The following is a 52952-nucleotide window of genomic DNA, read 5'->3' on the forward strand; positions in this document are numbered from 1 at the left end:
TACTCCCCGTTGTCTGGGTGTATGGGGGGTTCGTAGTTGTTTATAAGCTACCGCCGCCGGGCCACCCGGGGGGCGCCGCCCCCCGCGGCGCGCCGCCCGCTGCGGCACGGTCAGGCCAGCAGGTCGGACTGGAGCGTGACGACCTGGCGGAACGCGGCGGCCGGGACACCCCGGGCGTTGGTCATCGTGACGACGCCGATGACATCGCCGGCGCCCAGGTAGGCCAGGCAGCCGGTGCTCCGGCCGTCGGCGGCGAGCACCGGGCTCTCGCGGGTGGCGAGGTCCACGCCGTCGACCGAGTCCCAACCCTGGACGGAACCGGGCTTGAGGCCCGGCAGGTCCTTCGGTTCGCCGTTGGCGCGCAGCTCGGCGAAGACGTCCCAGGCCTCGACGGAGGAGCCGAAGCGGAGCAGCCGGATCTGGGTGCGGGTGCCGTCGGAGGCGGTCCACTCCCGGACGGTGGCGGCGCGGCAGACGTCGCGCAGCAGCAGGGAGCGCAGTGCGCCCGGCTCCTTCTGCTCGGCGGCCATCGCGTCGCAGGCGACCCACTCGGCCGTGGGCGCCCCGGTGCTCGTGGCGCCGGGGCTCGGGCTCGCGGACGGGCCGGTGCTCGCCGACGCGCTCGCGGTGGGGCTGCCGGACGCCGTCGGCGAGGTGGTCGACGCGGTGGTCGGCGAACCGGTCGGGAGCCTGGTCGGGGTCGGGAAGACCACCGGGCCCGACGAGCCCCCGGCCTCCTTGGGCGCGGGCAGGAGCAGGTACCGCAGGTCGGCGGCGTGGCGGCTCTTGCTCTCCTTCGGCACGGCCTTGCCGGAGGGCAGCGGCGGCAGGACCAGCGCGGGGAAGGTGTAGCGGCCGTCGCTCCTGGTGGCCAGGCCCGGGATGTCGGTGCGCTCGGGCGTGGTGACGGCCACCGCGGCGCCCGTACCGGCCAGTGCGCAGACCAGGGCGGCCGCGCCCCAGCGCAGCGCCGCGTTGCGCCGGCGGGTGCGGCGGGCCGCGAGCTCCTCGGGGCCCACCGGCGGGAGGAGGGGCGGCACGGAACCCTCCCCGGGGACGGCCCAGGGGTCGGCCCCGAAGGCGCCCCCGGTGGCCGGGGTGGTCGGGGCCTCTGGGGCACCCGGGGCGGCCGGGGGCGCGACGGGCGGCGCGACGGGCGGCGCGAACGGCGCCGGGGGCGCCGGGGGCGTGTCGGTGGAGGCGGCCGCGCTGTCGTGCGGGGTGGCGCTGTCGGTCATGCGGACGCTCCCGGGCTGGCAAGGCGGTCGAGCTGCTGGGTGAAGAGGGTGACGATCTTGTCCTTGGGCAGCGGTGCCACACCCTCGGCGGTCATGATCACCAGGAGGTCGCCCTCGGCAGCCGAGCACTCCAGGTAGTCGATCGGCGCGGACGGCGGAGCGGGCATCAGGTAGCAGTGCGCCTCGGGGTGGCCGGGGATCTCGGGGCCGATGCGGAAGAGCCCGGTGTCGCCCGTGAACACGGCCGTGTACTCGTTCAGCTTCTGCACCTCCTGCTGGTTGAACTGGCGCAGCTTCAGACCGATCACCAGGCCGTTCCCCCGCTCCTTGTAGGTGCGCACCCCGGTGGCCTTGACGTGCAGGCCCTCCCAGTACTGGCGGAGCTTCTCCCGCTTCTCCTTGGGGATCTGCTGGAGGTCGTTGTCCAGCTCGGCGGAGAGCTGGTCCGCCGACAGCTCGACGTCGTTGCCGTAGCCGCCCTCGTCCGGACCGAGCGCGTAGCCGGCCGGGACCGGCAGCAGCAGGTCGCGCAGCGAACCGAAGTGGTTGCCGTTGGACTTGGCGCCGAAGGGGGTGGGCGTGGCGCTCGGGGTGGGCGCCGCCGCCGTCGGTGCGGCGGCGGTGACGGGCGCGGGGTCGTCGTACCGGGTCTCGATGACGCCGATGCCGATGACCACGCCGACCAGCGCGGCCGCCACGGTCGCGCCGGTGGCGCGGAGCAGCCGGCGGCCGGTGGCGGCGGGCGGCCCCGCGGGGGCGGGGACGGGGGCCTCCGCGTGGACCTGTTCGGGGATCGTGGCCCCGGTCACGGTGCTGTCGCTCATACCAGCCGCTCCCACTGCTGCTTGGCGATGTCCTTCACGACATCGGGATTCACCGGGCGCGTGCCGAAGACCTCGACCTCCATCACCAGGGTGCCGCGCTGCGCCAGCGCCGTCCCGAGGTAGTACTGCTCGGTGGTCTCGGCCCAGTACAAGGGCTCGCTGTCGACCTGGACGCCCCCGTTGGCGTCGTCCGCGAACGGCTTGAGGCGGTAGCCGGACGCGCGGGTCTTCGCCTCGGCGGCGCGGTCGGCGGCGTACTGGATCAGCGTGACCCGGACCTTCAGGTCGTCCTTCTTCCAGTTCACCTCGACGGCGCGCCGGAACTCCGTGCTGTTCAGGCTCCTGAAGGTCTCCGCCGACCGGCCGCTGCGCTCGGCGAGCTCGCCGACGGTGATCCAGGTGGGCGTGTCCGGGTAGTCGGCCCAGGCCGTGCCACCGGTCGGAGCGGTCATCAGCAGCTTCCGCAGGTCGCCGTCGACGGCCGGCGGCTTGGGCGCCGCCTCGGCGACGGCCACCGGGTCCACCACCTCGGCCGGGTAGGACGGCGGTGCGACCTGGATCGGCGGCAGCGGGGTCGGCGGCCGGTTCGCCTGGACCGCGAAGCCGACGGCGCCGCCGATCACGGTGCCCAGCACCAGGCCGGAGACCAGCAGCAGCGCCGGCCGCGGCCGGCGCGGGCGGTGGAGGGACGGGGCCGCCTCGGCGGGCACGAACGCCTCCGCGAAGGGCGCGGCGGGCGCGGTCGGTACGGCGGGCGCGGCGGGCAGCGGCGCCTCCGCCGGCGCGGAGGCGTCGGCGGGCGACGGCTCCACGGGTCGGGTGGTCACGGAGTGGCTCCAGAGAGGGGAAGGTGACGTCGGGCGTGGGCGGCGGTGCGGTTCAGCCGCCGGAGGACAGCCACTCGCGCTGGCGCTTCATCAGCTCGTTCAGCAGCGCCTTGTCCGGAGTCCCCTTCACGTCGACGTCGATCGTGTACTGGACGTCGCCCTGGCTGGAGATGCCGGTCATCGACCCGGTGTACGCCTGCTGCTTGGGCTTGCGGACGTAGCCGTGGGCGTTGCGGTCCCCGTCGATCTCGATCGGGTCCAGCTTCATCGTGTAGCCCTTGACGAACTCGCTCGCCGACGAGGTCGAACCGAGGCGCAGCAGGGTGACCGTCACCTCGGCCTTGCCGTCGGCCGTGCGGTACATCCTGCTGGCGGCGTCCTTGTACCCGTACGAGCCGAGGATCCGCATGATGCCGTCCTGGTTGCCGAACAGCTCGGCCACCTCGTCGTCGGTCAACTTCATCCCGTCCGACGGCCCGTAGGACTCGCCGCCGTCGGGGACCGGGAGCAGGAAGTAGCGCAGATCGCCCTCGTGCCGGCCGCCGCTGACGCTGCCCTTGAGGGTGCTCGTCGGCTTGGGCGCGGGTGCGACCGGGGTCGGCGCGGCGGTGGTCGGCGCCACGGTGGGCGCGGCCGACGCGGTGGCGGTCGGGCTCGCGCTCGCGCCCGGGCTCGCGCTCGGCGAGGCCTTGGCCGGGGCGGCCGCGACGGCCGGCCGGGCGTCCGGCTTGCCGACCGCCACGGTGACGGCGGCACTGGTCGCCGTCACGGCGAGCAGACCGGCGGTGGCCAGGGCCACGCCGACGGCGCGCGGCAGCTTCCGCCCGGCGGCAGCCACCGGCGCGGGGACGGGAGCAGCGGCCGGGGCGGCGGGATCGACGGGCCCCGCGGCGGGTACGGCCGTGGGCACGGCGACGGTTTCGGGCGCCGCACCGTTCGCCGGTTCGGCGGCGGACGGCACGTTTTCGGGCGCGGACAAGGAGCTCCCCCGGGGACTGTGGAATATCGCGCACGGGCCCCTCGCGGGCCACCCCCCGTGGCTCTCCAGGCCGACCGTCACGCGTCTCACCAGGAATTATGAGAGTCGCCTGAGACCTGTGCCAACAAAATCAATCACCACACTCCCACCCAATGATCAATCAATCGGACATGCCGTGACCGAACCGCAACGGGCGGGTCGGCACCCGGTGCCGACCCGCCCGTCCGGCTGACCGCCGGTCCTCCCCGATCAACCGGTGCTGCTCACGAGTGCGCGCGCTCGGTCATCTCGACGACCTTGCCGGCGGAGTCGATCGCGACCTTGTAGTCCCCGGCCGAACAGGGGTAGAAGCCCTTGACGTTGGTGGGGTCGGCGAGGCACTCGCCGATGTGCTTCACCAGGTCGGCGACGTTGACGTCCTTGGGCTTGGCCAGGACCGAGTTCAGGTGGCCCTTGGCGGTCGGCGCGAACGCCGCGGTCTTGTCGGCACCGACCGGCTCGAAGACGACGTCGTTGACGCCGCAGGCGGTCTTGGTGTCCTTGTAGACCAGCGTGGTCGTGGTGGTGCCCTTGGCCGGGTAGATCCACTTCTGCCCGGCGGGCAGCGGCGCGGCGTCGCAGAACCCCTCCGGCTCGTCACCGGCACCCGTCGAGGGCTTGGCGCTCTTGCCACCCGCCGGCGCGCTACCGGACGGCGCGGCGGTGGACGGCGCGGTACCGCCCGGCGCGGCAGTGGTCGGTGCGGCGGTCGACGTGGCGGCGGGTGCACCGCCCGCCTGGTCCGACGCGTTGTCCGGGCCGCAGGCGGCGAGCCCCAGGGCGGCGGTGGCGACCAGACCGGCGCCGAGCATTCTCCGGAAAGTGGGCATGACGAAAGAACCCCCGTTTAACGCATGATCAGATTGTGAGGCGTGCGGCGGAAAGACTAGCGCCTCCCTCCCACACCCCCCGCACCGTCAACCCCGGCCCTTCGGAGCACCGATGGCGCCACGGACGCCCCTCCACAGCCGTACGCCGCGTCCGGGCACGCTGGTGACCCGGGCCCGCGCGCATGTCGCACCCACAGCCGGACGCCCGGTCACCGCCGAGGTGCGCTCTCGCCGTCCCGGCCGGGCACTCGGCGGGCACGGCTGGATCGGAAGTAGGCGTTGGCCGCGGGGAGGAACATCAGCACGACAGCGGTGAGCACCGAACTCACGTGCAGCACCCGGCTGGCTGCGAAAGCGAGATCCATCGGCCCGGCCTGCGCCAGTTCCCAGCCGAGGGAGCGGCCTCGGGCCAGGGCCTGGATCGGCTGGATCACCATCGACGCCGTCCCCAGGACGCCGAGGCCGAACGCGAGAGCGAGCCGGGCCCAGCCACGGCCGCGGCGCATGTGCCGCGCGACCAGGAGCGCACCGGCGAAGACCGGCAGCCGCACGGCGAGGCCCACGGCGATCTCGGCCGCGGAGTCCGAGGCGCCGGTGAGCATACTGCCGACCGCCAGGACGGTTTCGAAGGCGCCGGCGGCAACGGCCGTGACCCATAACGCGAATGCCGCACGCACCGGAACCGGCAGGTGCCCGCTCTCGTGCGCTGCGGCGGCAGCCGGGAGAGCGGAGCGGCCGGTGGACGGGTTCCGCTGTGCGACGTCGGACATGGCGGCCTCGATTCATGACGTGGAGTCAGGAGTGGTCGTTTCGACGCTCCCGATCCTCCACGCACGGCTCGGCCGGGACCTTCCTGCTGACCGGTGGATCCCTCCGGGGGTTGTCCCCAGCACGCTGGGGACATCGGCCGATCCTCGTTCGCCCGGCACGGCCTGAGCCGCGAGAGCGGGGCAGGCGGGGGACCGCACCGCTCCGGGATCAGTGCCCGAGGTCCGACGCCTGATGCTCGTAGGCGGCCCGAGCCGCGTTCACGTCGTTGATGTACCGCTCCGCCCAGTCCCGGACCGCACCGAGCGGGGCCTCCAACGTCCGCCCCAGTTCGGTGAGTCGGTACTCGACCTTGGGCGGCACGGTCGGATGGACGGTGCGGCTGACCAGTCCGTCGCGCTCCAGACTCCGCAAGGTCTGCGTGAGCATCTTCTCGCTGATGCCGTCGACGGCCTCGCGCAGCTCGCTGAAGCGCAGCGTTCCGTTCGCCAGGGCGCCGACGATCAGCGCGGTCCATTTGTCGGCGATCCGGTCCAGGGCCGCGCGGGACGGGCAGGGCGCACTGTAGGTGTCGGCCGGCTTGCCGTCCGGCAGCCGGGCCAGGACCCGGCCGGGGGTACCCGGCCGGGGACGGGACGTACGGGGCACGGGCATGCTCGTACGCTAGCCCACCGCCGATGCCGCGAGGGGTGGTGGCCCGTCGCGGCAGTCGGCCGGCCGTTCCCGGCGACGGCCCTTGCCCGCCGCCGCTACCCCACGGCGATGGCGGCGGGCCCCCCGGCCCAGGCCCGCCGCAGCGCAGGAGGGACGACCCGCCCGAACACGTGACCCGCGAAGTGACCTCCGGCCAGAAGCGTGTCCCCGTCCTCAAGTTCCTTGAGGAGCCGAGCGCGGGTACGGAGACCCTGCTCCGGATCGTCGTCGAACACGCACGTCCACTGGTCCTGGGTGATCTGCACCTGGCAGTGCATGATGTCGCCGAGGATGATCAGACGCCGGTGGTCGGCACCGGACGGATCCGTGACGATCAGACTGCTGTGTCCCGGTGTGTGCCCGGGCGTCGAAAGGATCCGTACGCCGGGCGCGATCTCCTCGCCGTCCACGACGAACGCGACGACACCGTCGAGCGGGGCCTGCACCGACTTCGCGTCCGGTCCGGGAAACGCCCCCCGCCCTTCCCAGTGCCGCCACTCCGCCTCGCTCACCAGGTGCCGGGCCCCGTGGAACGTCAGTCCGCCGACCTTCCGGCCGTCAGGGAAGTGCGGAGCCGGAGCGACATCGCTGGTCCACCCGACATGGTCGTGGTGCAGATGTGTGTACACGACGGTATCCACATCGGCGGGTGAGAGTCCCTCGGCGGCCAGGCTCTTCACCAGCGCGCCGGCCTTGAAGGAGGCCACGTCGGGAATCGCGTAGTCGACGGCGCCCAGGCCCAGGTCGACGAGGACGGCCCGCCCGCCGGTGCGAATCAGGAACGAACCGATGCTGACCGGGAATCGGCCGTGCTCGTCGAGGAACTCCGAATGCGTCGCCCAACCGTCCGGCATGCTGCAGGGGAAGAAGGCGGCCGGATCGAGCCATCCCTCTCCATCGGGCAGGTAGGTCACCGTCGTCTCACCGATGGCGATCTGGGCGCGAAGCGCGGGCTTGACCACAGTTCTCTCCTCGACAGGCTGTCACGCTCGGCACGGCCGGTAGGGCGCACCGTTCGCTACTGACTATTGGAGAGCGGCGACACGTGGGGAAGTACGCACTTGCAAGTGCGCCCCCACGGCGTACTACAGCGCGGTCGAGGCCAGGAGCATCCAAGGAGTGCCGTGCCAGGTGGTTCGGGGCCGGCTCCGCCGGGCGGTGGGGGCGGGCGGAGCCGGGCCGCCGTTCAGGAGGCGAGGCGCTTCAGTGCTGCGGTGGCGATGCCTTCGACGTGGCTCGGGGCGTCGGCGGGCCGGCCGGTGAGCTCGACGACGGCGACCTTGCTGCCGCTGCGCAGGACCGCGACCCCGCCACTGACGGCGCCGTCGCCGTTGTAGGCCGGGTACCAGCGGGCGGTGCCGCCGGTGACGGTCAGGGTGTGGGCCGCGCCGTAGTGCCAGTGGCCGGCGGGCTCGTCCTGGCAGTCCTGAACGAGCGCGACGAGCTGCTGCTCCCAGGTGTCGGCCGCGGCCTTGGTGGGGGCGCTCGCGGCCGACTCGATCAGCATGCCGTGGGTGTCGAAGGTCCAGTTCACGGACGCGTACGCGGTGGCCTTGTCCTTGGTCAGGTCGCGCATCGTCTCCTCGCCGGAGCACGCGGACAGCGCCTGGCGTCCGGTCAGCGCAACGGTCGCGCCGACCGGGTTCAGGCCCTGCTGGAAGTCCTCGCTCTGGACGAGGCCGGCGGAGCCGAGTCCGGGCGCGGCCACCGCGGCCGCAGCCGGCTGGGCGGCGGTGACCGGCTGGGCGGCGACCGGGGTGCGGTTGGCGGCGTCGTGCGCGGCCCCGTCGGCGGTGGCCGACTGGGTGCCGACGACGCCGACCGTGATAAGTGCGGCGGCGAAGCAGGCCGCGGCGGCGACCCGGTTGCGGCGAACGGACTTCTGCTGGACGGCCTGGTTCTCGGTCATCTGGTCCCCCTGCTGGTCGGGACGCCTGCTGCGTCCTCGTACAACCGGGGAGATGCCGCCGGAGGAGGGAAAGTTGGAGCCCTGACCGGCTGTTTCACAGCTGTGACAGAGCGGTCCTGACGACGCGGTCCATCGCGGCCGTCCCCAGGCAGGCATCGACCTCCAGCACCGCGTAGTGGTTGCCGCTGCGCAGCACGGCGATGCCGCCGCAGGGCTCCTTGCCCTCGGGCGCCGTGCCGGTGGTGTTGAGGGATCCCTGGTAGGTGCCCATCCAGCTCGCGGTGACGTCCGGGGCGAGCCGCACCGTCGTGGTCCTTCCGTAGACCCAGTGCCCTGGCACTGCCTCCTGGCAGGGCACCTCCTCCAGCAGCAGGCGCTCGGCGAAGTTCTGCGCCAGGGAAGGGCTCCGGGCATCGGCGGCGACCTCGCGGGCGACCTGGTCGCCCTGGCCGGCGGCCAGCGTGGGGTCGCCCGGGGCGGTGCGGGGGCCGGTCATCAGTCCGCGGAAGTGGGCACCGGGCCCGCCCAGGGTCTGAGTGAGGGTCTTCTCGCCGGAGCAGGCCGCGTTGGCGTAAGCCCCGTCGCCGTACCGGTCGGTGACGTGGATCCGTCCGATGCCGATGTCCGGGCTGAACGCCGCGGGTTCCAGAAGGTTCGCGGTCGTCACCGGCCCGGTCGCACCGGTCGCACCGATCGGCGAGGCGGAGCCGGAGGCCGAGGGCGTCGGGACGGACCCGCCGGGCGTCGCGGGAGCGGACGCGCCCTGGGATGCCCCGCCGGCCGCGGCACCCGACCGCGCCGCCGGGTGCGCGGTGGCGCCGGGGGGCGGTGGCAGGACGAACCGGCCGGTCGCCAGCCCGAGCGCGGCGGCCGCCACCAGGGCGGCGACGGCGGACCGGGACCGGACGACGGCGCGGCCGCCGCCCGCGACGGGACCGCCGTTCACAGACCGGTGACCAGGCGCTCGCGCATGAAGCGGCGGGCCTGGTGGATACGGTCCTTGACCGTGCCCAGCGGGGCGTCCAGCTCCTCGGCCACCTGGACGTAGGTCAGGTCGCCCAGGTCGCGCAGCACGAAGGACTCCACCAGGGCGGGGTGCTGCCGCTCCAGCGCGGCCAGCGCCTCCATCAGGTCGAGCCGGGTCCCGGCGATGACGCTGGTGGTGCGCGGGTCGACGGACTCGGGGAGGTCGGCGTGGCTGTCCTCGGCGCGCCGGCGCATCGAGCGGTAGGTGGACCGGGCGGCGTTCGAGGCGATCACCGTCACCCAGCCCAGGAAGGAGCCGCGGCCGCCGTACTCGCCCAGGTGCGTGCTGATGGACAGCAGCGCGTCCTGCGCGGCCTCCTCCGCGTCGGCGTGGTGGGGCAGGAAGCGCGAGCAGCGGCGCAGCACCACCGGCCGCAGCGTGGCCAGCAGGTACTCCATCGACCCCGGGTCCCCCGCCCGGGCAGCCGCCGCGAGCCGTTCCAGCTCGCCTTCCTCGAACACCCGGATCCCCCCGTTTCGTCCCGCCCGGCACCCCACCCGTCGAATGGGAGTTCCGCACTCCACCCGACTCCGGCAGAATGCTGCCACATGCGCAAGCTCGGCCGTTACCTCCTCCTGGAGCGGCTCGGAGCCGGCTCCTTCGCGACGGTCTGGAAGGCCTACGATCCGGAGCTCGACACCGAGGTCGCGGTGAAGGTGCTGGCCGAGAACTGGGCCGCCAACGCCGATGTGCGCGAGCGGTTCCTGACGGAGGCGAGGCTGCTGCGCCGGATCGCCAGCCCGCGGGTGGTCCGGGTGCACGACGTCGGGGTGCAGGAGGACCGGCCCTACTTCGTCATGGACTACGTACGCGGCGGCACCCTGGCGGACCGGGTCGGGCAGTGCGACCCGCAGGAGGCGCTGCGGCTGGCCGCGGAGGCGGGCTACGCGGTCCAGGTCCTGCACGAGGCGGGCGTGGTGCACCGCGACGTCAAGCCGTCCAACCTGCTGCTCGCCACCGGCCCTGCGCCCACCGCGGTGCTGGTGGCGGATCTGGGCAGCGCCAAGCAACTGGCCGACGCGTCCGGACTGACGGTGACCACGGGCACGCCCGCGTACATGGCACCGGAACAGGCCTTCCAGACCGGCGGGTTCGACGGGAGGGCCGACGTGTACGCGCTCGCCGTCGTGGCCTACGAGCTGCTGACCGGGCAGAAGCCGTTCGGCCCGGGCGGACGCGCCACCGCCCTGATGACCGCCCAGCCGACCGCCTCGACGCTGCCGGCGCTCCCAGCCGGTGCGGAGCTCCCACCGCACGTCGCCGTGCTGCTACGGGCCGCGATGTCCGTCGAGCCGGCGGACCGGCCGCCGACCGCCCAGGCCTTCGCAGACGCGCTGCTGGCTCCGGTCCCGCAGTCCCGGCCCCTGGAAGGCCCGGGGTGGCTGACCCCGCGCGCGGTCTGTCTGGCGTCGGGCACGGTGTTCACGGCGACGACCCTGCTGAGCTGGCTGCAGCGCTGAATCCGAAGAGGGCGCCGGCCGCCGACGACTCCCGTCTGGCGGCGGGCCGAGGACCTCGGGTTCCATGCCGCGTACACCTATGACCGCGATGTTGAGCCTCGCGGCAGTCGGTATCGGAAACGGGACGGCCCAAGCGGATGTCTGGGGCGGCTACGACACCCGAGACGGTGGAGTGGGCCTTCGGAGCTGCGCGTCGCCGAGCTGCAACCTGAAGGGCCGCGGCTACGCGGACCAACAGGCAAACATGTTGTGCTGGGGCTTCGGGCAGACCGTCAACGGCGACCCCAAGTGGAACCACCTGGACCACTACCTGGCCGACGGCAGCTACTTCGGTGACGCATACAGCGCCCAGAACTACCTCTGGTGGAACGGCGTGGTTCCCCCCTGTCAGTAGTCGGGGGAGACCTGTCGTGGCCCCGCCCTCTCCGGCGGGCACGACGATGCGAAGCTTGCGTCGACAGGCGACGTCGGACCTGAAGGTGGCGTGTTGGATGCGGATGAACAGGGCTCAAGTGGTCATCTCTGTAGTGGCTTTGGCGGTGCTCGCCGCAGGCTGCAGCAAAGACACGAAGGCGGGCGGTGATTCCGACATCGTGGGCGAGCCCGTGGTCCCGCAGATCGGCGCGGGCCCGGCAGACGGCTCGCCGGTAACCCATCCGCTGGACGGCTACTCGGTAGGGGCCGAGGAGTCCGCGCTGATCTTCCGGGCCATGGGCCAGGCCACCCGGACCTGCATGACCGCCAAGGGGTTCGACTACGACCCTGGGCCGGCGTCGACACCTCCCCCGCCGACTCCCATCGACACCTCGCTTCTGGGCCTGCTCTCCGTCTCCGCTGCGCAGCAGACCGGGTACCACCGGCCGCCCAGGCCAGGAGGCAACGGCACCTCCGGTACGGAGAATCCGTCCGGGCAGGGCCCCGAATACCAGAAGGCCCTGATGGGGGATCGCGGGACCAAGGCCGGTGCCGCCGATCCCAAGGCAGACCGGGGCTGCATGGGCGAGTTCGAACGGCGGCTCCAGGCGGAGGGCATCAAGAACACCGCCTCGGACTTGGTCGGCACCCTCCGTGCCAAGGCGTACGACCACGCCGCCGTCGACAGCCGAGTCCGCGCCTCGCTCGCGGACTGGCAGAGCTGCATGACCAAGCTGGGTTACAACTACGCGAATCCGGTACAGGCGAGTTCGGCGGCCTGGCCGGAGCAGGTGTCACAGGAGGAGCGGGACACAGCGGTCGCCGACATGAACTGCAAGGAGCAGGTGAAGCTGCTGGCCACCTGGAATGCCGTGCTGACCGCCTACCAGCGGGTGTACATCGGCAGGAACGAGCAGGCCCTCCAAGCGGACAGGGAAATCTCCCAGCAGCGGATCGCCGCAGCCAAGAAGCTGCTGGGCCAGGCATGACGGCGGTGGCAGGCGGCCGTCGCCGTGGTTGGCTCCTGCTGCTCGTCCTGGTCCTCCTCGCCGTCGTCGGATTCGTTGGCACGCTCGCCGCGAACCGGTCGAGTACCGAGAGCGGTGAGGCATTCACAGGTGAACGACTACGCGTCCAGCAGGACTGCAGTGACCAACGGAAGGCGATGCTGGTGGCCAATGAGTCCGGTGACGGCTCGGCACTGGCCGACCACGCGGTGGGTGAGCAACTGGAGATCCTGCGTGCGAACCTGAGCGTCCTGACCAGCACTGGGCTCGTTGCCGAAGGGTCCGTCGATCACCGGATCCGCAGCATCACGGTGGACGGGAAGTTGGCAACCCTGCTGGACTGCGTCGACGTTGGCAAGTGGATCCAGTACGAGGCGCGGAGCGGAAGAGTTCAGCCCGGCCAATTGACGAACCGCCCGAGACAGCTGGCGAGTTACACCTTCGCGCCCAGGGATGGCCGCTGGCTGGTGACACGGAGCGAGGTGCTGTCGGAGTGCTGAAGGCAGACCAGGGGTGGCTCCCGTGATACTGCGCTACCAACTCGGGTTCGTTGTCGGCCTATCGTCTCCGCCCCCCTTACGTCTCAACGGCATCCGATAGGTCATGCTCTTCCCAAGGGCACCTTCAAGGAGGAGGCACCGTTGACCACGACGAAGATGAGCGCTGACGACGACATAGCCCAGCCTCTTCCGTCGCCCCCGCCCGCCCGTTCGCGAGCGGCGCGGCGCAGGCGGGTGCTGCTGGGGGTGGCGCTGGCCGCCGCACTGGTGGCAGTGGGCGGGGTGGGGGCGGCGACGCTCGTGAAGTCCCCGGCGGAGCGGGCCGCGCAGACCGCGCCGCCGCCGAACAGTCTGCTCACCGCGCCGGTTGTCAGCCAGGTGCTGACGCCCTCGATCACGGCCCGCGCGGTGGTGTACCCGCCCGCGCAGTACAACGTCGTTCCTGTCGCCGCCTCGGCGGAGGTCACCCAACTGTTCGTCTCCAAGCTGGCCGTGAAGCAGGGGGACGCCGCCGCGGCCGGGAAGCTGCTCGCCGAGGTGTCCGGGCAGCCGCTGTTCGCCCTGCCCGGGGCGGTGCCCGCGTTCCGTGACCTGAAGCCGGGCAGCACCGGCCCCGACGTGGCCGAACTCCAGGACGCTCTGGCCGGATTGGGACACGACGTCGACGGGGACGACAAGGGGACGTACGGGCCGGGTACGGCCGCCGCGGTGTCGGCCTTCTACCGCGAACTCGGCTACCCGGTGCCGGCCACCGGCGCCACCACCCAGCAGGCCGTGGACACCGCGCAGAAGGCGGTGGACACGGACAAGCAGACGGTGGACGGCCTCGCGGAGAGGAAGAAGGCGGGCTCCGCCCAGCCGCCGACGGCGACCACTGCGCCGCCGGCCCAGCTGCCGCCCCCGTCCGGTGATCTCGACCAGCAACTCGCCAACGCGAAGAAGCAGTTGGCAGCCGACCAGGCCGCCCTCGCCAGGGCCAGGGCCGCCAACGGCCCGATGGTCCCGGCCGCCCATGTGCTGTTCCTGCCTGCCCTCCCCGCGACCGTCACCGCCGTCAACGGCGCGGTCGGCTCGCCGGTCTCGGGCACCCTGCTCTCACTCACCAGCGGCGGCCTGGCCGCCACCGGGCAGCTCACCCCGTCCCAGGCGGCGGGCGTGCAACCGGGCATGGCCGTCGAACTGCTCGCCGAGGACACCAGCATCACCGTCCCCGGCACCGTCGCCGAGGTCGGCGCCCCGACCAGCACTCCCCCGGCGGGCAGGGTCATCACCCTCGGCGGCGCGGCGGGCGGCGGCAAGGGCGGCCCCGACGGCGGCGGAGCCCCCAACGGCCAGCCCGGCCAGCCCAACGGCCAACCCGGCGGACAGAGCTACGTCCCGGTGACGATCACCCCGAGCACCCCGCTGCCCGCCGCGATGAGCGGCAAGAACGTCCGGCTCACCGTCCTGAAGGCCAAGGCGGGCGCCCCCGTCACCGCCGTGCCGATCGCCGCGGTCTCCACCGACGCGGCCGGCCGGACATCCGTCACCACGGTGGACGCGGCCGGGAACCGCATCACCGTCCCGGTGACCACCGGCGTCACCGCGGACGGCCTCGTGGCCGTCGCCCCGGCACAGGGCGCGAACCTCAAGGCCGGCGACCAGGTGGTGGTCGGCAAGTGACCGAACCCGCCACCGAGGCCGGCGACGAGCCCGTGATCGCCCTGTACGGCGTCGGCCGCACCCACCTCGGCCGCCCGCCCGTGGTCGCGCTGCGCCCCACCGACCTGACCGTCCGCCGCGGCGAGTACCTGGCCGTCACCGGCCCGTCCGGCTCCGGCAAGTCCACCCTGCTGCACCTGCTCGGCCTGCTCGACACCCCCACCACCGGCCGCTACGAACTGGACGGCATCGACACCGGCGGCCTGCGCGACAAGGACCGCTCGACGCTGCGTGGGCGCCGGATCGGCTTCGTCTTCCAGTCCTTCCACCTGCTGTCGCACCGCACTGCCGAGGAGAACGTCGCCCTCGCCCAGGTCTACAACCGCACCCCGCGCCGCGCCCGCGGCGCCGCCGCCGTGGACGCGCTGCGCCTGGTCGGCCTCGGCCACCGGACGGACGCCCTACCCGGCACCATGTCCGGCGGCGAGCGCCAGCGGGTGGCGATCGCCCGCGCCCTGGTGAACCGGCCGAGCCTGCTGCTCTGCGACGAGCCGACCGGCAACCTGGACTCGGCCAACGCCGGGGCGGTGCTCGTCCAGTTCGACGCACTGCACGAGCAGGGCTACACCCTGGTCGTCATCACCCACGACCCTGCCGTGGCAGCCCGCGCCCAGCGCCGGGTGAGCATCCACGACGGCGTGCTCAGCGAGGCGGGAGCACCCGTCCGGTGATCCGCATCCGACGACGCGGCGGAGCCGTGCTCCCCGAGCCACCCTCCCACCTGAGCGCGCGCGACCTGCTCTCCGAGGCTCTCTCCGGCATCCTCCAGCGCCCGGGCCGCTCGGTGCTCACCATGCTCGGCACGGTGCTCGGCATCGGCGCCTTCGTCGCCGTCCTCGGCCTCACCGCAACCGCCACCGGCCAGATCGGCGAGCGGTTCAGCCTCACCAAGGCCACCACTGTCACCGTCACCGACCAGCCGCGCACCGACGGCGTCGCCCCCGGCGCCAACCCGCCGAGTGACTTCCCCGCCGACGTCGACCACCGGATGGCCGCGATCGACGGCGTCCGGGCCGGCGGCGTCTGGTGGCCGGTAGCCGGCGCCCCGACGCTCTCCCGCCGCCCGGACGGCCCCGACGAGGGCACGGGCCTGTCCGTCCTCGCCGCCACCCCGGGCGCGGTGGCCGCGATGGAGCCGACCCTGACCGCCGGGGTCACCCTGGACGAGTTCGTCCAGAGGACCGCGCAGCCGGTGGTGCTGCTCAGCGAGGCCGCCGCCAAACGCCTCGGGGTGAGCCGGCTGGACGCCCAGCCGGCCGTCTTCATCGACCGTGTCCCGTACACCGTGGTCGGCATCTACTCGGACGTCCAGCGCCAGCCGGGCGCCCTGTTGAGCCTGCTGATCCCGGCGAGTACGGCGCTCGAACAGTACGGCAACCCGGCCCCGCAGCCGGACCGCGGCGCGCAGGGGCTGGTCGCCACCCGGGTCGGCGCCGCGCCGGTGGTGGCGGCCCAACTCCCGCTCGCGCTGCGGCCGGACGCCCCGGAGGCGTTCACGGTCGTCCCGCCGCCGGACCCGCACAGCCTGCAGGACACGGTGACCTCCGATCTGACCGGGCTGTTCCTGGCGCTGGCCGGGATCTGCCTGCTGGTCGGCGCGGTCGGGATCGCCAACACCACGCTGGTCGCCGTCCTGGAACGGACCCAGGAGATCGGCCTGCGCCGCTCCCTGGGCGCCCGCACCGGCCACATCGCGGCCCAGTTCCTCACCGAGTCGACGGCGCTCGGCACCCTCGGCGGCCTGATCGGCACCGGCCTCGGCGTGGTGGCGGTGGTCTCCGTCGCCGCCGCCCGCGAGTGGACCGCCGTCCTCCAACCCGCGACCACCCTGCCCGCCCCGCTCATCGGCACAGTCGTCGGCCTCCTGGCCGGCCTCTACCCGGCCCTGCGCGCCGCCCGGACGGACCCGCTGAAGGCACTGAGGAGCACATAGGCGGGGGCGACGGCATGTCCCGCGCCTGTGGGAAGGACTTGACTCCGTCGACCGGGCCGGGTCGGGGCACGACTACGGGTCGGCTGAGGACACGCCGGTCCTGTTGCACCGATGCGCAGGGCCGGACATCGAGGACGCGCAGGAAGCAACTGCAGACCTGGGGACGCGACAGCCGAGTCTCGATGCCTGTCCGCCAGTGTCCGATCGGCCACTGGCGGACAGGTTGCTCCATGTCGGTCGGCGGCGCGAACCACGTGGAGCGGGCCCGGCTCAGCCGAGTTGGGCGAGGCCCTCGGTGGCGATCCGCTCGAACACGGCGAGATCGTTCGCGAAGATCGAGTCCGGCACCGGCCAGTGGATGACCAGCTCGGTGATCCCCAGCTCCCGGTACGTGCCCGCCCAGTCGACGAAGGCGTCCAGCGACTGCAGCGGCTTCTCCGCCGTCGAGCCCTGGAGCAGCACCTTCTCCAGCGTCGCCACGTCCCGGCCGGTGGCCTCGCAGGCCGCCGTCAGCTTCTCGATCTGCTGCGCGATCACCTCGGGCGCCTGCTCCACCGGCACCTCCGCCGGCCCGCGCGGGTCGCCGTACGTCACCCAGCCCTGCCCGTACTCCGCCGCCAGCTTCAGCCCGCGCGGCCCGGTCGCGGCCACGTAGAACGGCACCCGCGGGGTCTGCACGCAGCCGGGGATGTTCCGCGCCTCGACCGCCGAGTAGTACGTCCCCTCGTGCGTGGTGGAATCGGTGCGCAGCAGCTCGTCCAGCAGTGGGAGGAACTCACCGAAGCGGTCTGCCCGCTCCTTCGGCGACCACGCCTCCTGGCCCATCGCCGTGGCGTCGAAGCCCGTCCCGCCTGCCCCGATCCCCAGCGTGACCCGCCCGCCGGACACATCGTCCAGCGTGATCAACTCCTTGGCGAGCGTGACCGGGTGGCGAAAGTTGGGCGACGTTACGAGGGTTCCCAGCCGGAGCCGCTCAGTCGCTGTCGCTGCTGCCGTCAGGGTCGGGATCGACCCGAACCACGGCTCGTCTCGGAACGACCGCCAGGAGAGATGGTCGTAGGTGTATGCGGCGTGGAATCCGAGGTCCTCGGCCCGCCGCCAGATCTTCTGTCCCTCGGCCCATCGGTGGATGGGGAGGATCACGGTGCTCAGACGCATGCCATCGACCCTAGCCGGACGCGCTGGCCGGGCGCCGGCACGCGCCACTCAGGACGTGGCATGTCCACGCCGTCCGGCCGGCTTGATGAACGGGAACCGGCGGTTGGATACGGCCGAGGGCTCGTTCGCACTGAAGCGGATCACCGAGCTGGTGATCCACTGGCCGGTGCCGGACTCGATCTTCGAGAACGACCTGGCCGTGTTCGAGCGGATCGCCACCGAGGGCCTCGCCCAGCTCGGCTGAGTCCGGTCGACGCGCCCGGCCGCCGGCCGGTCACCCCTCGTGCGGTGGCCGGCCGGCGGCCGTCACGGGTGCGGGCGGGTGCGCTGGTTGGGGACGTGCAGGGTCGGGGCCGGGGTGGTGCGCCGGGCCAGGTCGGCGAGGGTGTCGAAGATGATGTCGCCGATCAGGACCGGGTCGCGCGTCTCGCGCGGGGCATCCGGCGTGGTGGTCGGTGGGCGCTCGTCTTGGGCGTGGCGAGTTCGCATGGCTCTTCCTGCCGACGGGGTGGCCGAGGACAGTCATGCCCGGGAACCGGAAGCAGGACACCCGGGACGGGGGCGAATCGGCCGGAAAGGACGGCTCGGGGGCCGAAACACGGTGTGCAGGCGGCCGCTTACGGCGATCGGATACGGGCCGGGGGTATTGTCTCGCCCGTGACGGCGGACAGCGGGCGCGGAGGCGGGGCAACGGCCCGGCTGCTGCTGCTCTGCGGGCTGCTGGCCGGGCTCTTCCTGATGCACGGCTCGCCCACGGCGGCGGGCGGCTGCCACGAGCCCGCGACCGTGACGGCGCCGACGGGCCACGGCGCGCACGGCGCCCCCGTCGACGGCCCGAGCCTGGACGGGGGGCGGGCCCCGGGCGGGGGTCCGCAAGCCGTCTCCTGCGTGTCGAACCGGGACCGTGAGGACGCCGGCCTCCCCCTCGCCGCGCCGCCCGCGACCGGGGCGGCGGCCGTGCTGCCCGAGGTGCGGCAGCTCTCGGCGCCGCAGGGGCGGCGGGCCGCCGGTCCACGGGCACCGCCGGACGCCGGACGCCGACTGCTGCTCCGGGTGTGCGTCGCACGGACGTGACCGGGCCCGCGCCGGACGCCCCAGCGAAGGGGCCCCGGGCGCGCCGCGTCCTGCCCGCACACACCGGAAGAGAACCGACCAGATGTCCCTCAACACCCGTACCCGTACCCGCGCCCGCGCCCTGGCGCTCACCGCCGGCGCCGCCATCCTCGCCCTCACCCTGACCGCCTGCGGCTCCCACCCGGCGGGCGGCACCGGCGGCACGGACGGCATGGCCGGGATGGACCACGGCGCGAACAGCGCGGCCACCGGCACGCCGTCCACCGCGGCCGACGGCCACCAGGGCCACCAGATGCCCGGCACCGCCACCGGCACCGGCACCACGGCGGAGGCCGCACCCCCCGCCGAGCGGAACGGCTACCGCCTCACCCCGGCCGCCGGGACGCTCACCGCCGGCGCCCCCGCCGAGTACCGCTTCACCGTCACCGGCCCGGACGGCAGGCCCGTCACCGCGTTCGAGACCGACCAGACCAAGCGGATGCACTTCTACGCGGTCCGCTCGGACCTCACCGGCTTCCAGCACCTGCACCCCGAGATGGCCGCCGACGGCACCTGGACCGCCCCGCTGGCCGCCCTCACCGCCGGCAGCTGGCGCGTCTACGCCTCGTTCATCCCGGACAGCGGCGCCGGAAAGGGCACCGGCCTGGTGCTCAGCCGGACGCTGGACGTCCCCGGCGAGGGCGCGGCGGCCACCGCCGAGCTGCCCGCCGCCACCGGCACCGCGACCGTGGACGGGTACACCGTCACCGTCGAGGGCGCCCCGGTCGCCGGGCGGGCGGGCGAGCTGAAGGTCACGGTCGCCCGGGACGGCAGGCCGGTGACCGACCTCCAGCCGTACCTGGAGACCTTCGCCCATCTGACCGCCTTCCACGCCGGCGACCAGGCCTTCGCCCACCTCCACCCGCAGGCACGGGCCGAGGCGGGCAGCACCGGCGGCCCGACCCTGTCCTTCCACGCCGAGCTGCCGGCCGCCGGGCAGTGGCGGCTCTTCCTCCAGTTCCAGACCGGTGGCACGCTGCACACCGTCGCCCTGACCCTCCCGGTCGCCCCGCGGTAGGCGGACCGGGTCGTCGTCGGGAGGTCGCCGTCGCAGCGGTGACCTCCCGACGGCGGTAGGCGAAGATGGACCGGTGACCACTCCCCGCGCCACCCCCCGCCTGATCGCCACCGACCTGGACGGCACGCTGCTGTGCGGCGGCGGTACCGTCTCCGAGCGCACCGCCGCCGCGCTGGCGGCCGCCGAGGCGGCCGGGGTCCAGGTGGTGTTCGTGACCGGGCGGCCGCCCCGCTGGATGCAGCAGGTCAGCCGGCACATCGGCGGCCACGGCGTGGCGATCTGCTCGAACGGCGGCGCGGTGGTCGACGTGCGGCGCGGCGAGCTGCTGGAGTCCTCCCCGCTCGACGCGGAGGCCGCGCTGGCGGTGGTGGCGGCGCTGCGGGCGAAGCTGCCCGGTACCGCGTTCGCCTTCGAGTACCCGGCCGGGTTCGCCCGCGAGCCCGGCTACGAGGTGCGGATGTGGGGCCAGGACGAGAACCATCCGATCGGCCCGGCCGAGGAGCTGCTCGGCACCGGCGGTCCGGTGCACGGCCTGTTCAAGCTGCTGGCGAAGCACCCGGACCTCGACCCCGACAAGCTGCTCTCGGTGGCCCGCGAGGCGGCCGGGCACCTGGCCGAGATCACCCGGTCCGCGCCGATCCCGCTGCTGGAGATCAGCGCGCCCGGCGTCACCAAGGCGAGCACGCTGGCCCGCTGGTGCGCCGGGCGCGGGATCGACCGGAGCGAGGTGGTGGCCTTCGGCGACATGCCGAACGACCTGGAGATGCTGGCCTGGGCCGGCACCGCGTACGCCGTCGCCAACGCGCACCCGCAGGTGCTGGCGGCGGTGCCGCTGCACACGGTGAGCAACGAGCAGGACGGCGTCGCGGCGGTGCTGGAGCGGCTGCTCGGCCACTGATCCGCGGCGGTCGCTGATCTGCGGCGGTCACTGATCCGCGGCGGCGAAGAGGCCGGGAAACCGGTCGGGCCGGGCCGGGGCGGCGGGCTGCCGCTCCGACCCGGCCCGACCCGGACCGGCAGTCCGCCTACCCGAAGCGGCCGTTGACGTAGTCCGAGGTCCGCTGGTCCCGCGGGTCGGTGAACAGCTGCTCGGTCGGCCCGGCCTCGACGATCCGCCCCGGGGTGTCGTGGGTGGCCAGGAAGAACGCGCAGGACTGCGAAACCCGCTGCGCCTGCTGCATGTTGTGGGTCACGATCACGATGGTGAGCCGCCCCCGCAGCTCGGCGATGGTCTCCTCGACCCGGCGGGTGGAGGTGGGGTCGAGCGCCGAGCACGGCTCGTCCATCAGCAGGATGTCCGGCGAGACCGCCAACGACCGTGCGATGCACAGCCGTTGCTGCTGGCCGCCGGAGAGCGAGCCGCCCGGGGTGTGCAGCCGGCTGGCGACCTCGTCCCAGAGGCCGGCCCGGCGCAGGCTGCTCTCCACCAGGTGCTCGCGCTCGTCCCGGGACACCTTGATGCCGGCCAGCTTCAGCCCGCTGGAGACGTTGTCCTGGATGGACATCGCCGGGAAGGGGTTGGGCCGCTGGAAGACCATCCCGATCCGGCGGCGCACGTCGGCCGGGCGCCGGCCGGGCCGGTACACGTCGTCGCCGTCCAGCAGCACCTCGCCGGCCAGCGCGGCGCCGCGCACCATCTCGTGCATCCGGTTGAGGATCCGCAGGTAGGTGGACTTGCCGCAGCCGGAGGGGCCGATCAGCGCGGTGACCTCCCCGGCGGGCATGCCGAGCGAGACCCGCTCCAGCACCTTGTGCGAGCCGAACCAGGCGGAGACGTCCCTGGTCTCCAGGCCGGCCAGCGGGGCGCCGGCGGCGTCCACCGGGTGGACGGGCGGCAGTGTCAGCGTGGTCTCGCTCGCGGAGCCGCCCCGGTCGTGCTTGGCGAACTGGTCGAGCAGGGGTGTGTCGGTCATCGGTACGTCCGTCATCGGTACGGTCCTCCGGGCGCGCTTCAGTAGAGGTTGGGCAGCAGGGCGGCGGCGTTCTCGTACACGGCCCAGAGGATCGCGGCGATCACCGGCGCGATGCTGAGCCAGGCGGCCGAGCGGCGCCAGAACCGGGTGAGCAGGATCGCGGCGACCACCGCGCCCAGCAGCCCGAGCGACCACAGCTGCAGCGTGGCCAGCGCGCCCTTGTCGGCGGCCAGCGCCTTGTCGTAGGGGACGGTGGCGGGCCGCCCGCCGGGGTTGACCTCCGGGTCGCCGTCCAGCCGGGCGCCGATCAGCACCGTCGAGCCGGGGATCCAGTCGGAGTCCCCGGTGACCAGCACCAGCCGGTTGCGGACCGGGTCGCTGATCGGGTGGTCGCCGTCCCCGTACACGTTGACGGTGTAGGTGAACTTGCCCTGCCCGGTGGTCGCCTCGATCTTGTCGCCGACCCGGAGCTTGGACAGTTCGGCGAACGGTGCGCCGAAGGTCGCCCCGCGGCCGAACACCACGGCGACCCCGGTCTGCCCGGGCAGCGCGGTGTCCCGGCGGTGGCCGGGCCCGCGCATGAGGTCCCGGCCGGTGGTGCCCTCCACCACGACGGCCTGGTGCAGGCCGATCGCCGGGATGTCGAGCAGCGCGACGGGATCCCCGTCGGCGGCGGCGCCGGTCGGGGCGACCGCCTTGGCCAGCTGGTCCCGGAAGGTCTTGAACGCGGTCGACTGGTAGTGCTGCTGCTGGAGGTGGGAGAGCGTGAAGAGGTACCCGACGAACCCCATCGTGAGCGCCGCCAGCAGGCTGACCGCCCACGCCCCCTGGAGGAACCGCCGCCGGGTCGGGCCGGCGGCACCGGGGCCCGCGCCGGCCGCCTTGCGGGCCGGGGCGGGCGCCGCGGAGGCCGGCGCGGCCGGGGTGTCCGGGGCGGGGGGCGCCGGCTTCTCCAGCGCCGTGGCGGTCACGACCGGCCGCCGGCGGAGTTGCGGCGCCGCAGCAGACGGCGGCCGAGCAGCGGCGGGACGAGCACGACGGCGAGCAGTTCGAGCGCGGTCAGGGTGGACAGCATCCAGTCGTCCGGCCGCCCGTCGACGGCGACCACGTTGGCCGTGACCTCCCCGGCGGTGGTGTTGCGGCCGCGGGCGACCACCTGGCCGGTCTGCGGGTCGATGACGTCCTCGGCCGCGGCCTGGTCGCCCTCGCCGCCGGTGCCCGCGGCCGGGTCGCCCGCGCCGGGCTGGTCGGCCGCGCCACCGGTGCCGCCCGCGGCGGTGCCCCCGGTACCCGCCGCGCCGCCGGTGCCCCCGGCGCCCCCGGACGTTCCGCTGCCCGTGCCGCCGGCCGACGGGGTCTTCCCCGTTCCCCCGCTCGCGCTGCCGCCCGTCCCGCCGCCGGCGGAGCCGGTGCCGGTGGCGGTGCCGCCCGTACCGGAGCCCGAGCCGGACCCGGTCTTGCTCCCCTGCCCGCCCTGCGCGGGGCAGTCCAGCGGCGTGCCCTTGGCGTCACAGGCGCTGGGCTGCGGGGCGTTGTCCAGCACGGTCAGCCGGCCGGCCGAGTTGAAGGTCGGGTTGGCGCAGTTGGCCAGGGTGTCGGCGTCGACCGGGCTGGCGTTGCCGGGGATGTGCTGGGTCTGCAGCAGGCCGCCGCGGACCAGGTTGCGCGGGATCGGGGAGTAGCCGAGGCCGTCCGCCTCGCCCTGGCCCTCGCAGAGCACGTAGGCGAGGAAGCGGCTGAGGGCGCTGCCCTTCTCGTTGGTGAACCGCGGCGGCGGCGGCAGCGCCGCCCCGGCCCGCGGCACGATGAGGTAGCTGTAGCTGGAGAGCGGGTACGACCTCGGGTCGTTCATCGTGTAGACGCCGTCGAGGTTCTGCTGGAGGTAGTCCGGGTCGCCGGCGGGGGTGTTGTCGTCCACGCCGCGGATCTTGGCGGCGGTGAGCGCGACGGCGACGTTGGAGGCGGTCGGCAGCGTGTAGTAGCCGGCCGGGTTGAGCACCTTCACGACCGGCCAGTTGCTGCGCTTGGCGAAGGCGTACTCGTCGTAGCCGATGGTGCCGAGGCCGGCCGGGGCCTTGATGTAGCCGGCCACGACGTCGGAGCCGTTCTGCGCGGTCATCCGGCCCGACTTCGGGAAGAACTCGGTGTAGTCGCCGCAGCTGACGCCGTTGACGCTCTTGCAGTACTCGTCCCACTGGGCCTGGTGGGTGTGGCTCATCCAGCGGGTGAACTGGGCGGTCGCGCCGGAGCCGTCGGAGCGGACCACCGGGGTGATCGGGAGGTTCGGCAGCGCCTTGCCGTAGTCCGCGGCGATCTTCGGGTCGTTCCAGTTGGTGATCTTGTTGGTGAAGATGTCGACCACGGTCTGCGGGGAGAGCCGCAGGTCGCGGACCTGCTTGCCGGCGACGACCAGGTTGTACATGAAGGTCGTCCCACCGGCGGTGATCGGCACGTAGGAGAAGCCGTACCGGGGGTTCTCGGCCTTGCCGTTTCCGCCGGCCTGCCCGGCCTGGCCGAGGCCGGTGTCGGCCTGCGAGCGGAACGGCACGTCGGAGGCGGTGAAGTCGTCCTGGCCGATGCTCCACTGGTTGCGGCCGGCCGCCGAACCGACCGGGTTGAAGTTGATCTGGATGCCCTGCGGGGCGACGTCCTGACGCCACTGGTCGATGGCCGGGCCGGCCCAGCTGGAGCCGTCGGCGTTGAGCGCGGTGGCCGCGAAGGCGGGGGTGCTCTGCCCCAGGAGGAGGGAGCCCGCGGCGAGGATCAGGGACAGCAGCACGGCGAACGTGCGTGCCACGGGGCGGCTTGCGGCCTCCCACGACATGGGAACTCCTCTGGTACTGAGGGCGGTTGGGCGGGACATCAGTGCTCCCCGAGGGCGGTGGCCACGGTGGCGGGCCGGGCGGCGGTGCGGGCGGCGGCCGCGGTCGCGGGCCGGGCGGAGACCCGGTGCCGGCCCCGGACGGAGGCCTCGACACCGGTGGCGGCGCGGTCGATCCGGCGCTTCTGGCGGCGCGTCAGCTGGCCCGGCTTGCGGCCGCCGACGACGCGGGCGGTGACGAACAGGACGAGCACCACGATCATCAGGGTCAGCGCGGCGGCGAAGGCGCGCGCGATCATGTCGGGGTAGGGCTGCTTGACGTAGTTCCAGATGTACAGCGGCAGCGAGACCTGGTGCTCGCTGAACGGATTGCCGTTGAACTGCGAGGTGAAGCCCGAGGTCAGCAGCACGGGGGAGGTCTCGCCGACCCCGCGCGCCATCCCGAGCACCACGGCCGTCACCAGACCGGGGCGGGCGGTGGGCAGCACGACGTTCCACACCGTCCGCCACTGACTGCCGCCGAGGGCGTACGAGGCCTCCCGCAGCGTGCCGGGCACCAGTCGGATGACCACCTCGGCGGCCCGGGTGACGATCGGCATCATCATCACGGTCAGGGCCAGCGAGGCCGCGAAGCCGCTCTTCTCGAAACCGAAGGTGATGATCACGACGCCGAGGATGAACAGGCCGGCGACGATCGAGGGCAGCGCGGTCATCGCCTCGACCAACGTCCGCACCGGCCGGGCCATCCGACCGCCGACCTCGGACATGAAGACGGCCGCCGCGATGCCCAGCGGAACGGCGAACAGCGTGGCCAGGCCCAGCTGTTCGACCGAGCCGACCACCGCGTTGAGTGCACCGCCCGAGGTGATCGGGGAGAGCGGGGCGGTGTGGTCCATCGACTCGGTGAAGAAGTTGAGGTGCTGGGCGGCGTGGTACCCGCGCGTCAGGACGTAACCGATCTGGTCGGCGATCAGGGCGACGACCAGCAGGCCGGAGCTCCAGGCGACGACCGAGACCAGCCGGTCACGGACCATCAGCGCGCCCCACTGGAGCCGGCCGATGAGGAAGTAGCCGATCAGGAAGAGGGAGTACCAGCAGAGCAGGAAGCCCTGCGCGCCGCTGAACGGCAGGATCCGCTCGTAGAGCATCCAGTTCAGGGCCAGCGAGCCGACCAGCGAACCGGCCAGGGTCAGGACGTCCTCGCGGGTGAAGCCCCCGAGCCGGACCCGCTTCTCGGGGGGCGGCTGCTCGGCGTCCGCGGGTGGTCCGGCCGGCGCGGGCACGGTGGCCGGCGGCAGGTCGAGGGTGGTCATCGGGCGGTCCCTTCACGGCGGAGCGGCAACGGGCGGCGGGTGACGGAGTGGGCCATGGTCAGTCCGCCGTCGATGCGCCGGAGCGGGACCGGTTGATCACGAAGCCGGCCCCCAGGTTGACCAGCAGGGTGAGGGCGAAGAGCACCAGGCCCGCGGCCATCAGCGCGGAGAGCGAGAGCTCGTCCGACTCGCCGAACCGCAGCGCGATCAGCGCCGAGATCGAGTTGGCGCCGTTCTCCAGGATGTGGCTGATGGCCTCGAAGTTCGGCGAGATGATGAGCGCGACGGCGATCGTCTCGCCCATCGCCCGGCCGAAGCCCAGCATCACCGCGCCGATCACACCGCCGCGGCCGAACGGCAGCACCACGGTGCGGACCATCCCCCACCGGGTCGAGCCCAGCGCGTACGCGCCCTCCCGCTCGCCCTGCGGGGCCTGCGAGAACACCTCCCGGCTGAGCGAGGCGACGATCGGGATGATCATCAGCGCGACGACCACTCCGGCGATGAAGGTGGAGGAGGTGTAGGAGGTCCCGATGTCACCGGTCCGCACCTTGAGGAAGGGGATGGCGTCGCCCAGGTGGTTGGTCAGCCAGCGGACGAAGCCGATGATCCGCGGCTGGAGGAAGAACAGCCCCCAGAGGCCGTAGACGATGCTGGGGATCGCGGCCATCAGGTCGACGAGCGAGACCAGCGTCGCCCGCAGCCTGGTCGGCGCGTACTCGGAGATGAAGATCGCCGTGGCGAGCGCCACCGGAACGGCGATCACCAGCGCGATCACCGCGATCAGCAGGCCGTTCGGCAGGACGGCGGCGATCCCGAAGTTGTGGGCCTGGGTCTGCCACTTCTGCTCGGTGAGGAAGGACCACCCCACCTCGCGCAGCGCGGTCGTGCCGCGCAGGATCAGGAAGAACGCGATCAGTCCCATGATCGCGAAGACGGAGAGGCCCGCCGCCCGCAACACCCCCCGGAACACCCGGTCTCCGGGCGTGGCTGGGGCGGTGATGACGCGGGGAACATCGGGTTCTGGTGGACGTGGAGCCCCGGCGTACGGTGCCGCGGGCTCGGCGGCGGCTGTCATGGTCTGCTCTCCGGCGCGCTCGGTACGGAAGTACTCGGTACAGGGGAGGCCCCGGGCCGTGGCGCCCGGGGCGGAGGACTCGGCGGGGCCGGAACGGCGGCCCCGCCGAGTCGGTGCCACTGCTGGGTCAGGGCCGGCGGCGCACCCGCGCCCAGGTCCGGCCCACGGCGGAGACGGCGCGCTCGCCGGCGGGCGTGCCGCCGAAGAAGAGCGCGGCGGGGCCGCCGATCAGCAGCACCAGGCCCGCGATCACCGCGATCGGCAGCAGCAGGCGGGCGGTGCCCGCCCGGTCGGCCGCCGGGGAGCCGGCGGCGACCGGAGCGGCCGCGAGCGGACCGGCGGAGCCGCTCGGCGAGGCGGTGGGCTTGGCCCCGCCGGTCGCGGCGACCGGAGCCGCCGCGCCGCCGGCGGCCGCGCCACCGGTACCGCCCGTGCTGCCGGTGCCCCCGGTGCCGGTCCCGCCGATGCCGCCGGTGCCGGTACCGCCGGTGGAGGAGCCGTCGCCGGTGAGCGGGCCGCCGGTGACGGAGCCGTCACCCGTGCCGTCCCCGGTCACCGGGGTGGTGGTGCCCCCGGTGCCGCCCGACTCGCCGCCGGTGGACGAGCCGCCGGCGCCGCCGGTCGTCCCGCCGTCACCGCCGGACGGGGTGGTCGGCGCCGGGGCGACCTGGTTGCCCGGCCACTTGCCGTCCTGGGCCTCCACGTGCTTCGCCGCGTCGAGCGTCTGCTGGCGCTGGGGCCCGGAGAGGCTCAGGAAGCCCGGGGCGAGCTTGCCCGGCTCCACGCCGTAGACCTGGCCGCTGTTGGCGACGGTGGTCAGGAAGCGGGTGATCGCGGGCGCCTTGTCCGCCACGCCGCCGGTGGGCACCATCGCGTACTGGACGGTGGTCAGCGGGTAGGCCTGGCTGTCGCGGGAGAAGGCGGTGTCGGCCACGCCGTAGGGCAACAGCTGGGTGCCGGTGGTGGCGTCGGCCGGCATGTCGGCCACCGCCGCCTGGAACCCGTTGGTGCCCGGCTGGACGAAGGTGCCCGCCGGGTTGCGCAGCGAGGCCTCGGGGAGGGAGAACGCCTTGGCCTGGGCGCTGTCCATGATGGCGAACAGCTTGCGGTCACCGCGGGCCATCGGGTCGCACTTCAGGTGGTTGCCGGTGGCCGGGTCCGCCATCCACTGCTGGCAGGTGGACCGGTTCTCCAGGATGGTGCGCAGGACTTGGGTGAGACCGCCGAGGACGGGGTTCCACTCGTACTGCCGGGCGCGCTTGGCGGCCTCGCTGGCGTCCGTCGGGCCGGTGAAGTCCTGCGGCTGGACGGCGTCCACCGGGTAGCCGGAGAAGGCGCCCCGCCGGTAGAAGGTGTTGACCTGCATCCCCCACGGGTCCTCCTCGCCGTCCAGGAACCGGACGGCCTCCGGGTCCGAGGCGATCCACGAGGTCAGCTGGTAGATCAGGTCGGTGGTCCCGCCGACGATGGTCGGCTCGAAGGTCGCCGGTGCGCAGGCCGCGGGCCACTTGAGGCCGCTGGTGGCCGGGAGCTGGTTGAACTGCTGGAAGTCCCGGTCCGCGAAGATGCAGCTGGGGTTGCCGGCCACCGACGCGACCGGGCTGCCCGGCGGCGCGTACGACTGGGTGAGCAGTTTGGCCATCAGCCGGGGCGTCAGCTTCATGTCCCGCAGTTCGCGCCCGGTGTCCGGGTCGTCGACGAGGAACACCACCGAGATCCCGCTGGTCGCCAGCGGCGCGTAGACGTACGGCCGGGCCGGCGTCGCGGTGTCGGGGTAGGCGGTCAGCGCGACGTCGACCCCGGCGGACCCGCCCAGGAACGCGGCGCGGGCCTGCGGCTCACCACCGGAGGAGGAGTACTGGAAGGCGAGCGGGGAGTCGGCCAGGCAGAGGCCCGAACGCCACTGCTGCACCGCCCGGTTGGCCATCTCCAGCCCGGACGCCTTGAACTCCGCGGCCCGGCTGTCACAGTCGGCCGCGGTGGGCGAGAAGGACAGCGGGACGACGGTCCGCTTCTCCCAGGCGCACTGCTCGCCGATCTGGAGGCCGGCGTTCTGGTTGCCCTCCCACTCCGCCCCGTAGGCCTCCAGTCCGCCGTCGCTCGCGGTGTTGAAGAAGCCGTCCACGTCGCTGCTGTGGTCCGCGCAGTCGACGGCGCCGCCGCGCGCCTTGTACGGGTCCTGGGTGTCGCCGCCGTAGTTGGGCTCGATCACCAGGGAGCACGGGTGGGTCGCGTCGCACCCGAGCGAGGGGCTCTGGGTGGCCGTCCACACCTCGATGGACGTCGCGCCCGAGCCGTCCGCCCCGGTCGGCGCGATCGCCATGTTGGAGGGGAAGTCCGGGCTCGTGGTGCCCTCGGCCGGCGCCTTCTGGTTGAACCCCTTGGTGCGGTCCGCGTTGTACAGCTTGCTGCCGTAGCAGTCCGTGATCTTGGGTTCGGCGCCGCGGCACTGGTACACCCGGACGGCGTAGAGCGCCTGCTTGGCGCCCTTGGTGACGACGGTCAGCGGGGTGCCCTGGGTGTCCACCGTCGGGGTGAACCCGCTCCAGGAGACCTGGAGCACCTGGTTGCCCAGCTGCTGGGTCTGGGCGACCGTCACGCTGCCCTCGACGCCCTCCTCCCAGGTGTTCGGGTCCCACACCTTGGGCCCGGTCTTGGTCACCGCGGACGAGGCCGCCGCCTGGGCCTGCGGCAACGCACCGAGGCCGATGGGGGCCACGCCGAGCGCCACCACCACCGACCAGACGAGCGCGACCGCCGGCAACCTCCGGCGCCACCTCCCGCGTCTCTTATCGGGCAGTAGTCGGAGTCTCATGACGGGCACCTCCGTGCGAACGCGCACCGCCGTGACGCGGCGCGAGAGTGGATCAGGCGGCGAGCAGGCCGGCGGTTCCGGTTCGCATCCATTCGGCCAGCCCTACATGGCCGGATCCGGTCGTACCGATGTACGAGACCCCAACGTGACGACTCTGTAGCGGAGTTGGGAACTCCGCAAAAGAACGGCGAGCCCGTGTCGTCGCACGGACCCGCCGTCACACCGAGCCGGGGGCAGGTGTCAGCTGCCGGCGGTGAAGCTCAGCGAGAAGTTGCCGATCGACTGGCCGGCCTTGAAGAACGTGGTGTTCAGCTTGGCGTCCACGTACTGCGCGCCCTCGGCGTCGACCCGCAGGTCGGCGGCCGTCACCTTCTGGGTGGCGCCGGAGCGGGTGATGTCGGTCGTGCCGGCCGGGTCGAGCAGCGCCACCGGGGCGGTGCCGCCGACCGGGACACCGGTGATCGCCCAGCTGTCGGCGCTGAACGCCAGCTCCTTGAAGACCGCGGACTTGCCGGTGAAGAGGTTGACGAAGAGCAGGCTGCCGCCCAGCTGGACGTTGCCGTAGTAGCCCTGGAGGTTGACGTCGCCGCCCGTCACCGGGAAGGACGTGGAGAAGCCCGTGGTCGAGTCGTAGGACGGGGTGGCCGTGGGCAGCGGGATGACCACCAGGCCGTTCAGGGCGGACTCCTTCAGGAAGGCGGTGTTCTCGTGCACCACCGCGCTGCCGGTCGGGGCCGTCGGGGCGGCGTCGGCGGCAGCCGCACCGCTCATACCGGTCACGGCGAGGACGACTGCGGCACCGATGGCGGCAAAGCGGGCGTTGGTACGGGTCATGCTGAACTCCTTGGGAGAGGTGCGAACTTGTGCTGGGTGGTGCGAGCGGTCCTTCGACCGCCCCGACGGCCGCCCCCTCCCGCACTGCCCGGCGGGAGGAGGATGCCGAAGTCGATGGGTGGTGCGCCGGGTCAGGCCGTCGCCCCGCAGGCGGCGCCCGGGAGTTGCAGGAAGCCGTAGCTCTTGATGTCGTTTCGGGCGGTGATGCTCGTGCAGATCCAGCCCGACGGGCCGAAGATCCCGCGCAGCGCCGTGCCCTTGGTCCCGGTACTCGTCCAGTCGGCCTGGCGGACGACGTTGTAGACCACCCGGCCGAACGCGCTCGCGGCGAACGGCGCGTTGATCGTGTTGGTCGTGGTGTTGATCGCCGCGACACCGTTGACGGCGCGCACGGTCAGCGGACCGGCGCCGTCGGTCGGGGTGCTGTGGCCGCCCACCGTCTGGCCGAGGTAGTGGCCGACCGAGTAGGGCACGAGCACGTTCACGTCGTTGAGCACCGGGTCGACGCCCTGGTTCTCACCCGGGCCGCTGGTCACGCAGGCACCGGGGGTCGTGACGCCGATCGCGGCCAGGAAGAACGCCCTGGTCGTCGAACTCGTCTGCGGCAGGTACGGCTTGATCGTCGCGTTCGGAAACGACGGGTTGAGCTGGGTCCAGTTGGTGACGGTGCACTCGTAGATGCTCTTCAGCTGCGCCGTCGTCAGGTTGGCCGGCGCGTTGCCCCCGGACTTGGCCGCCCAGGAGACCGCGTCCTTCGCCATCAGCACGAAGGTGTCCGTGGCCGGGGTGGACGGCTGGCGCGGCAGGTCCATCCGGTCGACGTCCACCGCGCTGCCCGGCAGGTTGAGCGCGATCAGCCCGTCCCCGCCCGTCGCCGGCCGCGCGATGGCCGACGCGCCCACCCGGGGCGTGATCGGCGAGGGGCCGGTCGAGTCGAAGCTGTGGAGCCGGGGCGAGGTGGTGTCGCCGATGCCCGCCAGATAGGCGTTGTAGTCGGTGGAGAGCTGACCGAGCAGCGAACCGGTGGTCTGCGAGCCCACCACGACGATGTCGTCGGGCCCGGGCACCACGGGCGGGTCGGCGGCGGCCGTCCCGGCGAAGACGGTCCCGAGGGCGGCGATGGTGACGGCGAGCAGCTTGGCGGGTGACCTGCGCATGGGTCGTCTCCGGGGGGTGTCTCGGTCAGGTGTGGGCGGTGCGGCCACCGGCGGTGACCACGGGGCCGCCGCGGGGATCCCGCGCAGCCGCCCGGCTCCGGTGGGTACGAAGGATCGGGCGGGTGCGGCCGGCGGCCACGGGCCGAAGCCCGTGGCCGCCGGATGGAGCGGGGTGGTGCGGTGGTGCGGGCGTGATCAGCGGGTGATCAGCTGTGGGTGGTGCTGCCGCAGGCGGCGGCGGGCAGCGGCAGGAAGCCGTAGCTCTTGATGTCGTTGGTGGCGGTGGTGTTCGTGCAGATCCAGCCCGACGGGCCGAAGATCGCGCGCAGCGCGGTGCCGTGGGCGTCGGTGGCGGTCCACTCGGCGTCACGGACGACGTTGTAGACCACGCGGCCGAAGGCGGACGCGGCGAACGGCGCGTTGATGGTGTTGGTGGTGGGGTTGACCGGCACCAGGGTGCCGACGTTGCGCAGGGTCAGGCTGCCGGGGGCCGAGGTCGGGGTGCTGTGGCCACCGACGGTCTGGCTCAGGTACGAGGCGACCGAGTACGGGAAGACGACGTCGGCGCCGAGGAGGCGGGAGTCGACGCCCTCGTTCTCCTCCGGGCCGTCCTGGACGCAGGTGCCGACGGTCGGGTTGCCGATCGCGGTCAGGAAGAAGGAGCGGGTGCCGGAGCTGGCCTGCGGCAGCCAGGGCTTGATGGTGGCGCTCGGCAGCGTGGCGCTGATCTGCGTCCAGTTGGTGATGGTGCAGTCGTAGATGCCCTTGAGCTGGGCGGCGGTCAGGCTCGCCGGGGCGTGGCCACCGGTGTTGGCGGACCAGGTCACCGCGTCCTTGGCGAACGCGACGAAGATGTCCGAGGCCGGGTCGGTGGCCTTCGGGGCGCGCGAGGAGCGGGCCACGTCGACCTTGGAGCCGGCCGTGTTCAGCTCGGTGATGCCGGCGCCGGAGCCGTTCGGGCGGGTGATGGAGGAGGCGCCGGACTTCGGGGTGATGGTGGCGGAGCCCGTGGCGTCCCAGCTGTAGTAGCGCGGCGACGTGGTGTTGCCGATGCTGGTCAGGTAGGCGTTGTAGTCCGTGGAGAACTGCGTCGACACGGTCTGGGTCGTGTCGGAGCCGACGCTCACGATGTCCTGGGCGGCCGGGGTCACGCTCGGGTCGGCGCTGGCGGTGCCGGCGGCGACGGTGGCGATCGAGGTGGCGATGGCGGCAACGGCGAGCAGCTTGGCAGCGGTCTTGCGCATGTTCCTGTTCCTCCGGTGGGAGAGAGGTGCATCGCTTTGCCCGAGCCCTGGTTGGGGGTCCGGGGCCGGTGGCCACATCCGCGCTGGCCGCTCCGGCAGAGCTGATCCTGTCGGGAGCGGCTGTTCCCCCGGAAGGGCCGTCAGCGGCCGCCGACGATTGTCGACTCATCGGTTCGGACAGGTTTAGCGACTGGTCAGCCCGGGCGCGGCGGGGTGGAAAGCCGCAGGTCGGAGGCCGGTGACGTTCTTCTCCAGGTGGCTGCTCGGGGGGTTGCCGGAAACCTGCGCTTCACCGGACCGGGGGGAACGGACGGTCGGACTCCGGACCGTCGGGGCGGGACGCGAGCCGCGGGAGGAGCCGGGGGCGGGGGCGCCGCGGCTCGGGTGCTGCGGCCACGGGAGCAGCCGGGCGGGGCACCTCGGGCGGGCGGCCGGGGCCGGAACGGGCCACCGGGCGGACCGCGGACCGCGGACCGCGGAGCAGGACCGTGCGGGGGCTACCAGGGCCGGCGGCTGTCCCGGCCGGTGCGGCGCAACTCCTGGCCGACCCACTGCAGCCCGGCCAGGAAGCCGTCCACCCCCGCCTGGCACTGGTCGCGCCGGAGGTAGCCGCGGGCACTGCGGGCGATCGGGCCGGCCTCGCCCGCGCCGGGGCGGGTGCTGCGCACCGGCAGCTGGGCGGTCCAGATCCAGAGGCGGGCCTCGGACTGCCCGACGGTACAGCGCAGTGCCGCCCGTTCGATGATCAACTCTCTGACCACTTCCGCGAGTTCGTCCTCGGTGCGGTAGGTGCGGACACCGACGCCGAGTTGCCGCCCGTTGGCGGCCCGCAGCGCCCAGCCGAGGCACCGGTCGGCGGCGGGGACGATCAGCAGGCGCGGGCCGCGCCGCTCAGCGGCGGACATCGGAGGGTCTCAACGGGCCTACCCGCTCGGGGAGTTCGAGCGCGGGCTGTTTGGCCAGCAGCACCACGAACCGCCGGAAGGCGTTCTGGCAGGTCGCGTACCGCTCGTACGCACGACTGGAGCGCACCTCGGGGAGCGCGCGCGAACCGGGGATGATCCAGACCCACCCGATGCCGTCGCGGACATGGGTGATCCGGGCGACCAGACCGTCGGCACCGGCGCGCAAGCCTTCGAAGCCGCGCTCGGCCTCGACGGCCGACTCGTACGCGGCCACGGTGATCGCCACGACCCGGCCGTTGGGAGCCTTCAGCTGCCAGCGGTACCGCCCGTCCGGCGCCCGTTCGACCCGGAATCCCCCTCGCCCTGCCCCTGCTGCGGTGTGACCGCGGCTCGACGCGTCCACTGCTCCCCCAGTCCGGTTCTCTCCGAGACGGGAGTAAAGCTATGTGTGCACACAAGCACGCCGGAAGGGAAGGAAATGCACAACTTGCTCCGTTGGCCGGGAAGTTCTCCCTCGTTAAACTTTCACCGAGTGCACACGGACTACACGCCTGGCCCCCTCCTCAGGCCCTCCTGACCGGCACAGACCGTTCGATAACGTGCGAGAACCCGACGTGCGGGAACCACCGTGCGGGAACCGCTGTACGAGAACCGCAGCGCGGGAACCCGACCTGCGCGACCTACAGCCGGGCGGTCCAGCGGACCATCGTCCCCTTCCCGTACGGACCGGGCTCGTGCCAGGCGTCCCCACCGAGCGCCTCGGCCCGCCGGGTCAGGTTGCGCAGGCCGCTGCGGCGGCCGCCGGCCGGGATGCCGACGCCGTCGTCCGTCACGGTGAGCAGCACCCCGGGGCGCCCGGCCCGGTCGAGCGACTCCGGGTCACCGCTCACCGGGCGGCCGCCGTCGTCCAGGTGCACGGTCGCGTCGATCTCCACGCCGACCCGCGAGGCCCGGGCGTGCCGCGCCGTGTTGGACAGCATCTCCCGCAGTGCGGCCAGGAGTTGACGGCCGGTCTTCTCGCCGACCAGGCTCTCGACCGGGCCCATGAAGGTCACCGAGGGTTTGAAGCCGAGCGCCGCCGCGGCCTGGCTGCCCTCCCGCAGCACCCTCGTGCGCAGGGTGTCCGGCGCATCGCCGTGGTTGTCGTGCTGGAGCGCGTAGATGGTGGTGCGGACCTCCTGGATGGTGGCGTCCAGTTCGTCCACCGCCTTGCCGATGCCGACCTTCACCTCGGGCACGACCGAGCGCCGGGCGGCGCTCTCCAGCATCATCCCGGTGGCGAACAGCCGCTGGATCACCAGATCGTGGAGATCGCGGGCGATCCGGTCGCGGTCCTGGAAGACGGCCAGGCGCTGCTGGTCCCGCTGTCCCTCGGCGAGCCGCAGGGCGAGCGCGGCCTGTGAGGCGAAGGTCTCGGCGAGTTGCTTCTCCGCGTCGGTGAACGGCACCGCGCCGCGCGGGCGCCAGACGCAGAGCCCGCCCAGCACCCGCCCGGCGGCGACCATCGGCACCGCCATCGACGGGCCGAAGCTGCGCGCCAGGCGGATCACCACGGTCGGGTCACTGGACATGTCGTCGAGGTAGACGCTGTCGCCCCGCAGCAGCCGGGAGCCGAAGCTCTCCTTCGGCAGCAGCTCGCCCTGGACGAACTCGGCGGCCTCGCCGGCGGCGTGGGCCACCCGCATCTGCCCGTCGCCCTCGCCGTCCACGGTCGGCAGCAGGATCATGCCGAGCGCCGCGTCCGCCAGCTCGCGCACCTGCTCGGCCGCGACGGTGAGCGCGGCCTCGGCCTGGTCGGTGGAGAGCAGCGCCGTGGTGACGGCGGCGGCGCCGGCGATCCAGCGCTCGCGGCGCCGCCCCTCCTCGTAGAGGCGGGAGTTCTCGATCGCGACGCCGGCCGCCGCGGCGAGGGCGTGCACCACCTGCTCGTCCTCAGGGGTGAAGGCACCGCCGCCCTGCTTCTCGGTGAGGTAGAGGTTGCCGAACACCTCGTCGCGGATCCGGATCGGCTCGCCGAGGAAGGTCTTCATCGCCGGGTGGTGCGCCGGGAAGCCGGAGGAGCGCGGGTCGGTGGCGAGGTCGGTGAGGCGCAGCGGCTCGGGCCGGTCGATCAGGGCGCCGAGGATGCCCCGGCCGGCCGGCAGCTCGCCGATCTCGGCGGCGGTCTCGTCGTCCACCCCGACGTGGATGAAGTCCGCCAGGCCGTGGCCGCCCGGCGCGATCACGCCGAGCGCGGCGTACCGGGCGTCGACCAGCTCCGCGGCGCCGGTGGCGATCCGGTGCAGCGTCGCGTGCAGGTCCAGCCCGGAGCCGACCGAGACGACGGCCTCCAGCAGCCGCTGCATCCGGTCGGTGACGGCGGCCGCCGACTGCAGCCGTTCCGCCACTTCGGTGACCAGCGTGTCCAGCCCGAGCGAGGAGATCTCGGGCACCCGGTGGGGCGCCGGGTCGGGAGCGGCGGCGGGCGGCAGGTCTGGCGTGGGGTCCATGGTGACGAGCGTAGTTTGTACGGTTTTCAGCCGAAGGACGGCGCGACCACCGGAGTGCACCGCGTACCCGGCGCACCGGCCCCGCCCACCGCGACCGGCCCGTCCGCGACCAGCCCGTCCGCGACCAGCCCGTCCGCCTCCCGCTCGCGCTCCCGCATCGCCCGCAGCCGGCCGTCCGGCTCCGCGACCAGGGCCGACCAGGTGCCGCGTTCGACCACCCGGCCGGCGTCCAGGACGAGCACCTCGTCGACGGTGGTGTCGTCCAGGCCGGCCAGCCGGTGGGTGATCAGCACCGTGGTCCGGTCGGCCGTGGCGGCGAGCAGGTCGGCGGTGAGCGCGTCGGCGGTGGGCAGGTCGAGGTGCTCCGCGGGCTCGTCCAGGACGAGCACCGGGAAGTCGGCGAGCAGCGCGCGGGCGAGCGCGAGCCGCTGGCGCTGACCGCCGGAGAGCCGGGCGCCGTGCTCGCCGACCATGGTGTCGAGGCCCGCCGGGAGGGTGTCCGTCCAGTCCAGCAGCCGGGCGGCGGCGAGCGCGGCGCGCAGCTCCTCCTCGTCGGCCGTGGGCCGGGCCAGCCGCAGGTTCTCCCGCAGCGAGCTGTCGAAGACGTACGCGTCCTGGGCGCACAGTCCGATCACCCGGCGGACGTCGTCCCCCGCCACCGTCCGACTGTCCACAGCCTGTGGACGGCCGGCGGCGAGCGTGACCCGACCCGCCGTCGGCTCCACGAACCGCAGCAGCGCCTGGGCGAGCGTGGTCTTGCCGGAGCCGGACGGGCCCACCACGGCGATCCGGCGGCCGGCGGCGAGGTCGAGGTCGAGACCGACCAGTGCGTCCACGGCCTGCCCGGGGTGGCGGGCGGTCAGCCCGCGGACGGCGATCGGCAGCGGCTGCTCCGGCAGGGCCGCCGGGGCGGCCGGCTCGGCGACCGGCGCCGGCACGTCCAGCACCTCGGCCAGCCGTGCCGAGGCGGCCCGGCTGCGCTGGCGGGCCTGGACGGCGAGCGGCATCCCGGTGACGGCCTCGAAGGCGGCCAGCGGGGTGAGCACCACCACCGCGAGGCAGACCGGCGCCAGCGCGCCGGCCTGCACGCCCCGGATGCCGACGGCCGCGGCGGCGGCCACCGTCAGCCCGGTGAGCAGCGCGATCAGCCCGGTGCCGAGCGCCGTGGTGGCGGCCGAGCGGGCGGCCAGCCCGGTCAGCGCGGCGTCGGCGGAGCGGACGGCGGCCAGCCGGCCCGGGAGCGCCCCGGCCACGGTGAGCTCGGCCGTCCCGGTGAGGGTGTCGACGACGGCGGTGGCCAGCCGGCCGCGGGCCGGGGCCTGCCGCCGCTCGGCGCCGGCCGACCAGCGGGCGGCCAGCGCGGGCACCACCGCCCCGGCCAGCAGCAGCCCCAGCCCGAGGACCAGACCGGCCGCGGGCAGGAAGGCGGCCATCGCCGCCGTCGCGGCCAGCGACACCACGGCCGCCACCGCCACCGGCAGCCGCCACCGCAGGTAGTGGTCCTGGACGGCGTCGACGTCGGCGACCAGCCGGGAGAGCAGGTCCCCGCGCCGGAAGGCCGGCAGCCCGGCCGGGGCGAGGGCGGTGAGCCGGCGGTACACGGCGGCCCGCAGCGTGCCGAGGGTGCGCAGCACCGCGTCGTGCGAGACCAGCCGCTCGGCGTAGCGGAACACGCTCCGCCCGATCCCGAAGGCCCGCACCGAGGTGACGGCCATCATCAGGTAGAGCACCGGCGGCATCTCGGAGGCGTAGGAGATGAGGTAGCCCGAGGTGGCCATCAGCGCGACGGCGCAGCCGAGGGCGAGCGTGCCGAGCAGGACGGAGAGCGCGAGCCGGGGCTTGGCGTTCGCCGCCCCGGCGGGCTCCGCCGGCGGGGCGTCGGCGGCCGGCACCGGCCGCCCGCTGTGCGAGAGCCGCGGCGGCGCGTCGGCGGCCGCCGACACCGGGGCGCCCTCCAGCCGGACCACCCGGTCCGCCGCCGCCAGCAGCGCCGGCCGGTGCGCGACCAGCAGCACGGTGCGCGCCGGATCGGCGGCCAGCACCCGGACGGCGTCCACCACGGCCGCCTCCGACGCGCCGTCCAGGTTGGCGGTCGGCTCGTCCAGCAGCACCAGCGGCCGGTCGTCGGCGAGCAGCACCCGGGCGAGCGCCAGCCGCTGCCGCTGGCCCGCCGACAGCCCGGAGCCGTCCTCGCCCAGCGCGGTGGCGAGGCCGTCCGGCAGTTGCCGCACGAAGTCCAGCGCGTGCGCGGACCGCAGTGCGGCCCACAGCTCGTCCTCGCCGGCGTCGGGCCGGTAGAGCCGCAGGTTGTCGGCGACGGTGCCGGCGAACAGGTGCGGGTGCTGCGGCACCCAGGCGATCTGCCGGCGCCAGCTCTCCGGCTCCAGCTCGGCGAGCCCGTACGTCCGCCCGTCGGCGGCGGTGATCCGGACGCCGCCCGCGTCCGGCGCGGTGAGGCCGAGCAGGACGGCGAGCAGGGTGGACTTGCCGGCCCCGCTCGGGCCGGTGAGCGCGCTGGTGGTGCCCGGACGCAGGGTCAGCGCGGCGCCGTCCAGCGCGGGCGCGGTCCGGCCGGGGTGGAGCACGGTGAGGCCCGCGACCTCGACGACGGCGCCGGCCAGGGCGGGGGCGGGGACGGTCCCGGCGGGCGGCAGCGGGGTCTCCAGCACCCGGAAGAGCTCGTCGGCCGCGGTCAGCCCCTCCACGCTGGAGTGGTAGAGCGCGCCGACCTGGCGGATCGGGAAGTACACCTCGGGCGCCAGGATCAGGATCAGCAGCCCGGTCTCCAGGTCGAGCGTGCCGTCCACCAGCCGGAAGCCGATCGAGACCGCGACCAGCGCCACCGACAGGGTGGAGAGCAGCTCCAGGGCGAACGAGGAGATGAAGGCGATCCGCAGGGTGCGCAGGGTGGCGCGGCGGTAGTCGGCGGTGATCCGGGCGATGCCGGCGGCCTGGGCGCGGGCCCGGTTGAACACCTTGAGCGTGGGCAGGCCGGCGACCACGTCCAGGAAGTGGTGCGAGAGCCGGGAGAGGGTCTCCCACTGCCGGTCCATCCGGCTCTGGGTGGCCATCCCGATCAGCACCATGAAGAGCGGGATCAGCGGCAGCGTCCCGGCGATGATCGCGGCCGAGGTGAAGTCGGCGCCGACGACCCGCAGCAGCACGATCACCGGGACGACCACGGCGAGCGCCAGCTGCGGCAGGTAGCGGGCGAAGTAGTCGTCGAGCGCGTCGACGCCGCGGGTGGCGAGGGTGGTGAGTTCGCCGGTGCGCCGGCCCGCCAGGTAGGCCGGGCCGAGCGCGGTGGCGTGGTCGAGCAGCCGGCGCCGCAGGGTGGACTTCACCCGGGCGACGGAGCGGTGCGCGGTGAGTTCGGTGAGCCAGCCGACCAGCCCGCGCCCGACCGCCGTCAGCGCCAGCCACACCAGCGGTGCGGTCAGCTCGCCGAGTCCGGCGTGCTGCTGGAAGGCACGGACGACGATCTCGGCGATCAGGCTCGCCTGGGCGACCACCAGGGCCGCCCCCGCCCCGCCGAGGAGGACCGAGCCGGCGAGGAAGGCGCGGGTGGTGCGGGCGTACCCGAGCAGTCGGGGGTCGACGGGCTTCACGGCTCAGCCCTGGTCGAGCGCGGCGGCCGGGTCGTGCCCGGGGATGTGCTGGACACCGATCCGCTTGCGGAACACCCAGTACGTCCAGCCCTGGTAGAGCAGCACGAGCGGGGTGAAGACCGCCGCGACGATCGTCATCAGCTTCAGCGTGTAGGGCGAGGAGGCGGCGTTGGTGACGGTCAGGCTCCACTCCGGGTTCAGGGTGGACGGCATCACGTCCGGGAACAGCGCCAGGAAGAGCATCGCGACCGCGGCCACGATGGTCGCCCCGGAGAGGACGAACGCCCAGCCCTCGCGGGCCAGCTGGTTGGCCACCAGGGCGCCGACCAGGGCCAGCACCGCGACGACCAGGGCCGCGAGGCTCCAGCCGTTGCCGTTGTCGGCCTGGGTCCAGAGCAGGAAGGCCAGCGCCAGCACGGCCGTCACCAGGCCGAGCCGCAGCGCCATGGCGCGGGCCCGGTCGCGGATCTCCCCGACCGTCTTGAGCGCGGCGAACACCGCGCCGTGGAAGGTGAAGAGGGTGAGGGTGACCAGGCCGCCGAGGACGGCGTACGGGTTCAGCAGGTCCCAGAAGGTGCCGACGTAGTTCTTCTGCTGGTCGATGTCGACGCCGCGGACGATGTTGGCGAAGGCCACGCCCCAGAGGAAGGCCGGGATCAGCGACGTCCAGAAGATCGCCTCCTCCCAGTTCCGCTGCCAGCGCGGCTCGGAGCGCTTCGCCCGGTACTCGAAGGCGACCCCGCGCACGATCAGGCAGACCAGGATCACCAGCAGCGGGGTGTAGAAGCCGCTGAACAGCGTCGCGTACCAGTCCGGGAAGGCCGCGAAGGTGGCGCCGCCGGCGGTGAGCAGCCAGACCTCGTTGCCGTCCCAGACCGGGCCGATGGTGTTGATCAGCACCCGCCGTTCGGCGGTGGAGCGGGCCAGCGGCTTGGTGAGGATGCCGATGCCGAAGTCGAAGCCCTCAAGGAAGAAGTAGCCGATCCACAGGACGGCGATCAGGACGAACCAGACGTCGTGGAGTTGCATGTCGGATCCTCAGTAGTCCTCGGTAGTCCGCGGTGGGGCTCGACGAGCCCGGTGCGCCGGTGGTGCTCGGTGGGGGCTCAGTAGGCGAAGGCGAGGGGCTTGTCGGCGTCCTCGTCCGAGGACGGGCCGCGCAGCGTCGGGTCCTCGGTGGGCGGCCGCTCGGAGGTGACCGGCCCGGCCTTGGCGTACTTGACCAGCAGCCGCACCTCGATCACCGCGAGGATCGCGTACAGCAGGGTGAAGGTGGTCAGGGCGCCGATCTGGGTGCCGATGCCGACGTTCGGCGACACCGCGCTCGCGGTGGTCATCAGCCCGAAGACGGCCCACGGCTGACGGCCCATCTCGGTGAAGATCCAGCCGAAGCTGTTGGCGATCAGCGGGAAGCCCATGGTGAGGATGCCGATCCGCCAGCTCCACTTGGTGAGGAACGGGCCGAGCTCGCGCTTCGGGGTCAGCATCAGCCTGGGCACCTCGGTGTCGCCGGTGCGGAACTCCGGAGCCAGCAGCCATTTCCTGCGGGTGGTCCAGAGCCCGATCACCCCGGCCACGAAGGAGGTCATCCCGAAGCCGATCATGAGGCGGAAGCCCCAGTAGGTGACGAAGATGCTCGGGATGTAGTCCTTCGGGTCACCGCCGTACTTGGCGGCCTCGGCGTTGGCGGTGTCGTTGATGCCGGGTACGGAGGAGCTGAAGTCGCTGTTGGCGAGGAAGGACAGTATCCCGGGGATCTCCAGCTCCACCGAGTTGTGGCCCTTGGAGACGTCGCCGACCGCGAAGACCGAGAACGGGGCCGGCGCCTGGCTGTCCCAGAGCGCCTCGGCGGCGGCCATCTTCATCGGCTGCTGGCGGAACATGACCTTGGCGAGCGAGTCGCCGCTGAGCGCGGTGCCGAGGCCGAAGACCACGGCGAGGACCAGCCCGAGCCGCAGCGAGGTCCGCATCACGGCGACCCGCTTGGGGTCGGCGGTCTCCGGGCGGCGCTTGGCCTTCCAGAGGTGGAAGGAGGCGATGCCGACCATGAAGGCCGCGCCGGTGAGGAAGGCGGCGGTCAGGGTGTGCAGGACGACGGTGACGGTGGTGTCCTGGAAGAGCACCCGCGCGATGTCGGTGAGCTGCGCCTTCCCGGTGACCGGGTCGATCGAGTAGCCGACGGGGTGCTGCATCCAGGAGTTGGCCGCCAGGATGAAGTAGGCGGAGAGCACGGTGCCGATCGACACCATCCACATGCAGGCGCAGTGCAGCTTCCTCGGCAGCTTGTCCCAGCCGAAGATCCAGAGCCCGATGAAGGTCGACTCGAAGAAGAAGGCGATCAGCGCCTCCATCGCGAGCGGGGCCCCGAAGACGTCACCGACGAACCGGGAGTAGTCGGACCAGTTCATCCCGAACTGGAACTCCTGGACGATGCCGGTGACCACGCCCATCGCGATGTTGATCAGGAAGAGCTTCCCCCAGAACTTCGTGGCGTGGAAGTACTTCTCCTTGTCCGTCCGCACCCAGGCGGTCTCCAGCCCGGCCACGATGGCGGCCAGGCTGATGGTGAGCGGTACGAAGAGGAAGTGGTAGACGGTGGTGATGCCGAATTGCCATCGCGCGATGGTTTCGTGAGCGATTGCCAGTTCCACGTCGCCCTCTCTCCGACTCGACCCTGAAGGTCACTTTCCGGACAAACTTCATCTATAGCTGTAGACCGCCGCACAACCAGGCAAGCTTGTCCGCTTGTGAACGTGAACACGTTCACAAGGGTCAGTATCCATCATCCTTACGAGTGGTTTGCAGGCGGGGTGGGATTGACCGGCGATGCCGTGCGCACAGTCTGCGCACCGGCCCTGGCCTGCCACAACGAGCGGCCGGGGCGGCCAGAGAAATGATCTTGGACGATCCGGCGCTTGACAGGCGCCGGATCGTCCGGTGGCGGTCCGGCCCGCTGGGCCGTGGACCTAGTGGCTGCCGTAGGGGCGGGTGATGATCTCCATGCCGTGGCCGGCCGGGTCGAAGAAGTACAGACCCCGGCCGCCGTGGTGGTGGTTGATCTCGCCGGGCAGCTTCAGCTGCGGGTCGGCGTAGTAGCCGATGCCGTCCGCCTCGATCCGGGCGAAGGCGGCGTCGAACTCCTCGTCCGAGACGAGGAAGGCGTAGTGCTGCGGGGCGATCGACTCCGCCGGGACGGACACGAAGTCGAGGGTCACGCCGTTGTCCGTGGCGAGGGGGACGAACGGGCCCCAGGCCGTCCCGACCTCAAGGCCGAGGACGGCCGCCAGGAAGGCGGCGGATTCCCGGTTGTCCCGGGCTTGCACGATGGTGTGGTTCAACTGGACTGCCATGCTTCGAATGCCTCCGTAAGGCACTCACGGGCTACCTCCATGCCTCACCCGGACGGTGACCGACACGCGATGCCGTACCGGGAATCCTAGGTCGTACCGGTACCGACGGGCCAGCCCCCCGAGGGCCCGACGAGCGGGTGCGGGGCCCGTGCCAGACTCGCCCCGTGCAGACGGAACGAGCGATCACCGAGACGATGGCGCGACGGCTGGCGGAGGTCCCGGGCGTGGTCGGCGTGGTGCTCGGCGGCAGCCGGGCGCGCGGCGAGCACCGGCCCGATTCGGACTGGGACCTCGGCATCTACTACCGGGGCGGGCTCGACCTCGACGCGCTGCGGGACCTCGCCGGGCCCGGGGTCGAGGTGGCGGGCCCGGGCGGCTGGGGCCCGTGGGTCGACGGCGGGGCCTGGCTCACCGTCGACGGCGTGGCGGTGGACTGGATCCTGCGCGACCTCGACCGGGTCGAACGGATCTGGGCGGACTGCCGCGCCGGCCGCTACGAGGTGGGCGTGCAGGCCGGGCACCCGCTCGGCTTCTGGTCGCCCTGCTACCCGGGCGAGCTGGCGCTCGGGCAGGTCCTGGCGGATCCGGACGGCGCGCTGACGGAGCTTCGGGCCGAGTTGGCGCAGTACCCCGAGGCACTGCGGACGGCGCTGGTCGCGGCCGTCTGGGAGGCGGGGTTCCTGGTCGACGGGGCGGCCAAGGGCGCGGCCCGGGCCGACGTCCTGTACGTCGCGCTCTGCCTCTCCCGCGCCGTCGGCGTCCTGGTCCAGGCCCTCTTCGCGCACGCCCGCCGCTGGTGCCTCAACGAGAAGGGCGCGTTCGCCGTCGCCGAGACCCTGCCCGGCGCACCGGCCGGGTTCGGCGCCCGGGGCCGCCGGCTGCTCGCCGCCCCGGGCGGCACCCCGGCGGAGCTGGCCGCGACCGTCGCGGACGCCCGGCTGCTGGTGGCCGACACCGTCGCCGCCCTGCGGACGCCCGCCGGGGGCCGCTGACCGGCTGCCGGCCTGCGCGGGCGGCGGCACGGGCAGCGGCACGGCCGGGGGGCGGCCGGGGGGCGGCCGCACCGCCACCGGCCAGGCCGCGCCGGTCCGCCGGATCCGCCGGACCGTCACACCGCCGTCCCGGCAGGCGGATCAGGCCCCGGCCAACGCCTCCAGCTCCGCGAGGTCCTCGGCGCCCAGCCGCAGCGCGGCGGCGGCGACGTTCTCCTCCAGGTGGACCGGCGAGGAGGTGCCGGGGATGGCCAGGATCGCCGGGGAGACCGCCAGCAGCCAGGCCACCATCACCTGGGCCGCGGTGGCGCCGTGGCGCTCGGCCACCCGCCGGATCGCCGGGTCGTCGGGCACCCCCGAGCCGCCGAGCGGGAAGAACGGGACGAAGGCGATGCCCCGGGCGGTGCAGTCCGCCAGCAGCGCCACGTCGTCCGCCGAGCGCTCCAGCACGCTGAACCGGTTCTGCACGGCGGTCACCGGCGCGATCGCCTCGGCCTCGGCGAGCTGGGCCGCGTCGACGTTGCTGACCCCGAGGTGGCGGATCAGGCCCTCCTCGCGCAGCTCGGCCAGGGCGGCGAAGACCTCCGCGACGGACTCCTGGCTGGGCATCCGCCGCAGGTAGACCAGGTCGAGGTGGTCCACCCCGAGCTCGCGCAGGTTGCGGTGGACGGCCGCGCGCAGCTCCTCCGGGCGGGCCGGGTCCTGCCAGCTGCCGTCGGGGTTGCGGCCGGGGCCGACCTTGGTGGCGATCACCAGGTCGTCGCGGTACGGGTGCAGCGCCTTGCGGATCAGCCCGTTCGCGGAGACGTCCTCGTGGAAGTAGAACCAGGCGGTGTCGATGTGGTCGACGCCGAGCTCGACCGCCCGGCGCAGCACCGCGACGCTCTGCACGGGGTCACAGGCCGGGCCGTCCCAGTCGCGGGCGGGCAGCTTCATCGCACCGAAGCCCATCCGGGAGACGGGCAGGTCCCCGCCGATCAGGAGCGAGCCGGCGGCGGAGGCGTGGGCGGAGGTGCGGGAGGTGGTCGTCATGTCCGTAAGCCTCGGCCCGGCTCGCCCGCCGCCCGACCGATCTGGCAGGTTACTGCCATGAGCACCGACCCGATCATCACCCTGCACGGCGAGCAGGAGCTCGTCCGGCGGGCCGGCCACCTCTTCGTGGCGTCGCGGGAGGAGTTCCTGGTCGCCGCCACCGACCTGCTGACCTGGTCCACCGGCGTCAACGCCGCCTTCGCGGAGGGCAAGCGACCGCACCTCGTCCCCGGGCTCACCATGCGCAAGCTGTACACCCGGCGGGCGGTGGCCGACCCGGAGTCCGAACGGCGGCTGCTGCGGATCGCCACCTCCGGCGTCGAGATCCGGATCAGCGACGGACCGCTGGCGCGTGAGGCGATCATCATCGACCGGCGCACCGCGATCCTGGCCGGCGCTCCCGTGCGCGGCGTGCGGACGTACACCGTGGTGCGGTCACCGGAGGTCGTCGACGGCGTGCGCTCGCTGTTCCGCGCCGCCTGGGAGAGCGCCACCGACCTCGCCGACTGCGCCACCCCGCCGCTCCTCACCGAGCAGGCCCGGCAGATCCTCCGCTCCCTCGCCGCCGGCCACACCGACGAGACCGGCGCCCGCGTGCTCGGCCTCTCCCTGCGCACCTACCGCCGCCGGGTCGCCGACCTGCTGACGACCCTCGGCGCCACCTCCCGCTTCCAGGCCGGCCTGCTGGCCCAGGGCCTGCTGGACGAGGGAGTCACCCCCGCCGCCCACCGGTGACGCCCGGGCCGACCGGGGGTCTCAGCGCTGGTGGGGGAGTTCCACGCGGAAGGTGGCGCCGGTGCCGGGGGCGGTGTGGAGGGTGAGGGCGCCGCCGTGGGCGTGGGTGAGCGCGGTGGCGATGGCGAGGCCGAGACCGGCGCCGCCGCCGTCGTGGCGGCTGCGGGAGGCGTCCACGCGGTAGAAGCGGTGGAAGACCCGGACGGCCTGCTCCTCGGTGAGGCCGGGGCCGGAGTCGGCGACTTCGAGCAGGCAGAGGCCCTGGGAGGTGCCGACGCCGATCCGGACCGGGGTGCCGGGCGGGGTGTGCTTGACGGCGTTGCCGACCAGGTTGGTGACCACCTGGCGCAGCCGGGCCTCGTCGCCGAGCACGGGTGCGGGGCCCGGGGCCCCGGTGCCGGACGGGCCGGTGAGGGCGACCGGCCGGGACGGGTCGAGGGCGGTGAGGTCGTGCAGCGCGTCCGCGGCGAGGGTGCGCAGGTCCATCGGCGCGAGGTCGAGCGGGCGCTCCTCGTCGAGCCGGGCGAGCACCAGCAGGTCCTCGACCAGGGTGCCCATCCGGACGGCCTCGCTCTCGATCCGGGACATGGTCCGCTGGACGTCCCCCTCGGTGGGCAGCGCCCCCATCCGGTACAGCTCGGCGAAGCCGCGGATGCCGGCCAGCGGGGTGCGCAGCTCGTGCGAGGCGTCGGCGACGAACCGCCGCATCCGCGCCTCGGACTCGGCCCGGGCGGCGAACGCGGCCTCGATCTGGGTGAGCATCGCGTTGAGGGCTGCGGAGAGCCGGCCGACCTCGGTGCGCGTGGAGAGCTCGGGCATCCGGTGGGACAGCTCGCCGGAGGCGATCCGCTCGGCGCCCTCCTCGATCCGGCGCAGCGGCCGCAGCCCGGCCCGGACGGCGAAGAAGCCGAGGGCGGCGATCAGCACCAGCACCGCGCCGCCGATCGCGAGGAACGAGGTGCGCAGCCGGCCGACGGTGGCGTCGATGTCCTCGCGGGACACCGCGACCATCAGGTAGGCGGGGGCGGGGGCCGGCACGGCGAAGGCACTGGTGGGGGCGGGCGGCCGCTGGAGCGGCAGGACGAGCGTGCGCCAGCTGCGCTGGCCGCGCTGGTCGGGCAGGTCGAACGGGGTGTCCGGGGCGGCGGCGGCCGGGTCGAGGCCGGCCAGCTGCGGAGCCGGGTCGTTCTCGGAGACCGGCTGGCGGACGACCTGCTGGACCTTGCCGTCCGCCGAGAGGTACTGGACCAGGTACTGGCTGGGCAGCGCCGCCAGGTAGGTGGGGTTGCCCCGCTTGCCGCTGACCGACGGCTGCTTGTTGTCCGGCCAGCTCACCCGGCCCGGCACGCGGTGCGAGAGCGGCTCGGCGAAGCGCTGCAGCTGGTCGTCGAGCCGCTGCACCAGCTGGACCCGGACGGTGCCGAGCACGACGGCGTCACTGACCGCGAGTCCGGTGGTGACCAGGACGAGGACGAGGACGAGCAGCCGGACGCGCAGCGAGAACCGGGGGAACACGGCCGGCGGTCAGTTCTGCGGCGGTCGGCGCAGCGCGTAGCCGATGCCGCGGACGGTGTGGATCAGCTTGGGGCCGTGCGCGGGGCCGGAGTCGAGCTTGCGGCGCAGGTAGGAGATGTAGGACTCGACGATCGAGAGGTCGCCGCCGAAGTCGTAGGCCCAGACGTGGTCGAGGATCTGCGCCTTGGAGACCACCCGGCCGACGTTGGCCATCAGGTAGTGCAGCAGCTTGAACTCGGTCGGGGAGAGCGCGACCGGGGTGCCGCCGCGGGTGACCTCGTGGGCGACCGGGTCGAGGGTGAGGTCGGCGACGAGCAGCCGGCCGTCCTCGGCGGGGCCGCCGGCCCGGCGCAGGATCGCCCGGATCCGGGCGATCAGCTCCTCCAGGCTGAACGGCTTGGTGACGTAGTCGTCCGCGCCGGCGGCCAGGCCCTGGACCTTGTCGCCGACGCCGTCCTTCGCGGTCAGGAAGAGCACCGGCAGGTGGTCGCCGGGGTGGCCGTGGGCGGGGCCGGCGATCTGGCCCCGGCTGGTCTGCTCGCGCAGCCGCTCGACCACGGTGAAGCCGTCGAGGTCGGGGAGCATCACGTCGAGGACGACCAGGTCGGGTCGCTCCGCGGCGATCAGTTCGAGCGCCTCGGTGCCGCTGGCGGCGGAGGCGACCCGGAAGCCGGAGAAGCGCAGGGAGGCGGAGAGCAGCTCCCGGATGTTGGGTTCGTCGTCGACGACGAGGAGGAACGCCTCCCCCGGGCCGCCGGCCACGGCGGAGCTGCCAGGTGTGGACACAGTGCCTTGCACGGGGGTTCCGCCTCCCGGTCGGACGATGGCGTTCAGCTGAGGCTAGCCCGGGGAGGCTAAGCGCCATCGATGAATGTTGGATTAACACCTTATCGGGCGGATTTGGGCGAACGAGCCCGCGCGGTCGGGCTGGATGGTGTGCGCACGGGTCGCCGGGCCCCGGTGCGCCCGGTGCCGGACCGGTGTTTTTCCGGGGAACGGTACGGCACCGGGCCGCGATCGGGCCCGGCTGCGGACGCTCCCGTGCCCCGGGTAGGGACAGCGCGCGGCCCGGCCGCCGGAGGAGGTTCGGCCGGGCCGCGCGGACGTCCGGGGCCGCGGGGTCAGCCGCCGGACGGGCTCTGGGTGCCCCGGTTACCGCCGGGCGCACCGCCGCCGCCGAAGCCGCCCGCGCCGCCGGCCCCGAAGCCGGTGCCGCCCTCGACGAGCTGGGTGGCGGCGTAGCCGCCGTCGGCGGCCGGGGTGCCGACCACGGTGACGCTCTGGCCGGGCTGCAGGTCGGCGACCTTGCCCTCCTTGTTGAGCTGGACCTTGGTGGCATCGCCGGTGGTCACCTTGACGGTGTTCCCGTTGGCGTCGGTCAGGTAGACGGTGGTGCCGTCGACGGCCTTGACGGTGCCCCGGGTGAACCCGCCCTGGGCCCCCTGGCCGGCGCCCTGACCGCCCTGACCGGCCCCGCCCGTGCCCTGGCCGCCCCGGCGGGTGCCGTTCTGCCCGCCGCCGAAGCCGGAGGCCCCCGCCCTGGGCTGCTGGCCGGCGGCCGTGGCCTTACCGGAGCCGGTGGAGCCGTGGTCCTGCTGGTACCAGACGCCGCCCGCGAACGCCCCCGTGGCGATCACGGCGCCGGCCAGCACCAGGGTCGGCCACGGCAGCCGGCGACGCGGCGGCGCGGCCAGCTCGGCGGTGACGTCCCGCGCGTCCGGCGCGGTGGAGAGCAGGACGACCTGCTCGGCGGGGGTACGCGGCTCGATCTCGTTGCTCATGGTCTGCGGGTCCTTGGTCACTCGTGGCGGAGGGCGTCGATCGGGCGCAGCGAAGCGGCCCGGTTGGCGGGGTAACTGCCGAAGAACAGGCCGATGGCGACGGCGATGCCGAACGCGCCGAGCACCGACTCGGGGATCACCACCGGCTTGATGCCGACGACGGAGAAGTGCGACCCGGCGAGGCCGGCCAGCACCCCGAGCCCGGCCCCGATCACCGACAGCAGGGTGGACTCGACGAGGAACTGCCCGAGGATAGCCCGGCGCGGGGCACCGAGCGCCTTGCGGATGCCGATCTCCCTGGTCCGCTCGGTGACGGTGACCAGCATGATGTTGGTGATGCCGATCCCGCCGACCAGCAGCGAGATCGCGGCCACCGCGCCGAGCAGCACGGTGAAGGTCTTGGTGGTGGACTCCCGGGCCGTGAGCAGCGAGGCCTGGTTGCCGATCCGGAAGTCCGCCTTGCTCGGGTCGGCGATCGCGTGGGCCGCGAGCAGCACCCGGGTGACCTCGGCCTGCGCGGCGGTGGTGGTCTCGGCGGAGGTGGCCTGCACCAGGATCTGGCTGACCGGGCCGAAGCCGGTGAAGGCGTTCTGCACGGTCGGCAGCGGCGCGATCACCACGTCGTCCGGGTCGGTGAAGCCGGTGCCGCCCTTGGCCTGGAGCACGCCGACCACGGTCAGCGGGGTGCCGCCGACGGTGATCGCCTTGCCGACCGGGTCGGCGGTGGCGAACAGCTGCTTGGCGGTGGTGGCGCCGAGCACCGCGACCTTGCGGGAGCCGAGCACGTCGTCGGCCGTGAAGTACTCGCCGCGGCCGATCTTCAGGTTGGCGGTCTCGAAGTACGCGGGGTAGGTGCCGACGATCGAGCCGGGGCTGTACGAGATGTCCCCGTACAGCGCGGTGCCGCTGGTGGTGACCACCGGCGCGACGGACTTGATCGACGTCGCCTCCGGGTCGCTCGCCAGCGCCTTGGCGTCGGCGACCGTGAGCTTCTTGGCGGTGGAGGCGGTGCGCGAGCCGCCGAAGGACGAACCGGCGGTGACGGTGAGCGAGTTGGTGCCGAGCGAGGTGATCGACTCCTTGACCGCCACCGAGGAGCCGTTGCCGACCGCGAGCAGCAGGATCACCGAGGCGACACCGATCAGCACGCCCAGCATGGTGAGGGCGGAGCGCACCTTGTTGGCGGCCAGGCCGCCGACGGCGAAGCGGAGCATCTGCCAGAGCATCATGCGAGCACCCCCAGGTGCTCGGCGGCCGGCAGCAGGGCGGGCGGCGGACCGTCCACCGGGGCCTGCCGGACGTCGCTGGTGATCGCGCCGTCGACCAGCCGGATCACCCGCTTCGCGTGCAGCGCGACCTCGTCCTCGTGGGTGATCAGCACCACGGTGCGACCGGTCGCGTTGAGGCCGTCGACGAGGGCCAGCACCTCCTCGGTGGAGCGGCTGTCCAGATTGCCGGTGGGCTCGTCGGCGAGCAGCATCGCGGGCGCGGTGACCAGCGCCCGGGCCACCGCGACGCGCTGCTGCTGACCGCCGGAGAGCTCGTTGGGCCGGTGCCCGGACCGCTCGGCGAGGCCGACCAGCGAGAGCGCGGCCAGCGCCCGGCGGCGCCGCTCGGCGCTGCGCACGCCCGCGTAGGCGAGCGGCAGCTCGACCTGGGCGAGCGCGGTGGTGCGGGGGACGAGGTTGAAGGACTGGAAGATGAAACCGATCTTGCGGTTGCGGACCAGCGAGAGCTGCTGCTCGTCCAGGTGGCCGACGTCGATGCCGTCCAGCAGGTAGCGGCCGGTGGTCGGCACGTCCAGGCAGCCGAGGATGTTCATCAGGGTCGACTTGCCGGAGCCCGAACTGCCCATCACCGCCACGTAGTCGCCCTGGTCGATGTCCAGGGTGACGCCCAGCGGCTCGCCGGTGGCCGGGTCGGACGGGCCGCGCAGCGCGTGCACGGTGGCGTCGCCGTGGCCGTAGGACTTGGTGAGCCGGCGGATCTGGATGACCGGCGGTGGCGCCGCCCCCTCCGGACCCGCTGCGATCTGACGCGCCATCAGCGACTACCGCCCCGGCCGGCGCCCGCACCGGACCCGGCGCCGCCGGCGGCCGCGCCGACCCCTGCCACGCCCGCGCCCGCGCCCGCACCGCCGCGGCCGCCCTGGCCGCCGTTCAGGCCCGGGAAGGAGCCGTTTGGGAAGCCGTTGGTGCCGCTGGTGGTGGCGAGTTCGACCTTGTCGCCCTCCTTCAGCCCGGAGAGCACCTGCACGGTGGTGTCGCCCTCGACGCCCACCTCGACGGTGACCCGCTCGCCGGTGCCGTCCGGCTGCACCAGGGTCGCCGTCCGGCTGGCCCCGGTGCCGGCCAGGGCGGCGGTGGGCAGCGAGAGCGCGTTGTCGGCCTCGCCGGTGACCACCGAGACCGTCGCGCTGAGGCCGGTGCGCAGCTTGCTGGTGTCCCCGGTGATCTGCAGCGTCGCCGCGTACTGGACGGCGGCCGCGCCACCGCTGCCGCCGCTGCTCACCGGCAGCGAACTGACGGAGAGCACCGTGGCGTTGAGCTTGGTGTCGGACTGCGCGTTCAGCGCGACGGTGGCCGACTCGCCCTTCTTGAGCTTCAGCGAGTCCAGCTCGGAGAAGTTGGCGGTGACCTGCATCCCGGTCGGGTTGGTCAGCACGATGAAGCCGCTCGGGGCGCCCGAACCCGACGTGCTGCCGGTGGACTTCGTGGTGCCCGTGCTGCTCCCGGTACCACCGCCCATCGTGTCGCCGACCTTGCCGGCGATCGACGCGACCGTGCCGTCCACCGAGGCGGTGAGCGTCGTCCCGGCCAGCGCCGCCTGGGCGTTGGCGAGGGTGGTCTGCGCGGTGGCGACCTGCTGCTGGGCCTGGGCGACGGCCGCCTGGTCCACCTTGGTGGTGGTGATGGTGGTGGTCTGCGGGGCCGGGACGGTGGCCTGGGGAGCGGGCGCACTGCTCGCGCCCGCTCCCCGGTCCCCGCCACCGGAACCGCCGGAACCACCGGCGGAGCCGTTGGAGGTGTTGCCGGCCGAGCCGTTGCCCGAACTCCCCGGGAGCTGCTGGGTGGTCGTGGTGGTGACCCCCGCCTGAGCCTTGGTGAGGTTGGCATTGGCCGTGGTGAGCGCCGACTGCGCCGCGTCCACCTGCTGCTGGGCGGCCGTGGTGTCGACGGTGGCGAGCACCTGCCCCTTGGTCACGGCGTCGCCCACCGCGACCTTGACGGCGGTGAGCTTCCCACCGGTGGTGAAGTCCTGGGCCGCGTCGGTCGGCGAGGCGAGCGTGCCGGTTCCGGACACGGTGGCCAGGACCGTGCCCTTGGCCACGGTCGCGGTACGGACCTGGGTCTTGCCGGCCGTCTTCTCGGTACCGCTGTCCAGCGTCGTGTACGCCAGGGCCGCGGCGCCCACCAGGGCCACGCCGAGCGCGGAGTTCAGGAGGACGGCACCACGCCGTCGCGGAAGCACCTTCATGGCGAACAGCTTTCCGGGGCGCTCTTGCGACACCCTGGGCACGAGCTGGGAGAACGCTGACCGGCCGAATCCGGGCATTACGGCACGGTCCACCCGGTCCGGGCCCTCGGCTTGGCCGCCGCCCGGTCAGCCGTTGGCCGAACTCCCAGGAGGTTCCCAGGCATCCCCAGCCATCCGGCAGCACGCTCCCGGGCGGCGGCGCGGCCGACGGGCCGCCCCGGCATAGCGTTCACTCCCATTCATTGCAACGACTTGGGCGTCCAGCATTGCATTAGGGTCGAGACCATTGCAACGATTATCTAGCTCTGGCCTGCATAGATGCTGATTCGTCGCAACGAACTTGTTGCATGATCTCTGAACGCAACGTAGCTTTTGCGGAGTCAGAAACGACCAGCGCAGCAGGAGAGACCATCATGCAGAAGTTCGCCACCACCGCCCCGATCGCCGCCGTCCTC

The 52952-nt window shown here is 73.4% G+C and carries 49 protein-coding genes; 13 read left to right on the forward strand and 36 right to left on the reverse strand.

The genetic code is table 11. From position 1 onward, the window contains the following. Window positions 1–110 precede the first annotated feature (110 nt). The 11 genes from ACFVYI_RS35245 to ACFVYI_RS35295 all read right to left on the reverse strand — a co-directional run bounded on the left by ACFVYI_RS35245 (window position 111) and on the right by ACFVYI_RS35295 (window position 9595). Window positions 111–1238 carry a hypothetical protein gene (locus tag ACFVYI_RS35245; protein WP_387893182.1) on the reverse strand — a complete coding sequence of 376 codons (1128 nt, stop codon included), beginning with the start codon at window positions 1236–1238 and terminating at the stop codon, window positions 111–113. After that, window positions 1235–2062, reverse strand: a complete 828-nt coding sequence (locus tag ACFVYI_RS35250; protein WP_387893184.1) for a hypothetical protein — start codon at window positions 2060–2062, stop codon at window positions 1235–1237. Before ACFVYI_RS35250 ends, ACFVYI_RS35245 begins: the two co-directional genes overlap by 4 nt. Continuing rightward, window positions 2059–2889 carry a hypothetical protein gene (locus ACFVYI_RS35255; RefSeq protein WP_387893187.1) on the reverse strand — a complete coding sequence of 277 codons (831 nt, stop codon included), beginning with the start codon at window positions 2887–2889 and terminating at the stop codon, window positions 2059–2061. The genes ACFVYI_RS35250 and ACFVYI_RS35255 overlap by 4 nt, the downstream gene beginning before the upstream one ends. A 52-nt stretch (window positions 2890–2941) precedes the next feature. Beyond that, entirely contained in the window at window positions 2942–3868 is a 927-nt protein-coding gene (locus ACFVYI_RS35260) for a hypothetical protein (protein WP_387893189.1), read from the reverse strand. A 263-nt stretch (window positions 3869–4131) separates the two neighbouring features. Next, the gene (locus tag ACFVYI_RS35265; protein ID WP_387893191.1) at window positions 4132–4737 is read right to left on the reverse strand and encodes a hypothetical protein; all 606 of its coding nucleotides are present in this window, start codon (window positions 4735–4737) and stop codon (window positions 4132–4134) included. 209 nt (window positions 4738–4946) lie between these two features. After that, the gene (locus ACFVYI_RS35270; RefSeq protein WP_387893193.1) at window positions 4947–5507 is read right to left on the reverse strand and encodes a hypothetical protein; all 561 of its coding nucleotides are present in this window, start codon (window positions 5505–5507) and stop codon (window positions 4947–4949) included. 208 nt (window positions 5508–5715) lie between these two features. After that, entirely contained in the window at window positions 5716–6159 is a 444-nt protein-coding gene (locus ACFVYI_RS35275; RefSeq protein ID WP_387893195.1) for a winged helix-turn-helix transcriptional regulator, read from the reverse strand. Between the two features lie 95 nt (window positions 6160–6254). Further along, window positions 6255–7160 (reverse strand): MBL fold metallo-hydrolase, encoded by a 906-nt coding sequence (locus tag ACFVYI_RS35280; protein ID WP_387893197.1) that lies wholly within the window; start codon window positions 7158–7160, stop codon window positions 6255–6257. A gap of 224 nt (window positions 7161–7384) precedes the next feature. Then, complete coding sequence (locus ACFVYI_RS35285; RefSeq protein ID WP_387893200.1) at window positions 7385–8107, reverse strand: hypothetical protein; 723 nt, start codon at window positions 8105–8107, stop codon at window positions 7385–7387. A gap of 94 nt (window positions 8108–8201) precedes the next feature. Further along, the gene (locus ACFVYI_RS35290; protein WP_387893203.1) at window positions 8202–9053 is read right to left on the reverse strand and encodes a hypothetical protein; all 852 of its coding nucleotides are present in this window, start codon (window positions 9051–9053) and stop codon (window positions 8202–8204) included. After that, a complete protein-coding gene (locus ACFVYI_RS35295) occupies window positions 9050–9595 on the reverse strand; it encodes an RNA polymerase sigma factor (protein ID WP_387893205.1) in 546 nt (181 codons plus the stop codon). The genes ACFVYI_RS35290 and ACFVYI_RS35295 overlap by 4 nt, the downstream gene beginning before the upstream one ends. An 87-nt stretch (window positions 9596–9682) precedes the next feature. On the opposite strand from ACFVYI_RS35295, the gene ACFVYI_RS35300 reads away from it, so the two are divergent. The 7 genes from ACFVYI_RS35300 to ACFVYI_RS35330 all read left to right on the forward strand — a co-directional run bounded on the left by ACFVYI_RS35300 (window position 9683) and on the right by ACFVYI_RS35330 (window position 16149). Beyond that, a complete protein-coding gene (locus ACFVYI_RS35300; protein ID WP_387893208.1) occupies window positions 9683–10594 on the forward strand; it encodes a serine/threonine-protein kinase in 912 nt (303 codons plus the stop codon). A 244-nt stretch (window positions 10595–10838) separates the two neighbouring features. Then, the gene (locus ACFVYI_RS35305) at window positions 10839–10988 is read left to right on the forward strand and encodes a hypothetical protein (RefSeq protein ID WP_387893210.1); all 150 of its coding nucleotides are present in this window, start codon (window positions 10839–10841) and stop codon (window positions 10986–10988) included. 97 nt (window positions 10989–11085) lie between these two features. Continuing rightward, the gene (locus ACFVYI_RS35310) at window positions 11086–11997 is read left to right on the forward strand and encodes a hypothetical protein (protein ID WP_387893211.1); all 912 of its coding nucleotides are present in this window, start codon (window positions 11086–11088) and stop codon (window positions 11995–11997) included. Next, window positions 11994–12515 carry a hypothetical protein gene (locus tag ACFVYI_RS35315; RefSeq protein ID WP_387893214.1) on the forward strand — a complete coding sequence of 174 codons (522 nt, stop codon included), beginning with the start codon at window positions 11994–11996 and terminating at the stop codon, window positions 12513–12515. Before ACFVYI_RS35310 ends, ACFVYI_RS35315 begins: the two co-directional genes overlap by 4 nt. 141 nt (window positions 12516–12656) lie before the next feature. Next, window positions 12657–14177: a peptidoglycan-binding protein gene (locus ACFVYI_RS35320; protein ID WP_387893215.1), complete on the forward strand. Its 1521-nt coding sequence runs from the start codon at window positions 12657–12659 to the stop codon at window positions 14175–14177. After that, window positions 14174–14887 (forward strand): ABC transporter ATP-binding protein, encoded by a 714-nt coding sequence (locus ACFVYI_RS35325; protein WP_387893218.1) that lies wholly within the window; start codon window positions 14174–14176, stop codon window positions 14885–14887. The genes ACFVYI_RS35320 and ACFVYI_RS35325 overlap by 4 nt, the downstream gene beginning before the upstream one ends. Then, window positions 14884–16149 carry an ABC transporter permease gene (locus tag ACFVYI_RS35330; protein WP_387893221.1) on the forward strand — a complete coding sequence of 422 codons (1266 nt, stop codon included), beginning with the start codon at window positions 14884–14886 and terminating at the stop codon, window positions 16147–16149. Before ACFVYI_RS35325 ends, ACFVYI_RS35330 begins: the two co-directional genes overlap by 4 nt. Before the next feature lie 270 nt (window positions 16150–16419). On the opposite strand, the gene ACFVYI_RS35335 is transcribed toward ACFVYI_RS35330, so the two are convergent. Then, window positions 16420–17307 (reverse strand): LLM class flavin-dependent oxidoreductase, encoded by an 888-nt coding sequence (locus ACFVYI_RS35335; RefSeq protein ID WP_387893223.1) that lies wholly within the window; start codon window positions 17305–17307, stop codon window positions 16420–16422. A gap of 103 nt (window positions 17308–17410) precedes the next feature. On the opposite strand from ACFVYI_RS35335, the gene ACFVYI_RS35340 reads away from it, so the two are divergent. After that, window positions 17411–17551, forward strand: a complete 141-nt coding sequence (locus ACFVYI_RS35340) for a hypothetical protein (protein WP_387893226.1) — start codon at window positions 17411–17413, stop codon at window positions 17549–17551. Between the two features lie 62 nt (window positions 17552–17613). Here the strand turns inward: ACFVYI_RS35340 and ACFVYI_RS35345 are convergent, their stop codons facing one another. Next, window positions 17614–17796, reverse strand: coding sequence for a hypothetical protein (locus tag ACFVYI_RS35345; protein ID WP_387893229.1), 183 nt, complete (start codon window positions 17794–17796; stop codon window positions 17614–17616). 168 nt (window positions 17797–17964) lie between these two features. Here ACFVYI_RS35345 and ACFVYI_RS35350 point away from each other — a divergent pair, with 168 nt between their 5' ends. The 3 genes from ACFVYI_RS35350 (at window position 17965) to ACFVYI_RS35360 (ending at window position 20336) form a co-directional block, all read left to right on the forward strand. Next, on the forward strand, window positions 17965–18381 hold the full coding sequence (locus tag ACFVYI_RS35350; RefSeq protein ID WP_387893232.1) for a hypothetical protein: 417 nt from the start codon (window positions 17965–17967) through the stop codon (window positions 18379–18381). A gap of 82 nt (window positions 18382–18463) precedes the next feature. Then, a complete protein-coding gene (locus ACFVYI_RS35355; protein ID WP_387893233.1) occupies window positions 18464–19438 on the forward strand; it encodes a hypothetical protein in 975 nt (324 codons plus the stop codon). A gap of 73 nt (window positions 19439–19511) precedes the next feature. Beyond that, window positions 19512–20336, forward strand: coding sequence for an HAD family hydrolase (locus ACFVYI_RS35360; RefSeq protein WP_387893234.1), 825 nt, complete (start codon window positions 19512–19514; stop codon window positions 20334–20336). Between the two features lie 127 nt (window positions 20337–20463). Here ACFVYI_RS35360 and ACFVYI_RS35365 read toward each other — a convergent pair whose 3' ends face one another. The 16 genes from ACFVYI_RS35365 to ACFVYI_RS35440 all read right to left on the reverse strand — a co-directional run bounded on the left by ACFVYI_RS35365 (window position 20464) and on the right by ACFVYI_RS35440 (window position 42965). Further along, window positions 20464–21351, reverse strand: a complete 888-nt coding sequence (locus tag ACFVYI_RS35365) for a phosphate ABC transporter ATP-binding protein (RefSeq protein ID WP_387893236.1) — start codon at window positions 21349–21351, stop codon at window positions 20464–20466. Window positions 21352–21389: 38 nt separating this feature from the next. Next, a complete protein-coding gene (locus tag ACFVYI_RS35370) occupies window positions 21390–22322 on the reverse strand; it encodes a class E sortase (protein ID WP_387893238.1) in 933 nt (310 codons plus the stop codon). Continuing rightward, window positions 22319–24148 (reverse strand): substrate-binding domain-containing protein, encoded by a 1830-nt coding sequence (locus ACFVYI_RS35375; RefSeq protein WP_387893239.1) that lies wholly within the window; start codon window positions 24146–24148, stop codon window positions 22319–22321. The genes ACFVYI_RS35370 and ACFVYI_RS35375 overlap by 4 nt, the downstream gene beginning before the upstream one ends. Before the next feature lie 65 nt (window positions 24149–24213). Then, on the reverse strand, window positions 24214–25485 hold the full coding sequence (gene pstA, locus ACFVYI_RS35380; protein WP_387893240.1) for a phosphate ABC transporter permease PstA: 1272 nt from the start codon (window positions 25483–25485) through the stop codon (window positions 24214–24216). A gap of 58 nt (window positions 25486–25543) precedes the next feature. After that, entirely contained in the window at window positions 25544–26563 is a 1020-nt protein-coding gene (pstC, locus tag ACFVYI_RS35385; RefSeq protein WP_387893242.1) for a phosphate ABC transporter permease subunit PstC, read from the reverse strand. Window positions 26564–26690: 127 nt separating this feature from the next. Then, on the reverse strand, window positions 26691–29327 hold the full coding sequence (locus ACFVYI_RS35390; protein WP_387893243.1) for a hypothetical protein: 2637 nt from the start codon (window positions 29325–29327) through the stop codon (window positions 26691–26693). A gap of 291 nt (window positions 29328–29618) precedes the next feature. Continuing rightward, a complete protein-coding gene (locus ACFVYI_RS35395) occupies window positions 29619–30212 on the reverse strand; it encodes a hypothetical protein (protein ID WP_387893244.1) in 594 nt (197 codons plus the stop codon). Between the two features lie 131 nt (window positions 30213–30343). Further along, complete coding sequence (locus ACFVYI_RS35400) at window positions 30344–31369, reverse strand: substrate-binding domain-containing protein (protein WP_387893246.1); 1026 nt, start codon at window positions 31367–31369, stop codon at window positions 30344–30346. A 206-nt stretch (window positions 31370–31575) separates the two neighbouring features. Then, complete coding sequence (locus ACFVYI_RS35405) at window positions 31576–32613, reverse strand: PstS family phosphate ABC transporter substrate-binding protein (protein ID WP_387893248.1); 1038 nt, start codon at window positions 32611–32613, stop codon at window positions 31576–31578. A gap of 497 nt (window positions 32614–33110) precedes the next feature. Next, window positions 33111–33518: a hypothetical protein gene (locus tag ACFVYI_RS35410; RefSeq protein ID WP_387893250.1), complete on the reverse strand. Its 408-nt coding sequence runs from the start codon at window positions 33516–33518 to the stop codon at window positions 33111–33113. After that, the gene (locus ACFVYI_RS35415; RefSeq protein WP_387893252.1) at window positions 33505–33921 is read right to left on the reverse strand and encodes a DUF1508 domain-containing protein; all 417 of its coding nucleotides are present in this window, start codon (window positions 33919–33921) and stop codon (window positions 33505–33507) included. Before ACFVYI_RS35415 ends, ACFVYI_RS35410 begins: the two co-directional genes overlap by 14 nt. A 277-nt stretch (window positions 33922–34198) precedes the next feature. Next, window positions 34199–36007: a GAF domain-containing protein gene (locus ACFVYI_RS35420; protein ID WP_387893253.1), complete on the reverse strand. Its 1809-nt coding sequence runs from the start codon at window positions 36005–36007 to the stop codon at window positions 34199–34201. 26 nt (window positions 36008–36033) lie between these two features. Further along, entirely contained in the window at window positions 36034–39615 is a 3582-nt protein-coding gene (cydD, locus tag ACFVYI_RS35425; RefSeq protein WP_387893255.1) for a thiol reductant ABC exporter subunit CydD, read from the reverse strand. A gap of 3 nt (window positions 39616–39618) precedes the next feature. Beyond that, window positions 39619–40644, reverse strand: coding sequence for a cytochrome d ubiquinol oxidase subunit II (gene cydB, locus ACFVYI_RS35430; RefSeq protein ID WP_387893257.1), 1026 nt, complete (start codon window positions 40642–40644; stop codon window positions 39619–39621). Between the two features lie 77 nt (window positions 40645–40721). Next, on the reverse strand, window positions 40722–42266 hold the full coding sequence (locus ACFVYI_RS35435; RefSeq protein ID WP_387893259.1) for a cytochrome ubiquinol oxidase subunit I: 1545 nt from the start codon (window positions 42264–42266) through the stop codon (window positions 40722–40724). Window positions 42267–42581: 315 nt separating this feature from the next. Further along, the gene (locus ACFVYI_RS35440) at window positions 42582–42965 is read right to left on the reverse strand and encodes a VOC family protein (protein ID WP_387893261.1); all 384 of its coding nucleotides are present in this window, start codon (window positions 42963–42965) and stop codon (window positions 42582–42584) included. Window positions 42966–43159: 194 nt separating this feature from the next. Here ACFVYI_RS35440 and ACFVYI_RS35445 point away from each other — a divergent pair, with 194 nt between their 5' ends. Beyond that, window positions 43160–43957: a nucleotidyltransferase domain-containing protein gene (locus tag ACFVYI_RS35445; RefSeq protein ID WP_387893275.1), complete on the forward strand. Its 798-nt coding sequence runs from the start codon at window positions 43160–43162 to the stop codon at window positions 43955–43957. Between the two features lie 141 nt (window positions 43958–44098). On the opposite strand, the gene ACFVYI_RS35450 is transcribed toward ACFVYI_RS35445, so the two are convergent. Then, the gene (locus tag ACFVYI_RS35450; protein WP_387893262.1) at window positions 44099–44989 is read right to left on the reverse strand and encodes an oxidoreductase; all 891 of its coding nucleotides are present in this window, start codon (window positions 44987–44989) and stop codon (window positions 44099–44101) included. Between the two features lie 57 nt (window positions 44990–45046). Between ACFVYI_RS35450 and ACFVYI_RS35455 the strand changes: the two genes are divergently transcribed. Further along, window positions 45047–45724, forward strand: a complete 678-nt coding sequence (locus ACFVYI_RS35455; RefSeq protein ID WP_387893264.1) for a DNA-binding response regulator — start codon at window positions 45047–45049, stop codon at window positions 45722–45724. 21 nt (window positions 45725–45745) lie between these two features. Here ACFVYI_RS35455 and ACFVYI_RS35460 read toward each other — a convergent pair whose 3' ends face one another. From ACFVYI_RS35460 to ACFVYI_RS35485, 6 genes are all read right to left on the reverse strand, one after another. Further along, window positions 45746–47239: a sensor histidine kinase gene (locus tag ACFVYI_RS35460; RefSeq protein WP_387893266.1), complete on the reverse strand. Its 1494-nt coding sequence runs from the start codon at window positions 47237–47239 to the stop codon at window positions 45746–45748. Window positions 47240–47248: 9 nt separating this feature from the next. Continuing rightward, complete coding sequence (locus ACFVYI_RS35465) at window positions 47249–48025, reverse strand: response regulator transcription factor (RefSeq protein WP_387893268.1); 777 nt, start codon at window positions 48023–48025, stop codon at window positions 47249–47251. 335 nt (window positions 48026–48360) lie between these two features. Further along, a complete protein-coding gene (locus ACFVYI_RS35470; RefSeq protein WP_387893269.1) occupies window positions 48361–49020 on the reverse strand; it encodes a hypothetical protein in 660 nt (219 codons plus the stop codon). A 17-nt stretch (window positions 49021–49037) separates the two neighbouring features. Beyond that, a complete protein-coding gene (locus ACFVYI_RS35475) occupies window positions 49038–50249 on the reverse strand; it encodes an ABC transporter permease (RefSeq protein WP_387893270.1) in 1212 nt (403 codons plus the stop codon). Then, window positions 50246–51064, reverse strand: a complete 819-nt coding sequence (locus ACFVYI_RS35480) for an ABC transporter ATP-binding protein (protein WP_387893272.1) — start codon at window positions 51062–51064, stop codon at window positions 50246–50248. The genes ACFVYI_RS35475 and ACFVYI_RS35480 overlap by 4 nt, the downstream gene beginning before the upstream one ends. Further along, window positions 51064–52497, reverse strand: a complete 1434-nt coding sequence (locus ACFVYI_RS35485) for an efflux RND transporter periplasmic adaptor subunit (RefSeq protein ID WP_387893274.1) — start codon at window positions 52495–52497, stop codon at window positions 51064–51066. The genes ACFVYI_RS35480 and ACFVYI_RS35485 overlap by 1 nt, the downstream gene beginning before the upstream one ends. Window positions 52498–52952 lie beyond the last annotated feature (455 nt).

It is taken from the genome of Kitasatospora sp. NPDC058218 (genome assembly GCF_042882445.1).
Lineage (GTDB): Bacteria > Actinomycetota > Actinomycetes > Streptomycetales > Streptomycetaceae > Kitasatospora.

Excerpts from the sequence above, each read along its gene's own strand:
- ACFVYI_RS35470 (WP_387893269.1), bottom strand. The coding sequence starts at position 49,020 with ATGAGCAACGAGATCGAGCCGCGTACCCCCGCCGAGCAGGTCGTCCTG.
- ACFVYI_RS35440 (WP_387893261.1), bottom strand. The coding sequence starts at position 42,965 with ATGGCAGTCCAGTTGAACCACACCATCGTGCAAGCCCGGGACAACCGG.
- ACFVYI_RS35450 (WP_387893262.1), bottom strand. The coding sequence starts at position 44,989 with ATGACGACCACCTCCCGCACCTCCGCCCACGCCTCCGCCGCCGGCTCG.
- ACFVYI_RS35445 (WP_387893275.1), top strand. The coding sequence starts at position 43,160 with ATGGCGCGACGGCTGGCGGAGGTCCCGGGCGTGGTCGGCGTGGTGCTC.
- ACFVYI_RS35335 (WP_387893223.1), bottom strand. The coding sequence starts at position 17,307 with ATGCGTCTGAGCACCGTGATCCTCCCCATCCACCGATGGGCCGAGGGA.
- ACFVYI_RS35400 (WP_387893246.1), bottom strand. The coding sequence starts at position 31,369 with ATGCGCAGGTCACCCGCCAAGCTGCTCGCCGTCACCATCGCCGCCCTC.
- cydB (WP_387893257.1), bottom strand. The coding sequence starts at position 40,644 with ATGCAACTCCACGACGTCTGGTTCGTCCTGATCGCCGTCCTGTGGATC.
- ACFVYI_RS35300 (WP_387893208.1), top strand. The coding sequence starts at position 9,683 with ATGCGCAAGCTCGGCCGTTACCTCCTCCTGGAGCGGCTCGGAGCCGGC.
- ACFVYI_RS35310 (WP_387893211.1), top strand. The coding sequence starts at position 11,086 with ATGCGGATGAACAGGGCTCAAGTGGTCATCTCTGTAGTGGCTTTGGCG.
- ACFVYI_RS35315 (WP_387893214.1), top strand. The coding sequence starts at position 11,994 with ATGACGGCGGTGGCAGGCGGCCGTCGCCGTGGTTGGCTCCTGCTGCTC.
- ACFVYI_RS35485 (WP_387893274.1), bottom strand. The coding sequence starts at position 52,497 with ATGAAGGTGCTTCCGCGACGGCGTGGTGCCGTCCTCCTGAACTCCGCG.
- ACFVYI_RS35455 (WP_387893264.1), top strand. The coding sequence starts at position 45,047 with ATGAGCACCGACCCGATCATCACCCTGCACGGCGAGCAGGAGCTCGTC.
- ACFVYI_RS35480 (WP_387893272.1), bottom strand. The coding sequence starts at position 51,064 with ATGGCGCGTCAGATCGCAGCGGGTCCGGAGGGGGCGGCGCCACCGCCG.
- ACFVYI_RS35395 (WP_387893244.1), bottom strand. The coding sequence starts at position 30,212 with ATGACCCGTACCAACGCCCGCTTTGCCGCCATCGGTGCCGCAGTCGTC.
- ACFVYI_RS35265 (WP_387893191.1), bottom strand. The coding sequence starts at position 4,737 with ATGCCCACTTTCCGGAGAATGCTCGGCGCCGGTCTGGTCGCCACCGCC.
- ACFVYI_RS35245 (WP_387893182.1), bottom strand. The coding sequence starts at position 1,238 with ATGACCGACAGCGCCACCCCGCACGACAGCGCGGCCGCCTCCACCGAC.
- pstC (WP_387893242.1), bottom strand. The coding sequence starts at position 26,563 with ATGACAGCCGCCGCCGAGCCCGCGGCACCGTACGCCGGGGCTCCACGT.
- ACFVYI_RS35305 (WP_387893210.1), top strand. The coding sequence starts at position 10,839 with ATGTTGTGCTGGGGCTTCGGGCAGACCGTCAACGGCGACCCCAAGTGG.
- pstA (WP_387893240.1), bottom strand. The coding sequence starts at position 25,485 with ATGACCACCCTCGACCTGCCGCCGGCCACCGTGCCCGCGCCGGCCGGA.
- ACFVYI_RS35475 (WP_387893270.1), bottom strand. The coding sequence starts at position 50,249 with ATGATGCTCTGGCAGATGCTCCGCTTCGCCGTCGGCGGCCTGGCCGCC.
- ACFVYI_RS35275 (WP_387893195.1), bottom strand. The coding sequence starts at position 6,159 with ATGCCCGTGCCCCGTACGTCCCGTCCCCGGCCGGGTACCCCCGGCCGG.
- ACFVYI_RS35420 (WP_387893253.1), bottom strand. The coding sequence starts at position 36,007 with ATGGACCCCACGCCAGACCTGCCGCCCGCCGCCGCTCCCGACCCGGCG.
- ACFVYI_RS35365 (WP_387893236.1), bottom strand. The coding sequence starts at position 21,351 with ATGACCGACACACCCCTGCTCGACCAGTTCGCCAAGCACGACCGGGGC.
- ACFVYI_RS35405 (WP_387893248.1), bottom strand. The coding sequence starts at position 32,613 with ATGCGCAAGACCGCTGCCAAGCTGCTCGCCGTTGCCGCCATCGCCACC.
- ACFVYI_RS35355 (WP_387893233.1), top strand. The coding sequence starts at position 18,464 with ATGTCCCTCAACACCCGTACCCGTACCCGCGCCCGCGCCCTGGCGCTC.
- ACFVYI_RS35270 (WP_387893193.1), bottom strand. The coding sequence starts at position 5,507 with ATGTCCGACGTCGCACAGCGGAACCCGTCCACCGGCCGCTCCGCTCTC.
- ACFVYI_RS35250 (WP_387893184.1), bottom strand. The coding sequence starts at position 2,062 with ATGAGCGACAGCACCGTGACCGGGGCCACGATCCCCGAACAGGTCCAC.
- ACFVYI_RS35345 (WP_387893229.1), bottom strand. The coding sequence starts at position 17,796 with ATGCGAACTCGCCACGCCCAAGACGAGCGCCCACCGACCACCACGCCG.
- ACFVYI_RS35285 (WP_387893200.1), bottom strand. The coding sequence starts at position 8,107 with ATGACCGAGAACCAGGCCGTCCAGCAGAAGTCCGTTCGCCGCAACCGG.
- ACFVYI_RS35410 (WP_387893250.1), bottom strand. The coding sequence starts at position 33,518 with ATGTCCGCCGCTGAGCGGCGCGGCCCGCGCCTGCTGATCGTCCCCGCC.